This is a genomic window from Lentzea sp. NPDC051213, assembly GCF_044455585.1.
Taxonomy (GTDB): domain Bacteria; phylum Actinomycetota; class Actinomycetes; order Mycobacteriales; family Pseudonocardiaceae; genus Lentzea.
This window is the reverse complement of the sequence record NZ_JBITEX010000002.1, coordinates 373,888-431,558: the sequence shown is the minus strand read 5'-3', so window position 1 is coordinate 431,558 and position 57,671 is coordinate 373,888. Positions and strand designations below refer to the sequence as shown.

Below are 57,671 nucleotides of genomic sequence, written 5' to 3'. Positions count from 1 at the left end.
CGGCGCAGTTCAGCTCGAACTCGACCCGCTTGAGGCCGGTCTGCCCCATCGGCACCTCGGAGAACCGAATGGTCGTGCCGCCGCGCGAAGCCTCCACGCCGCCAGACACGTTCCTCAGCTTGAACCCGCCGACGCGCAGCAACGGCATGGTGCTCGCGAGGTCCCTGGCCGTCACGGCGAGGTTGATGAAGGTGACGTCGCGCATCAACCGGTCCTGGTACCGCTCTGGCAGGTACCGCAGGCGGCTGACGTCTCCGGGGAACTGGGCCGGTCCCGTCTTGCCGCGCGGGTCGGCGAAGTACTCGTCGCGGTACTCCATCACCCACGCGCCGAACCGGTCGTAGCTGTCGGCGAGGTACACCGCGTCGAACCACGGCACGGGCTTGTGGTCGCCGAAGTCGCGGGTCTGCAGGAACTCGTGAGGTGTCTGGCCGGCGGCAGTCAGCCGGGACTTCACCGTCTCGATGTCACCATCGCGCTCGGTCGAGAGCCCGAGGCCGGCCGCGCCGAGCTCGCCGTCCTGGCCGCCGACGTCACCGATGCCGAAGATCTCCAGGTACGTCTCGCGCCCGCGCAGGTACCGGCCGGTCCAGACCTCACCACCGGCGCCGGTCGTCGTGCGGACCTCGAAGTCCGCGAACTCCTTCAGGTACGCGGAATGTTCGATCGCGTCCGCAGTCTCGCGGTCGAGCGTTCCCCATGCGTGGTTGTAGTACAACAACTGCCGTTCCCCTGCCTGCGCCGGTCCTGCGGCCGCCACCGCGAGCAGGAGAGCCAAGATCGTGCACACCGTCCGTCGGATCCCCATGATTCGATCGTAGGACCAGGGCGCTCAAGCCGGACTCAAGTCAGCCGAGGGAGATCTAGTGTTCGATCGTCGGCCGGTTCTCACCACACTGCTCCAGGCCGCCACCGCCGGCCGCGACCTGCTGGACGACACGATCCGCAAGCTCACACCGGCCGCCGTGACCGAGATCGTGCTCGCCGAGATCGGCAAGGTCGAGCACGACGTCCGGCTGGACCTGCACTTCGACGGCGAGACCACCAGCCACCTGCAGACGGCCGCGGAGCTGGTGATCACGCTCAGCCTCGCCGACGCGGTCCGCGGCCTCTACGGCACCGACGAACGGCCGTGGCCGAGCCTCGCGGTCCGCACCCCGGCCGATGAGGACACGACCGACCCCAGAGCGTGGTTCGGCCGGAGGCACGGCATCGGACAAGCGGTCGACGCGGTGCTGTCAGCACTCAAGCCCGCCGAAGCCGACCTCGGCTCGCTCTCCGTGGCGCTCGGTTCGGACAAGTGGGGCGACCTGCACTGGTACACGCAACACTACGAGCGCCACTTCGCCCGGCTGCGCACCGAACCGGTGCGGCTGCTGGAGATCGGCATCGGCGGCTATGACGATCCGGACCGCGGCGGCGGCTCGTTGCGGATGTGGCAGCGGTACTTCCGGCGCGGCCTGGTGCACGGTCTCGACATCACGCCCAAGACCGTCACCGGCCCGCGGATCACGACGATCCAGGGCGACCAGTCCGATGCCGAGTTCCTCGACCGGCTGGGCAGGGAACTCGGCCCGTTCGACGTGATCATCGACGACGGCAGCCACCTCAACGACCACGTGCAGATCTCCTTCCACGCACTGTTCCCGCACGTCCGGCCCGGCGGGCTCTACGTGGTCGAGGACCTGCAGACCGCATACTGGCCGCGGTGGGGCGGGCATCCCTCGGCTGCGGACGGCACCTCGATGGGCATGTTGAAGTCCTTTGTAGACGGACTCAACCAGGCCGAGGTCCGCGATCCGCGCGGCGAAGGTTCCTACGTCGAGCGCAACATCAGCGGGATCTCGTTCCACCACAACATCGCATTCGTCGAGAAGGGGCTCAACGCCGAGGAGGGCGGGCCGGAATTCCTCCGCACCCTGTTCTAGATCTTGATCTCCACCTTGCTGGAGCTATTAGCGTCGGCCAGGTCGAGGTGATCGAGGCGAGGATGTGGTCGTGGTGCGTGCTGTTCGAGTACACGAGTTCGGTGGGCCTGAGGTGCTCGTCGCGGAGGAGATCGCGGAGCCGGTCGCCGGTCCGGGGCAGGTCGTGGTCGGGCTGAACGTCGCCGACGTGATCTTCCTCGACACGCTGCTGCGCAGCGGCTGGGGCAGCGAGTTCTTCCCTCACCAACTTCCTTACGTGCCAGGCGGAGGCGGCGCGGGACAGGTGCTGTCGGTGGGCGAGGGCGTGGACCCGGCCTGGCTCGGACGTCACGTCGCCGGCCGCGGGTCCGGGGGCTACGCGGAGCGGATGGTCCTGCCGGCCGCGGAGATCGTCGCGGTGCCGGACGGACTGGGCTCGGCCGAGGCGACGGCCGTGGTGCACGACGGGGTCACGGCCGTGAGCCTCGCCCGTCAGGCGAAGATCGGGCAGGGCGAGTGGGTGCTGATAGCGGCGGCCACCGGCGGGGCGGGTTCCCTGCTGGTGCAACTGGTGCGCGACGCCGGCGCACGGGTCGTCGCCGCGGCTCGAGGTGAGCGCAAACTCGCGCTGGCCCGCGACCTGGGCGCGGAGGTGGCCGTCGACTACTCGCTCGACGGCTGGCAGGACCAGGTCCGGAACGCCGTCGGCGGCGGCGTCGACCTGGCCTTCGACGGCGCGGGAGGACCGCTCGGCAAGGCCGTGTTCGAGACCGTGGCCAGCGGCGGCCGCTTCGTCACCTACGGCACCTCGGACGGGTTCACCGACATCGATCCTGCGGTGGCGAAGCAGCGGCAGGTCGACGTGCACAACGCGTTGGGGGCCGGACCTCTCGACCCGGCGACCGTGCACGAACTCCTCACGGAGGCGCTCGCCCTCACCGCTCAGGACCGGATCCGCCCGGTCATCGGCGCGACGTACCCGTTGGCCCAGGCCGAGAAGGCCCACCGGTCGCTCGAAGAACGCACCACGCTGGGCAAGTCGTTGCTGGTGATCTGAGATCCCGCCGCGGAGCAGGTGCGTGTCTTGTGAAGGCAGCCGGCTCATCTCGGGCGGCGTACCGGAATCAGGTGGTTTCAGAACGGTGGCAGGTCGCCGAGGACTGGTTCGGGGTCGCGTCGGTAGGTCCTTCCTGCTGGGCTGCGGAAGCAGAACGTGCCGGGTGTCGGCTGGGTGACTTCCCAGGCGGTGCGGTGCTTGACCCGGTGGTGTCGTTTGCAGAAGGGGCCCATGTTGGCTTCGGAGGTGTCGCCGAGTGGGAACGGCTCGGTGTGGTCCAGCTCGGACTTCTGGGCCGGGCGCATGCAGCCAGGGTGGCGGCAGGTGCGGTCGCGGGCCCAGATGAACCTGCGCAGCGCCTTCGGCGGCCGGTAGGTGCTGGTGCCGAACTCCAACGCCGCCCCAGTCACCGGCTCGGTCAACAGCCGTCGCCACGTCGAATCCCCCGCCAACTCACGCGCCAGGTCGGCGGTGATCGGGCCATATCCGGCGAGTTCACCGGGCTGTTCGGACAGGCCCATCACCGTCGCGGCGGAGATGGCGACGTACAGCTCGACCTTCACCGCGCTGGCCCCGTCCGGAGTCGCCAGCAGCAGGTCGGCGAACACGTCGGCGCGGATCTGGTCCAGCGTCCGAGGATCGGCCGGCGTCTTCACCTGACGAGCGATCGCGTCGACACGGGCGTAGCAGGCCGTGGCCAGGTGCGCGGGCAGGAACGCCCACACCCGTGCCACGTCATCCTCGAGCGCGTCGATTCCCATGCACCGCTGGGCTTTGCGCTGCTCGGCCCGCTCCCTCTGCCCCTCCGGATCGACCCGCATCACCACACGGTTGGTGAGCTGACGCATCTGCGCACCGGTCAGATCCGGCGCCTTCGCCAGCACCCGCTCCTCAACCTGCGCCGCCAAATCGGCGGTCAGCGGCATCGTTTTGTCGTAGAGCACGCGGGCCTTGTAGAAGTCGATCTCACCCTTCTCCAGGGCATCCAACGTCGAAGGCAGCTTGCTGGCGAGGTCCAGGGCCATCGCCACCTGATCCGCGGTCCAGCGTGACGTCCACCGCATCGCAGCAGCGATCTCGGCATCGAAAAACTCTTCACCCTCACACGCGATGGCGTAATCGGCGAGGGCACGCATGAGCTGCGCTTGGTGACAGGCGATCTGTTTGTCGTGATATGAGAGAGCGTCCAGGAACTCGATGACTTCCACATCACGAGCCTATTACGGTCGCGAAGATTGAATTACCAAACAGCACCACACGATCAGGTGAACCCGCAGGTCAAGCCCGCCATGTCATATGGCTCGTGCGTGTTCTTCTCTCTAGACACAACCACTAGCAACCACCTACGCAACCGGCACCCGAACTATGCAAATGGACCACGCCCCGCAACCGCCCACGCAACGCAACCACAGAAATTCGTTCCGGCACACGCCCGACGAAGGAGGGCATGTGCCGGCTCGCCGCAGGCGAAAACACTCAGACCAGGCGAGCCATCCGATCCCAAGCAGGCGACGAGGCCCCGGCAGCCTCCATAGCCAACCGGGCAACCTCCGGATCCCCCACCGGCAGATCAGCAGGCCGTCCAACAAACCAAGCCGCAGCCCGCGCCGCCAACCCAGGCAACCGAGGATCATCCGCCGCCCACTCGAACGCCGCATCGTACGAAAGATAAATCGCCCGAAACTCAGGATCAGCAAGCGCCGAAGTCTTGTCGTCCAACCAAACCTGCGCCGCCACAGGAGCAACCGTCTGCATGAGCATCCAGACGTCCCGCTCAATCCGGATGCCCCGCTCGCTGACACCGATGTCCCGCAACAGATCCAGCAACGCAGCAGCTTCCGACGACACGAACAACCCATTGCCCGCACGCAACCGCCCAACCCGTTCCCGAGCCAGCCGGATCTCCTCCGAGCGCCGCCGAAGCGCCTCGTCGATCTCAACGATCGACGAGGCGAACTCTTCTTCCCCCGCACCAAGCAGCTCCCGAACCCGAGCGAGCGGCACCCCGGCCTCAGCGAGCGTGCGGATCTTGACCAGGTCGATCGCGTCCTGCGCGGTGTAGCGCCGGTACCCGGAGGCGTCGCGCTGCGGCTCCACCAGCAGCCCGACCTTGTGGTAGTGCCGCACCGCCTTGATCGTCACGCCCGCGTACCGGGCGAGCTGGCCGATCGTGATCATCGCGCCATCATCGCACTCGGCCGAACATCCGACCGGCGAGATCGACCCCGACGATCGCTCCGTCAGCGTCCCGCGTGAAGAACCCGCGCTGTCCGGTGAATGCGCCACTGGTGATCACGTACTCGTCCGAATTCAACAGCCCCATCGGGAACGGCGCGTGGTCGGCCGGCAGTTCCATCTCCGCGGACTCCCTGATCTCCGGCCGGATCAGCACTTCCAGCACCAGGCCGTCACCGGCATCAAGAATGGTCATCACCATTGCATCGTTGTCGTAGGCGCCCGCGACCTCCGCAGCAGCAGAAGCGTTGTACGGCAACGGCTCGGGGTCACGGTCCAGCACTCCGAGGTAATCCTCCAACGCACGCCGCACCACCGCCTGGTTGAACGGAATGCCGTCCGGCCCCTGGTTCGCGACCGAGACCACCGCGAAGTTCCGCGATGGCACGATCAGCAGCTCGGCGAACTGCCCGTTGGACGAACCGCCGTGCCCGATCGTCCGCACGCCGTCGATCTCGCGCAGGAACCAGCCGACCCCGATGGCGTCACCGAGGTTGCTGCCGCGCAACAACGCCGTCGGCCTCCGCATCTCGGCGAGGTCCGCGCCATCCCCAAGGTGGAACCGGGCCCACGCCAACAGATCCGCGATGGAGGCAGCGATCCCACCGCCGGGGTTGTTGGCGCGCCAATGCCGCCACGGCCGGGAGATCGTCAGCTCCTGCCCCTTGTCGTGGCCCACCGCGAACCGGCGCGTCATCACCGCGTCCCGGTCGAAGTGCGTGTTGCCCAGGCCGAGCGGTTCGAGCAGCAACGTCATGATCGCCTGTTCGTAGGTCTGCCCGGTGACGTTCTCGATGATCCGGCCGGCCAGGTTGAAGCCGGACTGGCTGTAGGAGGGCCTCTCCCCGACCGCCCCGATCAGCTTCAGCGTCGCGAGCTCGTCGACGTGCCTGGCAAGCGCGTCGTCGCCCTCGCCGGTGTCGACCATCGTGCCCCAGTCGAGCCCGGACGTGTGGTTGAGCAGCTGGCGAACGGTGAACTCGCGGTCGTCCAGCAACCGGAGTTCCGGCACGTACTCGCGCACCGGTGCGTCCAGCGAGACACGGCCATCGGCGACCAGGCGCATGATCGCGGTCGCGGTGTAGGTCTTGGTGACCGAGCCGAGCAGGAAGAGCGTGTCCTCGTTGACCGGCAACGGGTTCTCGATGCTCGTCACGCCGTGGCAGAAGAAGTGCTCCTGCCCGTCGTGGAAGACGCCCACGGCGGCGCCGGGGATGTCGAAGTGGCGGGCGGTTTCAGAAACGAAGTTGTCCATGCCGAGGACTCTCCAACCTTGACCCTAGGGCAAGGTCAACCCAGGTGGTCGAGAACCCACATCACGCCCCGCGCGGCCGACCTGACCCGCGGATCGGGGTCGGCGAGCAGCGGACGAACGTGCTCGGCGCCCGCGGAGTCGCGCAGGCGGCCGAACGCCTCCACGGCACGGGTCCGCACCATCGGGTCGGTGTGCCTGGTCCCGTCGACCAGGAGGCCGCGGTGCCACTCCGGCTTGTGGCCGAGCACCCACATGTACGCCCGCTCGACGTGCGGGTCACTCGACCAAACCCCCCGCTGATCGCCTTCGATGCGCACCAGGCCCCGCCCCGCCGCGTGGCGAACCGCCCTGTCGTAGTGGTTCACGAACAGGTGCCACAGCGTCGGCAACGCGCGAGGATCGCCGATGCGGGCCAGTGCGCCCGCCGCCGCGGCCGCGTGCCGGGTGTCGCTGAGGCGGATCAGCATCGTCACCGCGCGACCGTCCGCATGCCGGGCGAGCACTGTTGCCGCCCTGTCACGCACCCGAACATCCGGATCGTCACAAGCCGCCATCGCCACTTCGATCACGTCCGCGCCCCCGGTCCTGCTGAGCGCCTGCAAGGCTTCGGCACGCACGTCCGCGCCGTCATGCCCGAGCAACCACACCAGCGTCGGCCCCGCTTCGGCGGAACCGATGCAGCCCAGAGCCTGGATCGTCGGAATCGGGACCTCCGCGACGCGCACGCTCTCGCACAGCGGCCCGACCGCTTCGGTGGCCCGCAACGAGGCCAGCGCGACGGGCGCCTCGTGCCACCAGTCGGGATCGGACAACGCCGCGATCAGCCGAGGAGTCACGCTCGCCGCGTTCCGGTGCAACCAGGCCCGGTCGTGGCGCCACGGCAGGTCGTACAGATCAAAGGCCAACTCCTGCAACAGGGCTTCCGCGTCAGGTCCCCCGATCGCCGCCAACCGTTGCTTCACGGCACCCCGAACAAACAGCCACTCGGGCTCCGGCCTGGCCACAACCGTGCGCAGCAGCTCGATCTCGCGCTGATCACCCTCACCACTCAGAACGCTGATCGCTGCGCCGGCGGCGTAGATTCCCCCGTCGGCCACCTTGCGCAGCAGGCGTTCCCTGTCCAGGAGACCTGCTCCGCGAGCCGCCAGCACCGCCATCTGGGCCTCCCAGTCGTCGTCGGAGTCCCACCACTGTTCGGCCAGCTCAGCCATCCCCGGGGTGTTCAGGTCGTTCGGCTCGCCGAGCAGCTTGCTGATCGCCCACTGGAGCCGGTAGTCGCGCGTCTCCTGATACTCGGCGACCAACTCCGGCAGCGTGCGCACATCCGGCGGCTCCTCGGGCGTGGGCGACACATCGCGCTGGTCCGTCCACAGCGCTTCACGCACCAGCTCCACGCAGACCTTGACTCTGGCAGGCGCCGAGCGTGACCTCGACCGGAACGCCTCCACCACCTGGAGAACCCGCGAGGAAACACCCTCACGCACCAGGTCCTCAACGGACACCGGAACGGCGTGCAACCACACCGCCTGCTGGGCCACCCAGTCGCCGCCCCGCTCCCCCACCGCGCGCGCGACCCGTTCCAGACGGTCCAGGAGCAGCTCACCGTTGTACAGCTGCCCCTGGTGCACCCGTCTAGCGATCCGGCGCGCTCTAGCGATCCCCATCCCTACATTGAACTCCGAAGATCTACGGAATCCAGTGATTTCCGGAGACCGTGATCATCACCTGGAGCTGGATGCTCGCCGAGAAGTAGCTGCTCCCATCGATCGGCGTCTGAATCATCTTGTTCCACAAGGAATCCAGCCACGCCTGACTACCGGGATCGGTCGCGGCCACCACCGCGAACGGCGCGAAGAACGCCGGCGCACTGCCTGCCGAGATCTGCGTCCCGTTGAGCTGATAACCCATACCGATGTTGCCCGGGTTGTTGCCCGCCTTGGCCTTCACCCACGTGTTGAGCTTGCGAGCCGCGTCAAGGGACCTGGAGTCACCGCTGGTCACCGCATCCGCACCGATCCGCCACGGCACCCGGCACGCGTTCCACCAGTACTTGCCGTCGTTCGGGTCCTCCAGCACCTGACCGGCCGGCGGCCGCGGCGAGGAGTTCGTGTTCTCCACGAAGTCCGGCAGCAACCCGGTGCCGGGAGCGAAGTTCTGCTGCAACGACGTGATCAGGTTCTGGTGAGCGGTGCGGATCGTGTCCCACGCCGCGTCGCCCGTCGCCTTCCGGAACGCCCGGAAGTGGTCGATCATCCAGTCCGACGACCGCGAGAGGTAGTAGTACTGGTCGCCGGAACTGGTCCAGTCGCCCAGCTTGAGCAGGTTCGTCGACGGGTTGATCTCGCTGGCCTTGATCGCGTTGATGTGCCGGACCGCGAGCTGCTTGTAGTTGTGCGTGCCGGTGCTGCCCCACTGCCGGTCGGCGAGCAGCAGCCCGTACGCCACGTCCATGTCGCCGTCCGTCGCGCCGTCACCGCCGTTGACGCTGCGGCAGTTCACGTCCTGCTCGGCCGCGAGCAGGTCCGGGTTGATCGACGACGGGTGGTCGATCTTCCACTTCACCAGGCCGTCGAAGATCTTCCTGGCGTCCGGGTCCGCGCCCGCCATCGTGGCGGCCACGACCATGCCGTACCCCTGCGCCTCGGCGACGTACGGGTGGTCGGCGTCCGGCGAGATCACCTGGTACCAGCCGTTGCCGCAGTTCTGCCGCACGAACGCGGACTTCCAGCGCTGGTAGTAGTCCACCACCGCGGCGTCCACAGTGGACGTGCTGCCGGACGGCCGCAGCATGCCCGCCGCGTACGACTGCTGCCTGCTGCCGAACGGATAACCGACGCCGGGCACCGGCGGGGTACCACTGCCGACGCCGTAGACCTCGAACTCCCACAACGAATAGCCCCACGCCGTACCGCGCGCCGTACCGAGGACCCGCACGTAACGACCCGAGCCGGACACGGTCAGGTCGTCGACACCGCCGTCACCGGCACCGGTCGAGTACACGTCGGACCACGCGGAGCCGTCCGGAGAGGTCTGCACCTGGTAGGCCCTGCCGTACGCGGTCTCCCAGTTCAGCCGCACCCGGCTGATCGTGTGGGTCGAGCCGAGGTCGACCTGGATCCACTCCGGATCGTGTCCTTCCGCCGACGCCCACCGCGAAGACGCGCTGCCGTCCACGGCCTTCGCCGCCTCGAACCCGGCACCCTCGACGGAGGACGCCGTGACCGCCTTGCCTTGGGACACCAGCGGATCCGCCGCCGAAGCGCTGGTCGTCCCCACCACTAACAGGCCCAGTACGAGCCCCAACGCGCCGACCGCCGATCTCCTGCCCACGAACGCCTCCAGGAATTAGTTAACAAACCTGTCTATAGCGCGAGTGGTTGGCGACACTAAGCGGCGAACCGCCGTGGGACAAGAGGTACGAACCAGTCATCGAGCGCGAAAACGGTTACAGGTCTAGCACCAGACCTCGCGCACGGCCTCCAAGACGGTCGCCGCCTGCGCGTACCCCGCCTCTGCCGCGGGCTTGCGCCGCGCCGGATCCAGCAGGTTCGACCCGATCGCGGCCAGCGCCGAACTGTCCGGGCTCACCACGATCGACGGCACCCCCAGCCGCGCGACCTGCGCGCCAGGAGTCGCCACCGGACTCACCGAACGCGTCAACGGCGCCACGACCACCACGCGCGAGTACCCGGCGGCGAGGTCCGCGTTGGCGACCGACCGCATGCCGCCGTCCATGAAGCGGCGGCCGTTGATCGTGACCGGCGGCCACACCAGCGGTACCGCGCAGCTCGCGGCCACCGCGTCCACCAGCGGCACACCGCTGTCCCGGTCGAACGCCACGAACTTCCCGTCCGCGGTGTCCACCGCGGTCACCTTCAGCGCAGACTCCGGCCAGTCCTGAATGGACAGACGACTGCGAAACACCTCGCGCCGCGAGGCCTCGGACGGCGTGCGGGCACGCACCGCGGCACGCCCCAAACGTGCCCGCTTCTGCGCGGGAGTCCCTGGCATCACGTAGCTCAGCGCGTACCTGGCGATCATCATCCCGGTCAGGCGGGCCGGGATCTCCCCGTCCGGCGGCACGAGCTGGCTCGCGTACATCTCGGCCGTCGCCACACCGCCCGCCAACTGCGTGGCCACCACGGACCCGGCGGACGTCCCCACGAACAGATCCGCCTGCGCCAGGTCGACGCCCGCGTCCGCGAGTCCGTGCAGGATCCCTGCCTCCCAAGCGATTCCGGTGACTCCGCCGCCGCCCAGCACCAACGCTCGTTGTCCTGTCACAGCGGCCATCCTAGAGAGTGGGACGGCTTCCTGCTCCATGGTCGACCTTGGTAACCTCGACGGCGAAGCCGAGAAGCGCTGCAACGGGCTCACAACGCTCGCCACGCTCGGCCTCGTACCACCGAAACAAGGGCGCTTCCGACTTTTCGGGAGCGCGCATGGGTGGCCTCAACTCACTGCTGAACCAGCGGATCGCCGTGCTCGACGGCGCCTGGGGCACCATGTTCCAGGAGGCCAAGCTCTCCCCCTCCGACTACCACGGCACCGAGTTCGGCGACCACCACATGGACGTCGTCGGCGACCCGGACCTGCTCAACCTGACGCGCCCGGACCTGGTGCTCGACGTGCACCGGCAGTACCTCGCGGCGGGCGCGGACATCACGACCACCAACACGTTCACCGCCACCTCCATCGGCCAGGCCGACTACGGCCTCCAGGACCGCGTGCGCGAGATGAACATCGCCGGCGCCCGGATCGCCCGGCAGGCCGCGGACGAGCACCCGAACAAGTTCGTCGCCGGTTCGGTCGGACCGCTCAACGTCACGCTCAGCCTGTCGCCGAAGGTCGAGGACCCGGCGTTCCGCGCCGTCACGTTCGAGCAGGTCAAGGCCTCCTACGCGGAGCAGATCGCGGCGCTGCACGAGGGTGGCGTCGACCTGCTGCTGATCGAGACGATCTTCGACACGCTCAACGCCAAGGCCGCCATCACGGCCGCCCGCGAGGTCGCCCCCGACCTGCCGTTGTGGATCTCGGTGACGATCGTCGACCTGTCCGGCCGCACGCTGTCGGGCCAGACCGTCGAGGCGTTCTGGGACTCGGTGGCGCACGCGAAGCCGCTGGTCGTCGGCGTGAACTGCTCGCTGGGCGCCGAGGAGATGCGCCCGCACGTCACCGACCTCGCGCGGCTCGCCGACACCTACGTCGCGTGCCACCCGAACGCCGGCCTGCCCAACGCGTTCGGCGGCTACGACGAGACCCCGGACGAGACCGCGGCCCTGCTGAAGGACTTCGCCGGCAAGGGCATCGTCAACGTCGTCGGCGGCTGCTGCGGCACCTCCCCCGCGCACATCAAGGCCATCGCGGAAGCCGTCAGGACCGAGACGCCGCGTGTGGTCCCCCAACCCCGCAACACCACCAGGTACAGCGGCCTCGAGTCGTTCGAGATCGGCGCGGACACCGGCTTCGTGATGATCGGCGAGCGCACCAACGTGACGGGCTCGGCGAAGTTCCGCAGGCTGATCGAGGCCGACGACCACCAGGCCGCGCTCGCGGTGGCGCTGGACCAGGTCCGTGGTGGCGCGAACCTGCTGGACGTCAACATGGACGCCGATCTGCTCGACGGCGAGCAGGCGATGACGACGTTCCTCAACCTGATCGCGACCGAGCCGGAGATCGCCCGCATCCCGGTGATGATCGACAGCTCCCGCTGGGGCGTGCTACAGGCCGGTCTGCGCTGTGTGCAGGGCAAGGGCGTGGTCAACTCGATCAGCCTCAAGGAGGGCGAGGGCCCGTTCCTCCAGCAGGCGCGCACGATCCGCGACTACGGCGCCGGTGTCGTCGTGATGGCGTTCGACGAGCAGGGCCAGGCCGACACGGCCGACCGCAAGGTGGAGATCTGCGGCCGCGCCTACGACCTGCTCACGCAGCAGGTCGGCTTCCCGGCCGAGGACATCATCTTCGACCCGAACGTGCTGGCCGTCGCGACCGGCATCGAGGAGCACAACGGCTACGCCAAGGCGTTCATCGACGCCCTGCCGCGGATCAAGCAGCGATGTCCTGGCGTGCGCACCAGCGGTGGCATCTCGAACCTGTCGTTCTCCTTCCGCGGCAACGACGTGGTCCGCGAGGCCATGCACTCGGCGTTCCTGCTGCACGCCGTGCGCGCGGGCCTGGACATGGGCATCGTCAACGCCGGCCAGCTCGTCGTCTACCAGGACATCCCCGCCGACCTGCTCGAACTGGTCGAGGACGTCATCTTCGACCGCCGCGAGGACGCGACGGACCGCCTCGTCGCGCACGCCGACACCGTCAAGGGCCCCGGCAAGAAGCGCGTCGTCGACCTGTCGTGGCGCGAGGCCCCGGTCGGCAAGCGGCTCGAGCACGCGATCCTGCACGGCGTCGTCGACTTCATCGAGGACGACACCGAGGAGGCCCGCCAGGCTCTGCCGCGTCCGCTGGACGTGATCGAAGGTCCGCTGATGGACGGCATGAAGATCGTCGGCGACCTGTTCGGCGCGGGCAAGATGTTCCTGCCGCAGGTGGTGAAGAGCGCCCGCGTGATGAAGCGCGCGGTCGCCTACCTGGAGCCGTTCATGGACGCGGAGCCGAAGTCGCAGGCCGGCGGCAACGGCAAGGTCGTGCTCGCCACGGTGAAGGGCGACGTGCACGACATCGGCAAGAACATCGTCGGCGTCGTCCTGGGCTGCAACAACTACGAGGTGATCGACCTCGGCGTGATGGTCCCGGCGGCGAAGATCCTCGACACGGCGATCCGCGAGCACGCGGACGTGATCGGCCTGTCCGGGCTGATCACGCCGTCGCTGGACGAGATGGTCGCGGTCGGCGAGGAGATGCAGCGGCGTGGCATGAAGCTGCCGCTGCTGATCGGTGGCGCCACCACGTCGAAGCAGCACACCGCCGTGAAGATCGCCCCGGTCTACGACGAGCCGGTCGTGCACGTGCTCGACGCGTCCCGGGTCGTCGGCGTGGTGTCCGACCTGCTCGACGACCGGCGCGGGCACGAGCTGAACGTGGCGAACCGGATCGAGCAGGCGCGGTTGCGCGAACAGCACGAGAACCGCAAGAAGGTGCCGCTGCTCAAGCTCGAGGCCGCGCAGGCGAATCGCGAGCAGGTCGATTTCTCCGAATTGCCGACGCCCGCGTTCACCGGTACCCGCACGATGACGCCATCTCTGAGCGAACTGCGCGAGTTCATCGACTGGACGTTCCTGTTCCTCGCCTGGGAGCTCAAAGGCAAGTTCCCGGCGATCCTCGACCAGCCGGTGGCGCGCGAACTCTACGACGACGCGACCACGTTGCTCGACGAAATCATCGCCGGCGAACTCTTCCAGCCGATCGGTGTGTACGGATACTGGCCCGCGCATTCCGATGGTGACGACATCCTGCTGGACAACGGGGTGCGGATCCCGATGCTGCGCCAGCAGACCCAGAAGCCGCTGTCGCGCCCGAACCGGTGCCTGTCGGACTACGTGGCACCGGAAGGCGACCACATCGGCGGCTTCGCGGTGACGATCCTGGGTGCCGAGAAGCTGGCCGCGAAGTACGAGGCCAAGCACGACGACTACCGCGCCATCATGGTGAAGGCGCTGGCCGACCGGCTCGCCGAGGCGTTCGCCGAGTGGATCCACCTGCGGGCCCGCCGCGACTGGTTCGAGCCGGACGCCGAGCCGGTGCTGCAGGACCTGCACGCGGAACGGTTCCGCGGCATCCGGCCCGCGCTGGGCTACCCCGCCTGCCCTGACCACACCGTGAAGCGCGAGCTGTTCGACCTGCTCGGCGCCGAGGAACTCGGCATCGGCCTCACCGAGTCGTTCGCCATGAACCCGGCCGCGAGCGTGAGCGGCCTGATCTTCCAGCACCCGGAATCGAAGTACTTCACCGTCGGCAGGCTCGGCCGTGACCAGGTGGAGGACTACGCGGTCCGGCGCGGAATGCCGGTGGCCACCGTGGAGCAGTGGTTGCGTCCCAACCTCGGTTACGAACCTGCCTGATCCGCCCAGAACATGAAAGCGCTTCCCGGTTATGGGGAGCGTCATCCCGATTTGGCACCAAGCGATGTAGCATCGGCCGCTCTGGAGATCAATCACCCGTAGGTCGAGCGAGCCCGAGGTCATCTATGCGAGCTGCGGCGCTGGTGCTGGGTCTGTTGCTGTTATCGAGCTGCGGCGGCGCTGCCAAGTCGGATGCGCTGCCGCACGTCGGTTTCGTCGTCAAGCGCACCGGCGGTTCGTTCGCACAGGAGATGACCAGCGGGTTCCACGAGGGCGTCGGCCGCATCGGCGGCGTCAGCGCCACGGTCACCGGGCCGCCGGGGCAGGACGGGCACAAGGAAGTCGAGTTGTTCCGGGATTTGACGCTCGCCGCGAAAGGCGGAATCGCCGTCGCCACGAGCGAGCCGGCGCTGATGGCGCCGTCCATCGGCGAAGCGCTGAGTCAGCACGTGGCCGTCGTCGGCGTCGACATGCGGCTCACCGCGAGTTCCGGCGTGAAACTGTACATCGGTAACGACAACTACGAACTCGGCGAAAAGCTGGCTGACGAGTTGATGCGCCGAATGCCCCCGAACGCGACCGGAACAGTGGTTATCGGAAACACCTCGCCGGGACTCCCCGGGTTCGACGACCGGGCCGACGGGATTCGAGGGCGATTCGCCGAAAAGCTACCGGGAGTGGCGGTGCTGGGGCCGTTCGACACACAGCGCGACGACGAGGCGAACCTCGACGCGTGGCGTCGGCTCGTGGCAGCGAACCCGAACGCACTGGCGTTCGTTGGAACGGGCGACTGCGACGGGGTCAACCTCGCAGCGATCAGGACCGAGAAGTCGGCGAGGTGGCTGGTGGGCGGTTTCGGGGTCGACCCGAGAACGTTGCAGGCGGTGCGGGACGGCGCGATGGTGGCGACGATCTCGCCGGAGCACTACCTCAAGGGCGCCGTCGCGGGCTGGCTGCTCGCACGCCACGCGACCGGAGTTGCACCGTTGCCCAAGGGCTGGGTCGAGACACCGGGCCTGACGGTCACCACGGAGAACCTCGACTCGATCCTGCACCGGCAGGAGTCCGAGAAGGCGCGCAAGGAGTTCTTCCAGCCGCAGATCGACAGCTTCGTCGCGGATCCGCCGAGCTGGGTGCGACCGTTGGAGCAGGCACGGTGAAGCTTTGGGAAAGCCGCGCCACCGCACGGTTGGCGACGGCAGGGCTGACGGTCGGGCTGCTGGCCCTGGCGGGACTGGCGCTGTGGAGCAGCGTCAGCGCGCAGACCACGACCGCACAGGTCCGCGAGCTGAACGAGACCAGCGAGCGGTGGAGCCGCGTGCTGGAGCACATCAACGTCGCCGACAACGCGTTGCGCGACATCCAGCGGGCGCGGACCGAGCGGACCATCGAGCCGATGCAGAACTCGGTGGGCTCGGCACGCGGTGAGCTGGAGTGGTTGCGCACCAGCGGCACGGCGTCGGACAAGGTGGCAGCGGCCAAGTACCTGCCGCTGTACGACCAGTCCACGGACATGCTGCGCAAGGTGATCGCCGCCGAGGACCCGCTGCAGGCCGACCAGGCCGGGTTCGCGCACTCGTCGTTGCGCCGCCAGATCACCTCGACGATCGGCGCCAAGCGACTCGACGCCACCGAGTACCTGCGCGCGGCCGACGAGAAGAACGCGAGCCTGCGGGCCGCGCAGATCGTGGCGTTCACGGTGGACGCGTTCCTGGTGGGACTGTTCGGCATGGTGCTGCTCGGCCACCGCCGCAAGATCCTGCGCCAGGCCGCGAAGAACGAGCACGAGGCGCACCACGACGCGTTGACGGGTCTGGCGAACCGGACGCTGCTCGCGCGCCGGATGGAAGTGGCCGTCACCAAGGCGCGCAAGAAGGACGAGCCGCTGGCGTTGCTGATCGTGGACCTCGACCGGTTCAAGGAGGTCAACGACTCCCTCGGGCACCACTCCGGCGACCTGCTGCTGCGCCAGGTGGCGAATCGCCTGTCCTGGGCGGTGCGGGACACGGATCTGGTGGCACGACTGGGCGGCGACGAGTTCGCGGTGCTGCTGCCCGGTGTCGGCTCGGCGGAGAACGCCAGCATGGTCGCGGACAAGATCCTCGAGGCGCTGGCGATGCCGGTCACGCTGGAGGGTCTGGAACTGGAGATCGCGGGCAGCATCGGCGTCGCGCTGTGCCCGTCCGACTCCGGTGACGGCCACGAGCTGTTGCGGCACGCGGACATCGCGATGTACGCGGCCAAGCGGGAGAAGTCCGGTGTGGCCGTCTACGACGCACGCCTGCACGAACGCGGCGCCGCGCACCTGACCGCGGTAACGGAGCTGCGGCACGCGATCGACCGCGGCGAGCTCTTCCTGCACTACCAGCCCAAAGCGCTGGCCGACACGGGCGCGGTGTGCGGTGTCGAGGCGCTGGCCCGCTGGCAGCACCCGACGCGCGGGCTCGTGCGGCCCGACGAGTTCATCCCGATCGCCGAGGAGAACGGGCTCATCGAGCCGTTGACCCGCTACGTGATCGACGCGGCGTTGCGGCAGTGCCGCACGTGGCAGGACGCCGGCTGGGAGGTCCCGGTCTCGGTGAACGTGGGCGCGGCCTGCCTGCACCACACCGAGTTCCCCGGCGACGTGGCCGACCTGATCAAGCGCCACGGCCTGCCGGCACGCCTGCTGACGCTGGAGATCACCGAGTCGGCGATCATCTCGGACCCGGACCGCGCGGTGGACGTGTTGCGTGGCTTGACCGAGCTCGGCGTGCGACTGTCCATCGACGACTTCGGCACCGGCTACTCGTCGATCTCCTACCTGCGCAGCATGCGGGTGCACGAGATGAAGCTGGACCGGTCGTTCGTCACGCACATGTGCACTGACGCCGGTGACAGCGCGATCGTGCACGCGCTGGTGGCCCTGGCCCGCAACTTCGGCCTGCAGGCCGTCGCGGAGGGCGTGGAGGACCAGGACACCTGGACCGCGCTGGCCGAGGCCGGCTGCGACGTGGTGCAGGGGTACTTCCTCAGCGAGCCGTTGCCCGCCGAGGAAGTCGTTGCCTGGCTAGGAGATCGCGCCGTCGCTCACGCCTGATAGGGCTCGTTGGCCCGCCACTGGTCGATGAACGGCTTCATGAACTCGACCATGGCGGGCAACTGGTCCGCGCACGCGAGGTAAGCGATCACCCTGATCGCACCGACGGCGTTGACGAACCGGAGCACGTCCGGGTCGAGTTCCCGCAGGCCGTTCTTCGCCGCGCCGCGGTTGTAGGCGGCTTCGAGATCGGGGCCGAGCGCGGCCAGGTCCCACTCGACCGGGCCGAACGTGATCATCTCGAAGTCGGAGAACAGCGGGCCCTCGGTACCGGCGAAGATGTTCGCGGGCGGCGAGTCGCCGTGGATGGGCTGCAGTTCCACGCCGGGGAAGGCCTTCTCGAAGGCGTCGCGGTCGCGGACGAGCGGCTCCAGCACCTGCCACTCTTCCCTGGCCCTGGCGAGGTCTTCGGGGGCGACGATGTCCGGGTGCTGTTCGAGCCTGGTGAGGGCCTGGCGCACGAACTCGGGTTCCGCTGACGACAGGAAGTCCAGCTCGCCGGGGTACGGCTTGAGCGCGGCGTGGAGGTCGGCCGTGAGCTCGGAGTTCTTGACGTAGTCCGGTTCCGCGCTCTTGTCCTCTTCGGTGAACGGCCAGAACGTGATCGAGAAGCCGTCCTTCTGGTGTGGCCTGCGCGGCACGAGATCGCTCGGTGCGATCACCGGGGTGCCCTGGTCGGCGAGCCACTGGGCCACGTCGAGTTCCTGTTGCTGGCGGCGGGCCAGGTCTTGCAGGGTCGTCGTGTGCGGCAGGACGGTGGGGATGCGGGCGACGACCGGTGAAGGCGCCAGATGCACCACCACCGAGAACAGCTCGTAGAGCACCTTGCCTTCGGTGATCTCGAGTCCGAGGTCGCGACCTGCTGCCACCGCAGCGTCTCTGGCGGCGGCGGTGCGGCCGGCGATGGCTTCGGGGGTCGCGAAGTCTGTCATGGCACGATCGTGTCACAACCCCTGCCGGCGACGCAGATCATTTACCGCCGTCCGCCTGCCGCTCGCGGAAGGCGATCATGTTCATCCGGTTGCCGCACCGCACGCTGCAGAACCGCTTGAGGGCGTTGCGCGACAGGTCCAGCAGCAGGCCCTCGCAGTCGTCGGCCGCGCAGATCCGCAGGCGGTCCATCTCGTTCATCCGGATCACGTCGATGAGGGCGAGCGCGGCCTCCACCCGGAGCCGTTCGGCGAGCGGGGAGCCGGGCTCGGTCGCGTGCATGTGCCAGTCGAGCGAGTCGTGCCGGACGAGGTACGGCAGCGCCTTGGCGTCGCGGAGCATCTTGTTGACGACCTCGACCGCGTCGTCACGGCCGAGGGTCCACACGTGCCTGAGCAGCGCACGCGTGCGCTGGACATCGCGCAGTTCCGCCTCGTTGTGGTCGACGCGCCCCGTGAAGGCATAGCGACCCAGCAGAGCCCCGAGCTGGTCGACCGTGGCCAGTTCGTCGGTGCCGCTGCGCGACGCCGAGGGGTCGGTGTTGCACAGGACCACGACGAAGACGAGCGACTCCTCTGTGTCAGGGGCAAAACGCAAGTTGACTCCTTACCGAGACCGGCCTAGCGTCAGGGGCATAAGCCACGTTAGACCATGACAGCAGCAGGAACGGGGAGGCAAGCCATGAAGGTCGCGCCGACGTCCACCGGCCTGATCGCGGCGGCGGTCTCGTTCATCTCGTTCGGCACGTCCGGAGCGTTCGTCAAGCCGCTGCTGGAGGCCGGCTGGTCCCCCGCCGCCGCCGTCACGGCCCGCGCGCTCACCGCCGGGCTCGTGCTGCTGCCGTTCGTCCTGGTCTCACTGCGCGGCCGGTGGGACTCGCTGTTGCAGGCGCGGTGGCCGGTGGTCGGCATGGGCGTCGTCGGCGTGGCGATCACCCAGGTCCTCTACTTCGCCGCCATCCAGCGCATCCCGGTGGCGACCGCGCTGCTCATCGAGTTCCTCGCGCCGCTGCTCCTGGTCGGGTTCACCTGGGCGGTCAGCAGACGCACGCCCGCGCCCGTCGTCCTGGTCGGATCGGTGCTCGCGGTCGGTGGCCTGGTGCTCGTGATCGGCCCCGGCGCGATCCAGGCCGTGGACCCGATCGGCCTGGCGGCCGCGTTCGGCGCGGCCATCGGGTGCGCCGTGTACTTCGTGATCGCCGCACGCCCCAACAACGGCCTGCCCCCGGTCGCGCTCGCCGGGACAGGACTCCTGCTGGCCGCGCCCGTCCTCGGAATCGTCGGGGCGACGGGCCTGCTGCCGTTCACGGCCACGTTCGGCGACGTGCCCCTGCTGGGCACCACGACCGCCTGGTGGGTGCCGCTGCTCGTCGTGGCGGTCGTCGGCACGGCGCTGGCCTACGCGTCCGGGATCACGGCCTCTGGGATCCTCGGGTCGCGGCTCGCGTCGTTCGTCGCGCTCCTGGAGGTCGTCTCCGCCTCCCTGTTCGCCTGGCTCCTGCTGGGCGAGGAGCTCACGCCGCTGCAGTTGGCCGGCGGGGTGCTGATCCTCGGCGGCATCGCCTCGGTCCGGGCAGAACGGCCGGTAGTGGAACCGGCCGTCGTGCCCGGGATCATCGCGTCACGCCATTAGTGGTCGCAGCAGACGCGCTCGGCCCACTCCGGTTCGTGCCACCAGTGCTTGTTCTCCGCGGACCGCAGCGCCGGCAACTCCGCGGCGAACGTGGCGACGGTCTGCTGGTTGCGGTACGGCTCAAGAAGATCCGGGATCTCGTGGGTCTGCCCGCCGACCATGACCAGCTTGACGTTCGCGGCGGCCTTGATGTCCGCGAGTGGGTTGCCCTCGACGAACGCGATGTCGGCCGGCGCTCCCGGCTTGATCGCGCCGAGCGGCAGGCCCAGCCACCTGGCCGGGTTGCGGGTCGCGGTGATCAGGGCTTCCCGCGGGGTGAAGCCGTACTCGACCAGGGCGCGCAGGTTCATGTGCGTGGCCGTGGCCGGGCTGTCCAGCGGGGCGTCGGTGCCGCAGATGACGAACCCGCCGCCGCGGTGGACCTTCAGGGCGAACTCGACCCAGCCGCGCAGGAGATCCGGTGACGACGTGCCGGCCGGGGTGCCTTGGTTGTTGGCGTCGGTCACGTAGCGGTCGTACTCCCACGGCGGGTAGAGCACGCGGGTGCGTTCGTCGGTGACGAGCGACTTGTCCTTGGCGTACAGGGCGCGGGACTGGAAGAGCGTGGGCGTCATCGACATGCCGGAACTGGTGAAGAGCGCCACCACGTCCTGGTAGGCGCGGCCCTGCCGGGTGATGGTGTGGGAGTAGCCGAGGCGGTTGGTGGCGCCGACGTGTTCCATGCCGTCCATGCCGATGTTGGCGGCCGGGTACAGGTAGTGCGAGGACAGCGGCACGCGGGACCGTTGTACCGCAACGCGTTGCAGCTCGACGGGGAGGCGCACGTAGGTCTTGATCATGTCGTAGCCGAGCTCGTGCGCGCGGCGGAGTTCCAGGTCCAGCTGGGCCCGCGACAGCGTGGGGCGCATGAAGTTGTAGTAGACGCGGGAGCCGTCGACGGCCTCGCCGGTGGCGTAGAAGCGTGGTCCCGTCAGGGCTCCTGCCGCCAGCGCCTCACGGGTCTCGATCATCTGGTAGACCGGGTCGCCGGGCGAACGGACCGTCGTGATCCCGTACGCCAGCCACGCCAGGCCCTGCCGCGCACCCCACTGGCGGCCGCGCAGGTGCCAGTGGTTGTGGGCGTCGATCAGGCCGGGGATGGCGGTCAGCGTGCTCGCGTCGACGTCCGCGCGACCCCGGTGGGGCCGGATCTCCTTGATGCTGCCGTTCTCCACCACGATGTCGACGTCCGGACGCAGCTGCTCGGACTCGCCGTCCCAGTAGGCGCCGACGTGGATCACCTTGCGGTCGGGGGCCTTCGGCTTGCGCCAGGAGAGGTTGTGGCGGATGGTCGTGACTTTGCCGTCCAGTGTGGACTTCCGCAGCCGGCCGTTGTTGAGGTGGACCAGCGCGTTGTTGCCGTGCCACGCCAGCGAGTCGGTGACCTCGCGGGTGACCTGGCGCGGTTCGCCCTGGAAGGTTCCCTTGGCGTCGACGGCCACGACCCACGCGACGCTCTCCACGACGAACGCGATGTGCTTGCCGTCCGGGGACCACACCGGGCCGTCGTCGCCGCGCGTCGCGATGGAGCGGAACGGCATCGGCTCGGTGTAGGTCAGCGTGCCGCCCACGAGGTCGATGAACAGGAGCTGGCTTGTCCCTTCGCGGAACCGGCGCGAGAACGGCTTCACGGCGGCGAGCGCGACCGTGTTCCCGTCCGCGGACCACGTCGGACGGCCCGGCTGGAACAGCGTCGGGGTGACCTGGCGGCGGCCCTGCTGGTCCGCGATCCACACCTGGCCGTCGTGGTCGAGGTAGGCGACCTTGGTCCCGTCGGGCGAGAAGCGTGGCGTGATCTGGGCGTGCGGCGCGGGCGCGAACACCTGCTCATCGCCTGTGCGCAGGTCGCGGACCCGTAACTGCGCGACGCCGGTGCGGTCGCTGGCGTAGATCAGCTTCGTGCCGTCGGGCGAGAAGTCCGGGTCGGAGTCGAAGTACTTGCCGTCGGTCAGCTTCGTCGATTTACCGTTGCTCAGCAGGTAAAGCGCGTTGAGCGCGCGGAACGCGATCTGCGTGCCGTCCGGTGACACGACCGGGCTGGCGATGCCCTTGACCGGGCCGCCGGTGAGGTTCTTCGTGCGGTGCGGGCGCCTCGTGGTGCGCACCGGGACGGTCACCTCGAACGGAATGTCCTTTGTGGATCCGCCGGTGCGCGATCGGATCCTGCCGTCCGCGGTGTAGAGAACACTGTCACCGTCCCAGATCGGCGCGAACCCGAACACGTCCTCCTTGGCCGTGATCGCCGTCGTGCCGAGCATCAGGTCGGCCTGCCCCGGCTTCATCTGCGTGTAGCTGGGCTGGTCGCCGGGCCCGAACGCGGCGCCGAACAGCTGCATCCCCGCGGGCGCCGTGATCAGCCGCTCGCGCTTGCCGTCCAGGGAGACCACGTCGACCGCGTTGTTGCCGACGACGAAGATGATCCGCTTGCCGTCCTTGGACCACTGCGGCGCCGCCGCCTCGTCCGGCACCCCGGTGAGCTGCGTGACCGCACCCGTCCGCACGTCCAGCAGGTGCACGCCGTAGCTGCCGGCCCGGTCGCTGACGAACGCGATCTTCGTGCCGTCCGGCGAGAACGCGGGCTCGCGGTGGTCGTACTTCCCGCTGGTGAGCTGCTTCAGACCGCCGCCGTCGAGGCCCATGACGTACAGGTGGTAGTTGCCGTCGCGATAGGACTGGAACGCGATCTCGTTGCCCGGCCCGAACGACGGCAGCGTGGCGTCCTGCAGCTCATCGGTCAGCTTCCGCGCGGTGCCACCGGCCGACGGCAACACCCAGATCGCCGTCACGAGGTCGATCGCGAGCCATTTCCCGTCAGCGGAACGAGATAACGAGATGTTCGTGCCCTGCGTCAACCGGACTCCGGCATCGGCAGCGGCCTGCGCCGTACCGATCGTGAGCGTGGACGCGGCGGTGGCGACAGCGGCTGCCTGGCCCGTGCGGGTCAGCAGTTCACGGCGCGACAGATCCATGGTGTGGCACTCCCCCAGTGGTGATCCCCTTGGATCCCACCCTGCCACCTGGAAAGCCTTGCGCTATCGGCCATTCGGCCCAGCGTCCACTCAGTGGACCGCCGGTCCTGCTAGAGGACGAGAGCACCCTCGATGCGGGCGACCATCGCGTCCTCGGCGTCCACCACCACGCCGTCGGCCTCCGCGACCTCGCGGCAGATCGCCAGCACCGCGCGCGGGAACGACGCGGCATCCTCGGGCGAGCGGGCGGACAGGACCTTGATCGAGCGGCGCAGGGCCTCGAGGATGACGGGCTCGATCTCCTCGTCCGTGCCGGCGGGCACGGAGGGGCGGGCGCCGCCCAGCACGGTGCGCAGGTCCGGCGACAGGTGCGTGAGGGCACGCAGACCAGCAAAGCGCTCCTCCAGCACGGGGCCGGGGTCGGCGTGGGAAACCAGCAGCATCGCGCCGTACACGGCGGTGCGCAGCGTCCGGCTCTCCTCGTCGGTGTAGAAGATCATGTAGTCCACTCTATGTCGTCGGGCCAGGCGGTTCTGGCGGTGGCGGTCTTGATATCAGGACTCGCGATCAAGCCGCTGGTTGCCTCGGTAAAGCGCATGTGACGGACGTCTACGGCCAGTTCGGCGAACAAACTGACACGTCCGTGCGTTGAACCAAGGACATAGCAACTTCTGGAGGATGCACGATGACGACGACCGCGGCCCGCCCCCGCATCACGGTACGGCGGGTGGTCTTCACGCTCGTCCTCCTGACGGTCACCACGCTGCTGTTCTGGGTGCCGTTCGAGGGCCTGTTCGCCGCGAGCGCCCAGTGGCCGGACCCGGTCCGCCCGATCGCCGCGATCGTGTTCGCCGGCGCCGCCATCACGATGATCGCGCTGTTCACCCAGCGCACGAGCGACCGCGCCGCGCGGATCTCCCAGTTCCTGCTCGGGTTCGTGTGGATCGCGTTCGTCTGGACGCTGATCACCGATCTCGTGCGGCTGGGCCTCGCGCTGGGCGGCGTGGAGAACCCGTTCCGCTCGCGGCTGATCGCGGTGATGCTGGCCGTTCTCATCGTCACGATCACGGTCTACGGCGTGTACGAGGCCATGCGGGTGCCGCGGATCAAGCGCCAGGACGTCGCCATCCCACGCCTCGACCCGGCGTTCGACGGCCTGACCGTCGCGGTCATCACCGACACCCACTACGGCGCGATCAACCGGGCCAAGTGGTCGAAGAACATGGTCGACGCGGTCAACGGACTCAACGCCGACGTCGCCGTGCACGTCGGTGACATCGCGGACGGCACCGCCGACCAGCGCCTCGAGCAGGCCACCCCGCTCGGCGACGTGAACACGGGCCACCGGTTCTACATCACCGGCAACCACGAGTACTACTCGAACGCGCAGGGCTGGATCGACCTGATGACCCGGCTGGGCTGGAAGGCGCTGCACAACGAGCACGTGACGCTGGAACGCGGCGGCGCCCGCCTGGTGTTCGCGGGCATCGACGACATCACCGCCGACCACTCCGGCGAGCCCGGCCACGCCGCCGACCTCGCCCTGGCGTTGCGCGGTGCCGACGAGAACGCGCCGGTCGTGCTGCTCGCGCACCAGCCGTCGGAGATCAAGAAGGCCGTCCAGGCCGGCGTGGACCTGCAGCTGTCCGGGCACACGCACGGCGGCCAGATCTGGCCGTTCCACTACCTCGTGCGGTTGCAGCAGCCGGTGGTCGCCGGTCTGAGCAGGCACAGCGACCGCACGCAGCTCTACACCAGCCGGGGTGCCGGGTTCTGGGGTCCGCCGATGCGGGTGTTCGCGCCCAGCGAGATCACGCTCTTGACGCTCAAATCCGGCTGAGATGCCGAGCTGAGGCTCAAATCCCGCTGAGATGCCCGCCGTCGTTGAACCGCACCAACGCCGGCGGCCTACCCGTCGCGTACCGGATAACAGTCAGCGCGGCATTGTCGTGGTTCAGCGACAGCCATCGCTCAGGCGGGGCGTCCAGCGCGTCCCGCACCAGCCAGCTGATCAGGAACGCGTGCGTCACCACCAGCACCGGACCGTCGCCGGGCCGGGCGAACCGGGTCTCGGCCTCGTGCGCCAGAGCCGGGCCGCGGGTGCGTTCCGACTCGGGGAACTGGTCGAAGAACTCGTCGTGGTCGGGGACGAAGTGCGGCACGAAGTCGTCAGCGGCGGCCTCGGCGCGGCAGGGCACTTTCAGCACGTCCGCGAGGATCGACGCCGTCTCGGCCGCACGCGCCAGCGGACCGTGGTGCACGGCGGCGAAACCTGTGCCGCGCAACCGTTCCGCGAGCGCCTCGGCCTGCTTTCGACCGCGTGCGGTCAGCCGGGTCTCGTCCTTCGTCGCCTCGCCGTGCCGGACCAGATGGAGATCTCTCGTCACGCCGTGCAGTCTGCCTTGATGGCACTCGCGGCGTGATGGGCGTACGTCGGTCCGTTGCCGTCCCAGTCCTGACCTCGGCTGGCGACCTGCACGGTGAGGTTTCCGCTGGACTTGAACTTGCCCACGCTGACCCACTGACCGCGCTTGTCGACCTGCTTGATCGCGAACGAGGCCATCGGGGTGCCGCCGACACCGTCGCGGTCGAAGACGAAGTACACGGTCGGGTTACCCCCGACCTCCTTCAGGCCGCCGTTCGGGACGTGCACCGACACGTCGCACGTGCCGGCAGCGGCGAACTTGTACATGCCGTAGGCGGAGGTGTCGTCGCGGCGCGAGTCACCGGACATCGGGATCGAGACGAACGTCGAGCCGCACTTGCCGTCGCCGTGATCGACCCAGCCCTTGTCGCCGTCGCGGTACGAGCCGACGCTGGTGTAGCTGCCGCAACCGGGACCCGACGTGAGTGACTTGCCGCCGCCGGGAGCCCCGGTGTTGGCCGGTGGCTGTGCCACGGGCTGGGTCGTCGGCGGGATGAGGCCCAGCGCGGACGACGCCAAAGTCGGGTTCATGCTCTTCGTCGCGCCCGACTCCTCCGGCAGCGCCTCCGGCGGAGTGATCACGCCGGGCACATAGCTGTGCGAGGGCTGCGCGATGTCCTCCGTCTTGCTGTCGCTCGAACCGCCGAACATCACGACCGCGGCTCCTGCGAGGACAAGAAGCGCGGCCAGGGCGGCGATCGCGGCGATGCGGGGCTTGATCCGACGGCCGGGCGGCTGCTCCTGCGGCTCGGGCAGAACTCCCGCCGTCACCCAGCGTTCGCGGCCCCTGGCTCGGGCGGCCTCCATCAACGCGGGGTCCGGAGCAGAGGTCGGCGCGAGGTGGCGCTCGGTCGAGTCGTCGGGGAACTGGGTCGGCACGGAGCGCAGTGTGCCAGGAACAGGGGGTAACCCGGACGTGTAGCACTTTCACGAACGTGTCGTTTGAACTCAATTCACCGCACGCTGTGTCGACCATTGCGCCGTTTCGTCTACGTTCCGTCACAACCAGCAGGCCAGGCACCTGCCCATTCCTGACTCGTGAGTCAGGCTAAGTACCGACCCGCACCTGCGCACACCGACCGCTCCAGGCCGGAAAACCCGGATCTTGTCCCGGTTTCTGGTCACGGTCAGGAAACACCTGCAGAACGCCTTGATCTCACGGCGTTTGGCGGCGCCGGAACCGGTTGCGGGACGGGGCGTCGATCAACTCCGCGCCGGCGGTAGCCAACTTCCCTTGGGGCGCTTAGGGTGCCCGCCATGCCTTCCGCCAGACAGGCCGTCGTGCTGCTTGCCGCCCTCGTGGCGGGCTGCGGCACGGCGATCCCCGGTTCTCCCGTCGCAGGCCCCGCGTTACCCCAGACGTCGTCGTCCCAGACCGTGACCGTCGTGACGCCGACACCGTCGAGCAGCAGTGCAGCGCCCCCGACCTCGGCCGCTCCCCCGCCGCCGCCACCGCCGGTCGCGAAGTTCGGCAACCCGAACGGCACCGCCGCCGTGCCACCAGAGGCCGCCGCCGAGGACACCACCAAGCCCACCCGTGTGATCGGCACCGGCGCACCCGCGAGCTGCACGTCGCAGGCCGTGGTCGACGCGGTCGCCGCCGGCGGAATCATCACGTTCAACTGCGGCCCGAACGCGCACACCATCCCGATGGCCGCGACCGCGAAGGTCCGTGCGAAGACCGTTCTCGACGGCGGCGGCCGGATCACGTTGAGCGGTCAGGGACAGCGCCGGGTGCTCGACCAGAACGGGCCGAGGCTGGTGGTCCAGAACATCACCCTCGCCGACGGCAGCTCGATCGGCGACGCGTCCGACGGCGGGGGCGGCGGCGCGATCATGGTGCGCGGCGGTCAGCTCAAGGTCGTGAACTCCCGCTTCGCGAACAACAAGTGCGACGCCACCGGCCCCGACCTCGGTGGCGCGGCGATCCGCGTGACCGACTGGGCCGACAACGTGCCGGTCTACGTCACCAGCAGCACGTTCGAGGGCGGTGTGTGCTCCAACGGCGGTGCGTTGAGCAGCATCGGCACGTCGTGGGTGGTGCTCAACAGCCTGATGAAGGGCAACAAGGCCATCGGCCGGGGCGCGAACCCGGCGCGCGCGGGCACGCCGGGTGGCGGCAGCGGTGGCGCGATCTACAACGACGGCAACACGTTCACGCTGCGGATCGCGGGTTCGCTGATCGAGGACAACCAGGCCAACGAGGGCGGCGGCGCGGTGTTCTTCGTCAGCAACGACAACTCGGGCAGCATGTCGGTGGAGGGCTCCACGCTGCGCCGCAACCCCAGCCTCGGCTTCGAGACCATCAAGGGGATCTTCTACCTCGGCGCGGGCGGCAAACCGAAGGTCACCGCCTCGACGATCCAGTGAACCTGCCCGCGACGAGCAGCAAGGCAAGCCCCAGCACGCACATCGTGAGGCTGAACCCGTAGACCCAGCGGAAGCCGACCCCCTGGGAGACGCCGAGCAGCGCGCCGGCGATCATGCCGCCGACGATCTGGGTGTTGCTGAACATCGTGGTGGCGTGGCCGGGGCGGTCGGGGTCGAGGCTCTGGAAGTAGGTGATGCCGACGCCCATGATCAGCGAGATGACCGTGGCGTGCAGCAGCTGCGCGGCCATCACCTGCCAGATGGAGTCGGTCAGCAGCATCACGCCGTGGTAGCTCAACGAGAGCGCGGCACCGATCAGCACGAGCTTGTGCTGCGACATCCGGTTCGCCAGCGACCCGAACCACAGCATCATCGGGATCTCCAGGGCCGCACACAGGCCCATCGCGAGCCCAGCGTCCCCCGCCGTGCCCTTGAGCTCGGTCACGACGAACAACGGCAGACCGCTCACCGCGAGCGCGACGGCACCCTGCAGGAACGTGAACGCGACCGAGACGACATACATCCCACCGCGCGATGACGCGGCCTCTTCTTCGACGACCTCTTCTTCAGGTGGCGCGGTGGGGACGGGCAGCGTGAGTGCGAGCACCGCGACACCGAGCTGGAGCACGGCGGTGGAGGCGAACAGACCCACCCAACCGGTCTTCGCGACGAGCAGCGCGGCCACCGGCGGGCCGGCCACCCACGCCACGGAGAGCAGCGTGCGCAGCACGCTGACGACCATCGACGGGCCCTGGGTGACCTGGCGGCCGTACGCGAAGAGCTGCGGGAGCAGCGACGACGTGATCGCCACGAAGATCACGGACGTGCCGAGGAGGAACCAGTAGTCCCGCAGCACGGCGAACAGGCCGTAGCCGATCGCACCGGCGACACCGCCCGCGACGAGCAGGTACCGGCGCTGCACCCGGCCGTCCGACAGCTTGCCCATGATCGTGCTGGCGACCACCGACGCGGCCGGGCTCGCGATCAGGAACACGCCGAGCTGCAACGGCGTGACCTTGACCTCGGAGGTCAGGAACAGCGAACCGAACGGCATCGCGAACGCCATCGACACGCCGGAGACGACGCTGATGACGGAGAGTTGGAGGAAAGTCCGGGAAAGGAGCGGCGAGGAGGATCTCTCGCGTAGTGCCGTCACCACCACATCGTGCGTGTTGACTGGTCAATCAGGAAACCTGATTTCCCATTATGCGGGCAACGTCTCACACGATGATGACGGCGCCGTCCCTTCGGTGATCTCCACCACCCCTGAGCAGGCCGGATCCGGTCATTTCGACCACCTGACAACCGCCGAAGAACATGTTCGGCGCACGAAATAAGGTCACCGGGAGTTCGCTTTCCGGCCTAATTCCCGGTTCCACGTTGAGATGATCTCCGCTGAGGTGCATTCGGGGCGCGTCGACGGCGTCCTGCGCGGGCATGCCGCGGTCGATGACGTTCACGAGCACCTGCAGGATCGCCCCGCAGATCCGGCTGGAACCCGCGCTGCCGAGCACGAGCTCGGCACCCCTGCGGTTGGTGACCACGGTCGGCGCCATCATCGACGGCAGCCGGTCGCCGGGCGCGTGGCTGAAGAACCCGTCGGGCGACAGGTCCTCCTCCCCCATCATGTTGTTGAGGTGCACGCCCGCGATCGAGATGCCGGAGCCCGCACCGTTCGTCGTCGTCACCGAGCAGGCCGTGCCGTTCGCGTCGAGCACGGAGATGTGCGTGGTGGAGCCGAGCCGGTTCAGGTGCGCCTTCGGGGTGGCCAGCGCGCGGATGAGGTCCTGCTGCGACGGGTTGTCCGGCAACGCCTCCAGCATCTGCGTGAGCAGCGCGCCGCCCGCGGCGGGTGGCGGGTTCGTGTGGATGTCGCGGCCGCGGTGCCGCACGTGCAGCGGTTCCCTGGCGATCACCTCGTACGCCGCGAGATCCGCGCGGGTGAGATCGCCGCCGCCGGAGCTGATCGTGTCCGCGATCGCAGCCGCGATGTCACCGGTGTAGAACGGCGCCGCGCCGTCCCGGCCGAGGCTGTCGAGCGCCTCGGCGAGCTCGGGCTGGACGAGGAGTTCGCCTTCCTCGAAGGCGTTGAGGCCCGCGCTGTGCGCGACCGGCAGCAGCAGTGACGTGACGTAGGCCTGGTACCGGTTGACGCGGTGGCCTTCACGGGCGTGTTTCGCCGCGATCGCCACGAGTTCGTGCAGCGGCGCCGTGCCGTAGGTGGCGGCCTTCGCGGCACCGGCGGGCATGCCGAACGCGGCGACGGACGACGGTCCGACGTGGAATTCCTGCTCCGCGTCACCGAAGTGGACGATGATCGGGTCGAGCGGCGCCCGCACCCCGCCACTGTCGCGGCCGGGCGCCTCGGCCGAGAAGTCCAGCAGCACTGGGGTTTCACCGGCCGGTGCGATGAGCATGTACCCGGCGGCGCCGAGACCGGTGAGCAGCGGCTCGGTGACGCACGACGTCAACATGGCCGCAACGGCCGCGTCCACGGCGTTCCCACCGGCGCGCAGGATCGCCGCGCCCGCCTGTGCGGTGAGCGGGTGGCCCGCCGCGATCGCGCCTCGCACCGTCGACCTCCGTGTTTCCCCTAAGGAAGAAGGCCATCAACGGTAGACCTGTTCGCGATCAGCGAGCCACCCGACCCGTTACTTCACTTCTTGGTGGCCGTGTAGTTCCGGAAGTTGATGTAGGTGTCCAGGATGTCGGACGAGGCGCTCTCGACCGACCGGTAGATGCCCCACTTCGGGCGCACGTAGTCGCCCTCGTCCGGGATCCGCACACCGGAACGCTTGCCCTGCACCGCGATCGGCGCGCTCGCGCCGGTGCCGTTGCGCAGCACGAAGCCGACCGTGCCGCTGGAACCCGGCGTGATCGTCCACTCGACGGTGACCCACTTGTCGCGCAGCGGGGCCAGGTTCGTGGCGGCGATGTCCGGCGCCCCGGACGTGCTGAACGCGCGCGCCCGGATCGTTTCGGTACTACCGCTGCGGCTCAGCGACAAAGTCGTCCACGGACCGCCGTTGGTCTTGGGCGTCTTGGTCTGGAATATGTGCGTGAACTTGCTCGTGCCGTGCAGCGACGACGGCATGTACATCTCGTACGAGATGACCCAGGTCTCGCCGTTCTTCATCTTGATGCTGCTGCCGTTGGTGACCATGCCCTTGGACTCGGTCCGCTGGCGGTCACCACCGCCGGTGGTGTCGCGGTCGTCCTTCCAGATGTTGAACCGGTAGTGGTCGCCCTCGACCACGATGTACTTGCCCTTGCGGCTGGGGAACTTGTTGCCGCGGTCGACCTCGATGCCCTCGAACGCCTTGAGACCGTCCGTAGTCGGGTTTGGGCTCCACGCTGGGGCGACAGCGGCTGCGGGGCTCACGGTGACGATCATCAACGCGACGGCCGTCAGTGCGATTCTCATCGTCCTTCCTTCCTGGCGGCACGACCGAAGGTAGGAGGTCTCGACCTGCGATGTCAACGAAAGTGACTAGAATTGCCTCTGGTTGACAAGATTCATCGGATCACCCGCGCAGCGAGAGGGCCAGCCGCACGGCGTCGGCGCGCGAGTGCAGGTCCGCCTTCGCGAACAGGTTGTTGATGTGGGTCTTCACGGTGGCCTCGCTGATGAACAGCCGCCGGGCGATCTCGCCGTTGCGCAGGCCCTGGCCGATGAGGTCGAGCACCTCGCGTTCGCGGGCGGTGAGGTCGACGCCGGGCTGCTCGACGGGCCTGCGGCCGGCGAGGTCCAGCAGCCGTGACTGCACCTGCGGGTCGAGGATCGCGTTGCCGGCGTGGGCACCGCGCACGGCCTGGATGATCGTGGCCCGGTCGGCGTCCTTGGTCAGGTAGCCGCGGGCACCCGCGCGCAACGCCGCGAGGATCGACTCGTCGTCGTCGAACGTGGTCAGCACGACGACCGGCAGGTCCGGGTGCGTGGCGCGCAGCACGCCGGTGGCCTCGGCTCCGCCCATGACCGGCATGTTGAGGTCCATCAGCACGACCTCGGGAGTCAGTTCCGCCGCGGCGGCAACGGCTTCCTGGCCATTGGCGGCGGTGCCGACGACGGTGATGTCCGGGTCGAGGTCGAGCATCACGGCGAGACCGTCGCGGACGGCGGCCTGGTCGTCCACGATCAACAACCTGATCACAGCGGCAACTCCATCCTGACCGTCCACCCTGGACCGTCCGGGCCCGCGTACAGCGTGCCACCGAGCAACGCGGCCCGTTCCCGCATCCCGACCAGGCCCATGCCACCAGGTTCGGCGTGCTCCTTCGAGGGGCCGCTGTCGGTCACGGTCAGCCTCACCGCCGAGGACTCGTACTCCAGCAGCAGCGTCACGTCAGCACCAGGCGCGTACTTGTGCGCGTTGCTCAAGGCTTCCTGTGCCGCACGGATGACGGCCTGCGAGATCTCGACGCGCACCGGTCCGGCATCACCGGAGACGCGGAACGACGCGCCGTGGCCGGCAGCCAGGCGGGAGATCGACTCCGGCAACGGCACGGTGTCCTCCCGCAACGCGTGCACCGCGCGCCGCGTCTCCTTCAACCCCGACACCGCCAACGCGCGTGCACGACGCACGGCCTCGTTGGCCTCGCGCTCCTTGCCCGCGGCGTGCAGCGCGTCGGCCATGTCCAGTTGCACCGCGATACCCGACAACGAGTGGCCGACCACGTCGTGGATCTCGCGCGCGATCCGGCCGCGTTCTTCCAGTGCCGCCGTGTACTCGGCGGCGACCTGGGCCGCGGCGCGTTCCCGGCGGATCAGGCCGAAGAAGACCGGCAGCCCGGCGGTGAGGCACAGCCACCACGGCGGGATGTCCGGCACTCCGACCGCCTCCGCCACCCACGTCGAGACCGTCGTGAGCGCCGAAGCCACGACCGCGAGCCAGATCGCGATCTGCCTCGAGCCGAGCTGACGCCCTGCCGTGCTGGTCGCGAGGAAGATGAACGCCACGGCGGCGGTGGACGGTGTCAGCGCGAACAGCGGCGCGCCGGCCACCACGAACGCCGTGGCCACCACGACCTTCCCCCGTTCGGGCAGCCGGTCCAGCCCGAACGCGGACGCGACCGCCGCGGCGATGGCCACGGCGGTCAGCGTCCAGGTCAGCTCAGGCAGGCGTGGCGGGCGGTCGACCAGCTGGATCACCGTGATCGCGGTGATCACCAGTGTGACCAGCGGCCGGAACAACGCGTCGGCGAACCTCATCGAGATGAATCATGCCGGGTTCCGTGCAACTTCTGCTGCCAGGAATCCAGGAACGGCGACGTGCGGTGCGGCGCGCCCCGGCGGCCCTTCGACCACACGACCTGGCCACGCACCCGCACGGCCTTGCTCAGCACGACCAGTCCCTCGGCGAGCAGGCCCGCGCCCACCACGAGCATCAACCCGTTGCCCGCGTGCGCCGCACTCGGGTCGATCTGGTTCATCACGAACCCCGCGGCCAGCCGCGCGGCGATGCTGGCGACCCACAGCACGATCGTCATGGCCGTGTAGCGCAGCATCACGATGCCGTTCTGCTCGTAGGTGCGGATCGTCAGTCCGCGCAGCAGACCGAACACCACGCTGAGCGCGGCGCTGGCCACGAGGAACACGATCGCGCTCGCCGACGTCACCGACACCTGCGTCAGCCCGATCACGCCGAGCACCGCGGGGAGGATCAGCAGCCGCTTGCCCTCCGCGGGCTCCCCCATCAACCGGCGCGCCAGCACGTAGATGATCGCCGCGGCGATCAGCACCACCTCAACAGTTCCCGTCATGGCTGCAACGCTAGGAATCCAGCCGGGCCGGCGCGTCGGGTCAGGAACGTAACTCGGGTGGAGATCCGTCTCCACCCGAGGGTTGAACGCCCAGACAAAACGGGTAAATCGTCTCTGTGGACTGGATCACGCGGCTCATGGAGGCGCTGGGCTCCCCCGGCGCCGGCCTGGCGGTGGCGCTGGAGAACGTCTTCCCGCCGGTGCCGAGCGAGGTGATCCTGCCGCTGGCCGGGTTCACCGCGGGGCAGGGCAGGATCTCGCTGCTCGCGGCGATCCTGTGGACGACAGCGGGTTCCGTGGCCGGCGCGCTCGTCCTGTACGGCCTGGGCGCGTGGCTCGGGCTGGAGCGGATGCGGAAGATCGCCGACCGGCTGCCATTCGTCACGGCGTCCGATGTGGACAAAGCGGATGAGTGGTTCGACAGGCACGGCACCAAAGCCGTCTTCCTAGGACGAATGGTGCCGGTGGTGCGGAGCCTGATCTCGATCCCGGCCGGGGTGTCCGGGATGCCGATCCTGAGGTTCACGGCCTACACCGCGGCGGGCAGTCTGGTGTGGAACACCGCGCTGATCCTCGCCGGCTACGCGCTCGGCGAGAACTACCAGCTGGTCGACCGCTACCTGGGCTGGGTGTCGACGGTCGTGCTCGCCGCGCTGGCCATCGCCATCGGCTGGTTCGTGGTCAGCCGCGTCAAAGCACGCCGTTCGTAGACCACCGACGCCACCGCGATCGCCAGGCCCGCCAGGGACAACGCGACACCGACCCAGGCCGTCGACACGTAGCCCCAGCCCGCCGCGATCGCCAGGCCACCCAGCCACGCACCGGCACCGTTCGCGACGTTGAGCGACGAGTGGTTGGACGAGGACGCCAGCGCCGGGGCGTCCGGTGAGGCGTCCATGAGACGGATCTGCAGAGCGGCCGCCAGGATCTGCACGACGAAGCCCAGCAGGAACAGCATCACGAACATCAACGCCGGCACGGTCGCGGTCAGTCCGAACAGGACCAGGATCAGGCACACCGCGATCAGGCCGCCGAACACCGAGCCCATCGAGGAGCGGTCCACGAACCGGCCGCCGAACGTCGCGCCGAGCGTCATGCCGAGCCCGAACACCGCGAGCATCCACGGCACGACGGACGCGGGCAGGCCCGCGACCTCGGTCGTCAGCGGGGCGACGTAGGAGTAGACGGCGAACATGCCGCCGAAGCCGATCATGCCGGTGAAGATCGCGAACCACACCGTCGGGCGGCCGAACGCGCGGACCTCGCCCTTCATCGACGCACCCTCCGCGCGCGGCACCACCGGCACCCACGCCGCGATCGCCACGGCGGTGACCAGCGCGATCACCGCGACCGCGAGGTACGCGGTGCGCCAGCCGATCTGCTGGCCCGCGGCGGTGGCGAGCGGTACACCGACGAGGTTCGCGACGGTCAGTCCGACCATCACGCGCGCGACCGCTGTGCCTCGCCGTTCGGGAGCGACGAGCGTCGCCGCCACCACGGCCGCGATGCCGAAGAACGCGCCGTGCGGCAGCCCGGCGACGAACCGGGCCACCAGCAGCAACGTCTTGTCCTGAGCGGCGGCCGACAGCCCGTTGCCCAGGGCGACCGCGAGCATCAGGCCGATCAGCATCCCCTTGCGCGGGAGCTTCGCGCCGAGCACCGCGATCAGCGGCGCACCGACGACGACACCGGCGGCGTAGAGGCTGATGGCGTGACCGGCCTCGTAATCCGGGATCCGGAAGGTCTCCGCGATCTGCGGCAGCAGGCCCATCGTCGCGAACTCGGTCGTACCGATGCCGAACCCGCCGAGCGCGAGCGCGGTCATGGCGCGGGTGGTGTTCACATTCGCTCCTGATGAGGTGTCCGCAGTCGGCACTGACCCAGGACGAATTAGTTAGCGACCGGAACCATCTTACGGTCCTTCTGACGCGCTTCAGAAGACTCGTGCGCGGTGCGACTGCTCACACGGCGATCAAGCAGCACCGACACCACGGCCACCGCGAGACCACCGACGGCGAGCAGGGCGCCGATCCAGTTCGGCGCGGTGTAGCCGAGGCCCTTGGTGATGGCTACCCCACCGAGCCAGGCACCACCGGCGTTGCCGAGGTTGAACGCCGCGATGTTCGCCGCGGACGCCAGCGCCGGCGCGCCCTCCGCCGTCTGCATGACGCGCATTTGCAGCGGCGCCACCGTGGCGAACCCGGCCGCGCCGAACAGCACGATGGTGATCGCGGCGGCCCACTGCGAGTGCGCGGTGAACACGAAGGCCGCCAGCACGGCGGCGAGCGCGACCAGGATGACCATCACGCTCTTCATCACCGAGCGGTCCGCGGCCTTGCCGCCCACCAGGTTGCCCACGAACAGGCCCACCCCGAACAGCACCAGCAGCCACGTCACGGCACCCGACGAGAACCCGGCGACCTCGGTCATCATCGGCGCGATGTAGGTGAACGACGCGAACACACCCGCGAACCCGAGCGCCGTCATCAGCAGTGCCAGCCACACCTGCGGGTTGCGGAACACGGCAAGTTCGCTGCGCAGATTGCCGCCCTGTGCCTGCTGCTGCGGCACCAGGAACAGGATGCCGAGCAGGCCGATCACGCCGAGCGCGGTCACCGCCCAGAACGTCGAGCGCCAGCCCAGCGCCTGGCCGAGCGCGGTACCCATCGGCACGCCGAGGACGTTCGCCACGGTCAGACCGGTGAACATCAACGCGATGGCGCTCGCCCTGCGTTGGGGCGCAACGAGATCCGCGGCGACGACCGAGCCGACACCGAAGAACGCGCCGTGCGCCAGCGCCGCGACGACGCGACCGCTCATCAGCACGCCATACGTCTCGGCGAAGGCGGAGACCAAGTTGCCCGCGATGAACAGCACCATCAGCGCCATGAGCATCTTCTTGCGCGGGAGGCGCCCGCCGAGCACGGTCAGCAACGGCGCGCCGACGACTACACCGAGTGCGTAGCCGGAGATCAGCAGGCCGGCCGAGGGAATGGAAACACCCAGGTCAGTGGCCACCTCGGGGAGCAGCCCCATGATCACGAACTCGGTCGTGCCGATGGCGAAGGCGCTGATCGCGAGGGCGAGCAGAGCGACAGGCATGTCACACAGTCCTTGAAGTCGTAGGTTGTCCGCGTGAGCAATAGTTGCACACGCGGGCTATTGCTCACGACTTCTGAACCGGTGAAGCTCGTCACGCGACGAAGGCCGGCCCCCGAACAGGAGACCGGCCTTCGTCAGCGAACAACCGTCAGATGCGCGTGACCCCGACGAAGGTCCGGCCGTTCAGCGGCTGCGTCGCCCGGGAGTTGCCCGAGGAGAACAGCCCCTTGAAGCGGGCGATCGTGGTGGCCGTCACGTGCTGCTCCTTCGTGAGGTACCACTCGACCCCCTCGGTGAACGGCGCCGTGGTGAGCGAGCCGGTGTAGTGCAGCGTCTGGTGGTCGAGCGGCAGCAACCGGTTGAGGTTGATGGGCTCGATCTCCACCGGCGCCCCGCATTCCGGCGCGAGCTTCGCCAGGACGTCGTCCACGACCGAGTGCGGGCCCACCCGCAGCGGCACACCGACGACCAGCAGCTTGCCGGCCGAGCTGCGGTGCACCAGGTGCATCTCCAGCGGGTAGTTGTGGCCGGAGAACTGGTGCTCGGACGGCGTGTGGAAGTGGAACTGCACCAGGTCGTACCTGGTGCCCGCAACGGTGACGTGCCCGGAACCGGGCTCGACCTCCGCCTCCTCGGTCTCCTCGTGGTCGCGAACCGTGCAGCCGTCCGGCTTGTCCGCGTCCTTGCGGATGTACTTCAACTCCAGCGCGGAGTCGCCGTAGGTGACGTCGAGCTTGGGCGCGTACGGGTCGATTCTGATCGCGCCGGGCGTGACGTTGACGGGACTCTGCTTCGGTGTCCCCGACTCAGCCGTGCCGACCGCGAGGAAGGAGGCGGCCAGCACTAGCGGAACAAGAGCCGGAAGGGACCGTTTCAGGTTCATCGCTCCACTTTTCACCCGATCGGGTGAAATGGGGAAGCGAAGTGTGGTCGCGCTCTCACCTTACGAAAGTATTCCCGCGTCTTAATTGGCTTGTTAACACAATAGAATTACGTGATGGACTGGAACCTCGCTGAACTGATCCAGCGGCACGACGTGCCGGGCGCGCAGGTCGCGGTGCTGGCCAACGGGGATTTCAAGGAGGTCGCGGCGGGCGTGCTCAGCCGGCGGACCGTTGTCGGGACAACCACCGACTCGGTGTTCCAGATCGGCTCGATAACGAAGATCTGGACGTCGACTTTGGCCTGGCAATTGGTGAACGAAGGCGTTCTTGATCTAGATTGTCCGATTCGTTCCTATTTGCCGACACTCGAATTGAGCACCCCGGAGGCCACCGAGTCGATCACCGCCCGTCACCTGCTGACGCACACGAGCGGAATCGACGGCAACCTGATGACCGACACCGGCCGCAACGACGACGCGATCGCCGCGTTCGTCGCCACGCTGACCACCGCCGACCAGCTCTTTTCGCCCGGCGAGCTGTTCTCTTACAGCAACAGCGGGTTCGTCGTGCTCGGCCGGCTGATCGAGGTGCTGCGCGGCAAGCCGTTCCACGAGGTGCTGCGCACACACCTGGTGACGCCACTGGGCCTGCAGACCGTGTCCACCACCGCCGAAGAGGCGATCCTGCACCGCGCCGCCGTCGGCCACGAGCCGGTCCACGGCGTGCTCACCCCGGTCACGAGATGGGCGCTCGCGCACTCCAACTCCCCCACCGGCGCCCAGCTCGCCATGAGCGCCCGCGACCTGCTGGAGTTCGCCCGCCTGCACCTCACCGACGAGTTCGCCGCGCTGCGCGAGCCCCAGGTCACCGACCTGCCGAACTTCGCCCCCGACGTCGAGGCGTGGGGACTCGGCTGGATGCTGCACCCCGACGGCGTCGTCGGCCACACCGGCACCACCATCGGCCAGAAGGCCTTCCTGCGCGTCGTGCCGTCCGCGGGCGTCGCGGTCGCGGTGCTGACGAACAGCACCAGCGGCCCGGCACTGGCCCACGAGGTCTTCACCCACACCCTCCGCGACCTGGCCGGCATCGAGCCGCCGGCCCGCGCCACGCCACCGGCGACCCCCGCGCCGATCGACGACTGGATGTGCGGCATCTACCGCGGCACCCACATCGACTACACCCTGAGCGCCGAAGGCGGCCGCGGGTTCCTCAGCTACGTTCCGCGCACTCCGCTCGGCGCGATATTCGTCGGCGACCACACCCACCGCGACGAGGTCGTCCGCCTCGACGACACCTCGGTCATCACCGCCGAACCGGACTTCGGCTCGCACCACGTCTACTCGTTCGTCGGCCGCGACGAGACCGGCCGCGCCAGATTCCTGCACAACTCCAACGCCCACTACAGGATCGACTGATGGTCACCACCGCCGACATCCGCGCCGTGGCCCTGTCGCTGCCGCGCACCACCGAACACCTCATCCGCGACCGCGTGAAGTTCCGCGTGGGCCAGATCGTCTACGCGGCGCTGTCGCGCGACGAAACGGTGCTGGGCTTCGGTTTCCCGCGCGAGGAACGGGAAGCCCTGGTCGCGAGCGACCCGGTGAAGTTCGCGTTCCCGAGCGAGTCCGACATGCGCTTCCAGTGGGTGCACGCCTCGATGGCCGAGCTCGACGTCGAGGAGATGACCGAGCTCGTCATCGGCGCTTGGACGATGTGCGTGCCCAAGAAGGTCATCCGCGAGCACCTCGGTGAGGATTATCTTTAGTCAACACTGAAACTATTGAGAACGCCATCATCAGCCAGTCACCGGCAAGGCGTTGTTCAGCGAGCGGAGCGCCTCCGGGGCGCACGATCGGCCGTCACGACCGGCTCAGGCGAACGAGCGTCGACCAGCGTGGCGAGCGACCGGAGGAACGGCTCGCGGTCCGCTTCCGGCAGCCGGCCGAGCACCTCGCCGTACAGCCCGTCCAGCACGTTCTCGGTGGAGGCGACCAACTTGCGGCCCGCGTCAGTCACCTCGACGACGCGCGCACGGCGGTCCTTCTGCGACGGTTTGCGCGCGGCAAGGCCGCCCCGTTCCAGGTCGTCGACGGTGTGCACCATCGTGGACTTGTCGAGGCAGGCCTGCTCCGCGATCTCGCCCTGGGTCTTCTCGCTCAGGTCGGCGCACATCAGCACGCTGACCGCGCGCAACGAGGTCCCCGTCCCCTCCAGCCGCTGAGCCGCCATCAGCTCGATGTCACGGCTCAGCTGCAGGAGTTGGAGGACCAGGTCGCTCGTGGTTCGTGCGCTGCTCACCCGACCAGCGTAACGAGCTGGTCGATTCCGAAACTTTCCCTGATTCAACGAATCGTGCTGTAGCCCCACCGGGTGCGGCTGACCGCGTCCTCGATGCCGGTGAAGCCCTCGTTCGGCACGAAGTGGTCCTCGCCGAAGTCCATGTCGGTGTCGTCGGCGTTGCCGCCGATGGCGTCCGCGCCGACCGCGAACATCGCCGCCGCGTTGCCACCCTGGTCCATCAACGTGTCGTGCGCGTTGAACTGGTGCTGGTGCCACGAACCGGAGAGGTGGCCGAGCTCGTGCGCCGCGATGTTGCCGAGCGCCCGGCCGACGAACTTGACCTTGTCGCTCTCCGGCCTGATGTAGGTGTTGAGCGAGACACCGGGGCCCGCCGGTGCGCTGAGCAGGTCGAGCTGCACCATCGCGGTTTCCTCGTGACCGAAGTTGCCGGGGTCGATGGTCTGCGCGATGGCCACCGTCGGCACGCCGGACTCGGCGATCGTGCCGCCGATGACGAGCCTGCTGACGTTCTTCTGGCCCCACGGATCGGCGTGGTCACGGCTGTTCAGCAACCTCACGCCGAACCTGCCGTGCAGCGCCAGGTTCTCCCGCACGGTGTCGAACGCGACCGACACGACCGCGTTCTCGTCCGCGGCGGTCAGGCCCCAGTTCTCCAGGAACTTCGACAACGGCGAGAGCTGCTTCTCCCCCGGCACACCCCACACGCTCGTGTCGACGAGCGCGCCGTTGAAGTCGACGAACACCGTCTGCAGACCGGCCTTCTCGCTGCCCGGCCGGAACGCCTGCACCGTCAGTTCGTAGCGGCCCGCGCCGTCCTCGACGCCGACGTAGTAGCGACCGTCGTACGGTGCCACGTAGTCCGTGACCGCGTTGCCACCGCCGGGAAGCGGGCTCTCCTTCGGGTAGACGCCGGAGAAGTCCTGCCGGGAGCCCATCACCTCGCGGGCCCTGATGTCGTGCACGACGACGCGACGTGCGGCGCCCGTGACGGACGCGCCGATGACGTCGCCGGCCTTCAGGTCGACGGCGAAGAAGTCCTTGTCCCCCTTGCCTTCACCGGCGGCGAGCGTCAGTTCGTAGGCACCGGCGGTGTTGCCCGCGCCGGTGACGCGGACGAAGAAGTCCGCCCCGGCCGCGAGCTCGATCTCCAGGCTGGCGTCGGTGCTCAGGCCGACCGAGTCGTTGGCCGCGATCTCCTTGCCGGCCGCGTCGAACACCGTGAGCACGGTGTCGAGGTCACTGCCCGCCGTGAGGGTGGCGATGGTCGTGAGGCCAGCACCGCGCAGCTTGTAGAAGTCCTGGTCCGCGCCCGCGATCTGGCCGGTCGTGCGGATCGCGCGGCGGGCGGTGCCGACGCCGCTGTCGCTCGCGGTCGGCTGGGTGTCGTTGGGTTCGGTGAACTCGCCGACCACCGGCATGGTCGGGTCCGCGAGCAGCGACCCCGTGAACACCGCGCTGCGGTGCCTGCGGAAGTCCGTGGACTCGGCGGCCCACGGGTTGTCGTTGCGTCCGCGCACGGACGCCGGCTCACGTTCCGCGTAGGTGTAGCCGGGCTTCGCCGCGCTCAGGACCCGGGCCCTGGTCTTGGCCTCCCGCGCCCGCGCCGCCTTCACCACGTCGGCCGTGCCCGGATCCTCCAGGAACGCCAGCAGCGGATCCGGCTGCACCGCGGCCGGTGCCGCGACGGCGGTCTGGCCGCTCAGCACCAGCGCGGTGACGGCGATTGCTCCCAATAGACGCATGCATCCCCCAAAACAGCTTGCGGTAGATCAACAGACCTACACCGAAGGGAGGACGCATGGCCAGGGTTCTGGCCGAATCAAGACAGTGTCCGATTCAGGACAGGCCGGGCGCGTGGACCGACACGGCGTAGTCGCCGTTCCGGAATTCTTCCCGGTTCCAGGTGGCGAACCGCTCGACGAGCTTCAGCCCGGCCTGCGCGCAGTGCTCGTCGTACTCCTCGACGCCGTACCCGCGATCAAGGCTGAACCCGGCGATCAGCAGGCCGGAACCGACGTGCCTGGCCACTCCCGCGACGAGCCGGTCCTGGGTGCCGGGCTCGGTGAACAGCGGCACGTTGCCCGCCATGACGACCACGTCGAAGGTGCGCTCCAGGTCGAGTTCGGCCAGGTCGGACCGCACCCAAGTGACGCCCGGCGCACGTTCCCGCGCGTAGGCGAGCATCGACTGGTCGCGGTCAGCCCCGACGACCTCGATGCCGTGCCTGGCCAGCTCGATCGCGACCCGCCCGGTGCCGCATCCGGCGTCCAGCACGGTCTTCGGCGCGTAGGCCCGCACGAACGTCGCCTCGCCGTGCACGTCCATCCCCGACTCGGCCAGGGAGTCGAACCTGCGCTGGTATTCAGCCCCGTTCCACACGAGGTGAGAATAGACCCGAAGATCGGCGGATACCGTCCGTGCGAGAGCGCTGCCAAGGTCAAGTGCATGACACGCTTTCTGCTGGCAGTGGCGTTGTTGGTGGCGGTCGCCTCGCCCGCGCAGGCCGCACCCGCGAGGTGGATCGGCACGTGGGCGACAGCACCGTCCTCGGCCGTGCCGGGCACCGAGAACGGCTATTCGAACTTCTCCATGCGCAACATCGTGCACGTCAGCGCGGGCGGCAAGGAGATCCGCGTCCGCCTGTCCAACGCCTACGGCCGCACGCCGACCGTGTTCGGCCAGGTCACCGTGGCCCGCGCGGCCGGTCCGGACACGCCTCTCGCGGTGCCGGGCACGATGCGCACCCTCACGTTCGGCGGCGCCCAGTCGATCACCGCACCACCCGGTGCCGACGTGCTCAGCGACGGCGTGGCCCTGAACGTCCCGGCCGACTCGGACCTCCTGGTGACCGTCTACACGCCGGGACCGGGCGGCCCGGTCACGCACCACCAGCTGACCATGCAGAACTCGTACTTCACCCGCGACGGCAACCACAGCGCCGACGAGTCCGCGGCCGCGTTCCGCGAACGCACCACCGCCTGGCACTACGTCTCGGGCGTCGACGTGCGCTCGTCCTCGTTGCAGGGCAGCGTGGTGGCGCTCGGCGACTCGATCACCGACGGCGCGAACTCGACGTGGGGCGCGAACCTGCGCTGGCCCGACCAGCTCGCCGACCGCATCAACACCCGCATGGGCGTGCTGAACGCGGGCATCAGCGGCAACCGCCTGCTGCTCGACGGCGACTGGGCCGGCCCGAACGCGCTGGCGCGGCTGAACCGCGACGTCCTGACCCAGTCCGGTGTCCGCTCGGTCATCGTCTTCGAGGGCATCAACGACATCCAGCAGACGCCGCACCAGACCGACCCGCAGAAGATCATCGCGGCCCTGAAGCAGATCGCCCAGCGCTCGCACGACCGCGGGCTGCGGGTGGTCGGCGCGACGATCACGCCGTTCAAGGGCTGGTTCAGCTACACCGCCGAACTCGAGGCGGTGCGGCAGGACGTGAACGCGTTCATCCGCACCAGCCGCGACTTCGACGCGGTCGTCGACTTCGACGCGGTGATCCGCGACCCGGCGGATCCGCAGCGGATCAAGGCCGAGTACGACCAGGGCGACCACCTGCACCCCGGCGACAAGGGGTTCGAGGCGATGGCCAAGGCGGTCAGGATCGCTACGCTCTAGCGGTGGCGAAGTACGAGGTGTCTGTACCGGTGTACTTCCGCCGCATCAACCTGGGCAACCACCCGATGCCGCTGGAGGACACTCCGTTCGACCAGCACGACTACGAGTCACTCGCGGTGTCGGCCGGTGACGCGATCGGGCTCAACAGCGTCACCAGCAACCACACCGCGCACGTGACGCTCGAGGTGTTCGTCTCGTCGGCCGAGGTGCCGGCCGACATCCGGGAGCAAGAGCCGCACCACTGGTTCATCAGTTCCGCCAGGAAGATCGCCCTGACCGACCTCGAGGGAATGCCGGCACTGGTGCTGCCTGCTCCCCCGCCCGGCCGTGTGCTCTGCGCGGTGACGTGCTCCGGGCGCGACGAGGCCTTTGCCGCCCGGCACTTCGAGCACCGGGACGACGTGCGAGGCATCGAGCGCTGGCACGTCACGCTGTGGCCGGAGGCCTGATCGCCACTCCGGGCGATCAGGCCTGCGGCCAAGATCAGCCCTTCATCCAGTGGTACTGGAGGTGTACCTCCCACGGCTTCACGACGCGGTCCAGGAACATCAGGCTGTCCATCCGGCAGTTGCAGGCGTTGCCCTCGCGGTTGTTCTGCGGGTAACTACCGCCGATCTTGAAGCCGCGCGGATCAGTGGCCGACGCCAGGTCTGGTTCAGGCTCGCCTTCGAGCTTCCACGGATCACCGGCGACCACGTACTTACCCGCCAAGGGCTTCCCGTTGCGGTACAACGCCATCGCACCGGTGTCGAAGTCGAACGTCGCCGACAGGAACACCCATTCGTTCTGCGGCAACAACTTCTGCCAGTCCTCCGCAGCCGCGAACGTCTGCGAATCGCCGCCGTCGATGCGCCGCGCCAGCGCGACGAGCTTGAGCTGGCCGTCGACCTGGATCAGCTCCAGCAACGCGCGCACCGCGTGACCGTTGGAGTCGCCGGACAGCACGCCGGCCAGACCGATCGCGCCGTAGAGGTCGTTCGGGTTGGCGGAGTTCGAGTTCGGGGCCGGGTTCTGGCCCGTCATCTTCACCCAGCCCATGATCGACGCCTGGCGGGTGCCGTTGAACGCCTTCAACGACGGCACCCCCGTTTCGCTGTACAGACCGGCCTTCCAGTCGTCGTTGCCGGCGACGGTCGGGTTGATCTGCTTGAGCTGCAACGAGTTCCGGCTGCCCCGGAACGCGCCGTCCCGCACCCGCATGTCCGCGCCGCCGTTGATCAGCGACAGCGGTGTCCTCGAGCGACCACGATCCTGTTCCAGCGCCTTGTCGGCACGCACCGGGTGCTCGAAGTCGTAGTACGACACCAGGTTGCGGGACAGCGTCGGCAGCACTGTGCCGAACGTGGCCTGCGCTGGTGCGGCCAGGCCGACGCAGAACGCCGCGACCAGGCCTGCCACGAGCAGTCGCCTCACGACCTCACCCCTTTGCCCAGCACGCGCAGGTCGCGCAGTCTGCCGATGTTGTCGAACGAGCCGAACCCGACGCGGCCGGAGGAGAAGGTCTTGTCCACGGCGGTCATCAGCGGATGCGGAGACCCGTCCATGTACACCGCGATCTCCCCCGTATCAGCACAATGCTTGACCCGCACGCGATGCCAGGCCGTGTCCGAGACGGCCGGTGCCGCGCCGACGGACCGTGCCGCATCCCATTGGTGGTCCAGGCGCAGGCGATCGGCGTTGTTCACCACGAAGATCCCGTTGTGCGGGTAGATCTTGTTGTCCGAGGACAGATGCGCGTAGTAGAACTCGGTGTCCGAGCGGTAGCCGAACACGATGATCACGTCCCGGTTGGACTCGGACACGGGCGTGTCCAGCCGCACCGAAGCGTCGACCTGGACCGAACGGAACTCCGGCCCCTTCGACAGAACCGCGTACTCGAACGGGCGGCGCGGGCCAGGACGTGGCGCACCGGCCTGCGCCAGCACGACCTCGCGGCCGGGGAACTGCCACAACGCGGGCGTCACCGGCTGCCAGGAACGCGCGGAGGTCGCGCCGGCGACGAGATCGTGGCCGGTGCGGCACGAGGCGAAGGTGCGCGCACCCGTCACCTTCCACACCTTGCCGTTGGCCTTCGCCAGCACGTAGAGCTCGCCCTCGGCGTCCTGGCCGAAGCGCAGGTCGACGCGGTTGGGGTCGTTGACGAGCGCCTTCATCGTGGTCAGCTGGCCGTTGGCGTACACCATCAGTTCGCGCGTGGTCGCCATCGGCCTGCCGAGGCGCATCTCGCGTTCCTCGGTGTAGTAGATGAGTCCCTTGACGCCTTCGCCGTAGATGTACTTGCCACGCAACGACGGGATCTTCCTGCCGCGGTAGACGAAGCCGCCCATCAACGCGTTGCCGCTGTCGGCGCACGGCCGCGAGGAGGCGAGCCGGTTGTGGTCGAACGCCGCGACCGGGTAGGTGTAGCCGAACTTCGCGTCGTCGGCCGGCAGCGGGAACACACCGCAGGACGGGTCGCCCCGGCGGTACTCCCAGAGACCCTCACGTTCGCTCCAGCCGAGGTTAGCGCCCTTGCGCACCTCGTAGACGGAATCGACGGCCTTCTCGCCGATGTGGCCGAGGAACATCCGGTGGCCGTCCCAGCTGAAGCGGTACGGGTCGCGCATGCCGTACGCGTAGATCTCGCCCAGCGCGCCGGCCTTCTGCACGAACGGGTTCGACCGCGGAATGCCGTACCGGTTGTTCGCACCGTTGGTGCCCGCCGGGTCGATGCGCAGGATCTTGCCCTGCGGCAGCGCCAGGTCCTGCGGCACAGTCGTGTTGGTGCCGATGCCACCGTCGCCAGAGGCGAGGTAGAGCAGTCCGTAGTCCTCGTCCCACCAGTGCGCGGTCGGGTTGAAGCCGATCTCCTGGAAGCCGTGGATGAACGACGCGTAGCCGACGCGCATGACCTCGCGGCGGGCACCGGAGAAGAGGTTGGCGCGAGGATCCGCCGCGGTCCACTCGGTGATCACACCGTGGACCTCCATGCCGGCGGGAGACGGCAGGTCGGGCTTCTTCTCCGTCAGCGCGGAACCGGTTTCGGTGTGCACGGTGTAGAACTTGCCGTTGCGCTTGAAGTTCGGGTGGAACGCCGCGAACCCGAAGCCGCTGCCCAGGCCGCGGTGGTTGTGGAAGTCGGGACCGACCGCCGCCCCCAGGTCCAGGAACACGTGCTGCGTGCCGTGGTCGAGCAGGTAGAGCTTGCCGTTCATGTCCGGCACGAACTGCCGGCCCGAGCCGTCCGGCAGCTCCCCCAGGTAGTTGATGCGGTTGTAGCGCCGCAGTCGCGAGTCGGTCGGTGGTGGCACCGGCTTCGACTCCGGCAGCTGCGCGATCTCGGTGAGCTCCAGGCCGATGCCCGCGGCACCCGGCGTCGGCAACGGGTCGGCGATCGGCGCCTCGGACTGCGCCGAAGCGATGGGCACGAACAAGGCTGAAAGTACGAATGTTGTTACAGCCAAACGAGATAACCGTCTGAACATCCCCACCACCCTGTGGGCCAGGCCGTAGCAGCACGGCAGCGGAAAGCGCTTTCCATTGCAGCGGCCACCGGAATCTACCTAGCCGACAGGGTGGTTACAAGACTCAGCTCGGGCCTTTGGTCACCCACTCGTACTGTCCGCGCACCTCATCGGCGGTCACCGCCCGGTCCAGGAACATCAGCCCGTCCATGCGGCAGTTGCAGGCGTTGACCTCGCGGTTGTTCTGCGGATGACTGCCGCCGATCTTGATACCGCGCGGGTTCGTGGCCGACGAGAGGTCGGGCTCGGGAGGCCCGACGATCTTCCACGGGTCGCCCTTGACCGCGTAGGAGCCCTCGACCGGCTTCCCGTCGACGTACAGACCGATCGCGCCGGTGTCGAAGTCGAACGTGCCCGTGAGGAACACCCACTTATTAGGCGGTATCAGCGTCTTCCAGTCAGCATTCGACACCCAGTACTGCTTGTCGCTGCCGTCCACCCGGCGGGCGAGCGCGATCAGCCGCATGGCGCCGTTGTGGTTCTCCGTCTCCAACAGGGCCCGCGCGGCGTGGCCGTCCGAGTTGCCGCTCAACAGTCCGGCGAACCCGATGGCGCCGTAGAAGTCGCCCGTGCCCGACGAGTTCGAATTACGTGCGGGCGCCTCACCGGTGACCTTGACCCACGTCATGATCGACACGCCGCGGACCTTGTTGAACGCCTTCATCGACGCGACGCCGCCGGAGTTGTAGACCCCGGCCTTCCAGTCGTCGTTGCCCGCTCTGGCCGGCTGCACCTGCTTGAGCTGCATCGACGTCTTCGAAGCCGGGAACGCGCCGTCGGCCACCCGCATGGCCGCACCGCCGTTGATCAGCGTGATCGGGGTGCGGGAGTCGGCCCGGCCGATGTCGTCCTCCTTCTTCGCGTCACCGGCCACGGGGTGCTCGAAGTCGTAGTGGTGCACGACCGAGGACGCGATGCCCGGCGAGACGTCCGTCGCCGCCAGCGCCTGCACCTGCGCCTTTCCGGTGATCCGCAGGTCGCTGATCCGGCCGATGTTGTCGAACGAGCCGAAGCCGATCCGGCCGCCCTTCAGCACGCTGTTGGTCGCGGTCATCAACGGCTGCGACTGCCCGTCGACGAACACCGCGATGGAGCCGGTGTCCGCGCAGTGCGTGACCCGGATCCGGTGCCAGTTCATGTCTTTGATGGCGGGCGGCGCACCGGTCGAGCCGTTCCACTGGTCGTCGATGCGCAGCCGGTCGGCGTTGTCGACGAGGAAGATCCCGTTGTGCGGGTAGATCTTGTTGTCCGACGACAGGTGCACGTAGTAGAACTTCGTGTCCGACTGGTGCCCGAACACGATCACGACGTCGCGGTCCTTCTGCGACACCGGGGTGTCGAGCCGCACCTGTGCGTCGATCGTGACGTTGCCGAACGACGGACCCTTGGTGACGACCGCGTACTCGTTGGGGCGCCGCGGACCTGGCCGGACCGCACCCGCCCTGGAGAGCACGACCTCGTTGCCGGGGAACCGCCAGCGCGAGGGGGTGATCGGCCGCCAGTCGCCCTTTCCGTTGACACCGCTGACGACGTCGCTGCCCGAGTCGCAGGCTTCCTGGGTCTGGACGGTGCCGGTGACCTTCCAGATCTTGCCGTTCGCCTTGGCCAGCACGTAAAGCTCGCCCGCCGCGTCCGTGCCGAACCTGAGGTCGACTCGGTTCTTCCCCGCGAGAGTCCGCATCGTCGTGCGCCGGCCCGCCGAGTCGTACACCGCGAGCTCCAGGGTCTTCGCGATCGGCGCTCCTGCCCGCATGTCCTTCTCGTCGGCGTAGAACAGCAGGCCCTTCACGCCCTCGCCGTAGACGTACTTGCCCTGCAACGCCGGGATGGCCGTGCCGCGGTAGACGAAGCCGCCGATCAGCGCGTTGCCGCTGTCGCCGCAGCCACCGTTGGGGCGGTTGTGGTCGAAGCCCGCGACCGGGTAGGTGTAGCCGAACTTCGCGTCATCGGCGGGCAACGGGTAGAGCTGGCACTTCGCGTCGTTGCGCCGATATGTGAGGTGTCCTTCCCTTTGCCCCCAACCCAGGTTGGCACCGGGCTTCACCTCGTAGACGGACTCGACGACCTTCTCGCCGATGTGGCCGAGGAACATCTTGTGCGTGCCGCCGGAGTCCCAGCTGAACCGGTAAGGATCGCGCGTGCCCGACGCGTAGATCTCGGCGAGCGTGTTCGGCCTGCCGACGAACGGGTTCGACGGCGGGATGCCGTACTTCCTGTTGCCGCTGTTGGTCCCGGCTGGATCGATGCGCAGGATCTTGCCCTGCGGCACCTTCAGGTCCTGCGGCACGTCCGAGCGGTAGCCGACACCGCCGTCGCCGACCGCCAGGTACAGCAACCCGTCCGGACCGAAGCCGATCTCCTGGAACCCGTGCAGGTACATCACGAACCCGATGCGCAGCAGCTCACGGCGCGTGCCCGCGAACGTCGCCGCCTTCGGGTTCGACGCGGTCCACTCGGTGATCACGCCGTGCACCACCGCGTTCGACGGTGACGGCAGGTCCGTCGGCTTCTTCAGCGCGTCCTTGGCCTCGGTGTGCGCGGTGTAGAACTTGCCGTTCGTGGCGAACTGCGGGTGGAACGCGACGAACCCGAACCCGCTGCCGAGTCCCTGGTGGTTGTGGAAGTTCCCGCCGATCGTGGTCCGCACGTCGAGGTACGTGCGCTGCCCGCTGCCGTCACGGCTGAGCGTGTAGAGCTTGCCGTTCATGTCCGGCACGAAGAACCGGCCGGAGCCGTCCGGAATTTCGCCGAGGTAGTTGACCCGGTTGTACTGCTTGAGCCTGCTGTCACCGGCGGCCGGCGTCGTCGAGGACTGCGGCAGCCGCGCGATCTCCTGCAGCCGCACGCCGATGCCCGACGGCGCGGGCGTCGGAAGTGGATCGGCGACGGGACCTGGTTGTGCGGCAGCCTGTGGCACCAACGAGGCCGCGAAGAGGGCCAGCGCGGCGAGCAGGACCGAGAGCGATCTTCCGGACATCGCACCACCTCGTGGATCGGCTTTGGAAAGCGCTTACCACGCGGCGGCGAGCCAGACTCTACCTACGGGTGACCCCGGTCACAAGGTCAAGCGGCGACCGCCCAGAAATAGCCGGTCGCCAGCACCAGCGACGTCAGTGGCAGCGAGAACCCGGACACCGGCGGCAGCACCGGGGCGGCGACCTTCGCGCCCTCGTCCGGCGGCAGCCACAGTGCCAGCAGCGGTTTCTTCCGGAAGAAAAGGCCCATCAGCATGACGAGGCCGAGGGCGGCGCGGTTGATCGGCGCGATGATGGGCAGGTTCGGCGCCAGGAACAACCACGGGGCGAACAGCAGGAGCACCAGCACCGTTCGGCCGAACCACCAGACCTGGTCGATCGAGCGGGCCGCCGTCCCGCGCATCAGGTAGATCACCGCCGCGCAGAGGGCCGAGGTCACGAGCATCAGCGTGACGTCGAACCGGCCGCCGATGAGCGTGCCCAGAGCGGGTGCCGCGATGAACCCGAGCATCATCCGGCCGAACGTCAGGTAGCCGGTGACGTAGCTCGGCGCACGGAACGTGTCGACGCCCATGGGCGCGGTGACCACCCCGCGCTCGGCCGGCTGACGGGTCACCACCACGCGCAGGAACTCGTACAACCCCTCCGGGTCCTGCTCGCGGAAGTCGAGCCACTGGCGGCGGCGCAGTTCGTCGTCCGCCAGTCGCAGGCTCGTCGCCAGCACGAACACCACGCGGTCGCCGAAGACCTCGTGAGCGTTGCGGATCACCCGCTCCGGCGTCCTGGCGGTGACGACGACGAACACCCAGCCCGGATCGACCTCGTCCTCGACGAACCCGGCGGCGGCGCAGGCGTGGGTGATCAGGTGCGCGAGCGGCTTGTCCTCCGGCTGGCACCACAACCGGTAGCTACCGGTGGCACCGACGCCGGGCATGGCCTGCTTGAGCGCCTCGAACCTCGGCTGGTACGCCGTCCAGAGCGGGCCGAAGCCGCGCAGCCTGCGCCGGACCCGCTGACCCTTGCGGAGGTGGTCGATCCCCTTGCCGGTGGGCATCTGCAGGTGCACCGTGCGCGACCGCCAGAGGAGCAGCAGGCCGAGCACCGCCAACGCCGCCGCGAGGAGGTAGGGCCAGGCCGGGTCGCCCCGTCCCTTCACCGTCAGGGTGCCGATCAGCGAGAACACCATGCACAGCAGGACCGCGAAGAGCCCTTCCTGCAACGACGTGGGCGACACCGTTCGCCGGAACAGGCGCACCATCAGGTAGCTCAGGATCGCCACGCCCACCGCGTTGGTCAGCGCGAAGGCCAGGCCCAGCCGCGACATCCCGGCGTGGTCGTAAACCTGGTGGATGTCCCAGCCGAGGGTGGCGCCCACGCCCGCGATCACCGCGCCGTACCCGAGCGCCAGCCACAGCAGTGCCATCTGCACGGACACCGGGAACGCGCGCCGCTGCGCCGCGGCGCGCCCGTGGAGCACCTCGGCCAGCCCGCGCGCCCGCCGGAAGAAGCTGCCGCGCAGGTCGTGCATCTCCGACAACTCCGGCGGCAGCTCGGTCCTGCGCACCAGCGCCACGTGGACCCGCTTGCCGTGGCGCAGCGCCCGTTGCCACTCCTCGGTCACCCACCGGGACGCCATCGCGGCAGGAGACGCCACGACCACCACGGCGTCCGCCTGGTCGATCGCGCCGTTGATCGCGATCTCCCAGTCGGTGCCCGGCCGCAACCGCTCGACGTCGAGCCAGGCGTCCACGCCGTGCCCGGCGAGGACCGAGGTCAGCGCCTCGGCCGCGTGGAAGTCCTGGCGCGAGTAGCTGACGAAGATCTTCGGCACACGATCAATCGTGCCCTGTCACGGCCCCCAGCAGGTCCCGAATGTGCGCGGTCGCCGCCGCGAACTCCTGCCGCGCCATCGTCTCGGAGTAGTCCCTGGTGCCCGGCAGATCGACCTCGATGACCTCCTTGACCACCGCCGGCCGTTGCGTCAGCACGATCACCCGGTTCGCCAGGTACACCGACTCCGCGATCGAGTGCGTCACGAGCAGCACCGTCGTGCCGGTCTCCCGCCACACCCGGTGCAGCTCGACGTTCATCTGCTCGCGGGTCAACGCGTCCAGCGCGCCGAACGGCTCGTCCATCAGCAGCACCCGCGGCTGATGCAGCAGCGCGCGGCACAACGCCACGCGCTGCTGCATGCCACCGGACAGCTCATGCGGCAGGGCGTTCTCGAACCCTGAGAGTCCGGTCATTTCAATGAGCTCATCTGCGCGTTTGCCCGCCTCGGCCGGGTTCATGCCGCGCATCTCGGCCTGCAGCAGGATGTTCTTCCTGGCCGACCGCCACTCCAGCAACGCCGCCCGCTGGAACACGAACCCGATGTCGTGCCGCGGCCCGCGCACCTGCTCGCCGAGCAGCGTCACCGAGCCCGCGCTGGGGTGCAGCAGCCCGGACACCAGCTTCAGCAGCGTCGACTTGCCACACCCGGACGGCCCGACGATCGACACGAACTCGCCCGGTGCGACGTCGATCGAGACCTGCTGGATCGCGGTCACCTCCGTGCGCTTCGACTGGAAGCGCACGGAGACATCGTTGATCGCGACGGCGGACGTCGTTGCCAAAGTTCCGGTCATCCCTTCGGAGCCACGCTTTCTTCCCAGTACGCCGAAGGCTCGGACGCCTTGCTGATGATGCCGGTCTTCTGGAAGGTCTCGATGGTCTTCTTCCAGTCGTCGAGCGTGTTCACGCCCGGCGCCTTGCCCTTCGTCGCCTCCGTGTGCAGCAACGTCAGCGTCGTCTTGAACTGCTCCAGCACCACACCCGGCGACGGAAGCTGCTCCGCGGCACCCTTCATCGACTCGGCCGCCGCCTCCGGCGCCTTCTCGGCCGAGCTCCACGCCTCCTGCGTGGCCGCGACCATCTTCTTCACCAGCTCGGGATCCTTCTGCAGCATCGTCTTCGACGTCAGCAGCCCGTTGCTGAAGTAGTTCAGCCCGAACTCGGAGAACCGCAGGTACGACACGTCCTTGCCGGACTTCTCCTTGATCGTCGGCCCCTGGTCGGACGCGAACCCGAGCAGCACGTCGGTCCGCCCCGAGATCACCGCGGCCATCTTGCCCGCCGGGTCGATGTTCTGGATGGAGACGTCGGAGTCCTGCATCCCGTTCTGCTTGAGGAACGCGGGGAACGTCTTCGTCAGCGCGTCACCGGCGGTGGTCGCGACCGACTTGCCCTTGAGGTCCGCCGGCTTCTTGATGTTCTTCTCGGTGAAGAACTGCACGGACGCGGGCGTGGTCTGCAGGAACACCCCGACGCTCTTCGCCGGCACGCCCTGCTCGACGGCCGTGGCCAGCGCGGACGTGTCGGCCCAGCCGAAGTCGGTCTGCCCGGCGCCGGTCGCCTGCACGGTCTTGCCGGAGCCCTGGCCGGCCTGGATCTTCAGCTTGATGCCGTGCTTCTCGTAGATGCCCTGCTTGAGCCCGTAGTAGAACGGCGCGTGCTCGCCGTACGGGTACCAGTTCAGCGTCAGCGTGACTTCCTTGGCTTCACCGCCTGGCGCTGCCGTGCCACCGTCGCCACCACCGCAGGCGGCGAGCAGCAGCATCGCGGGAAGTAAGCCTGCGAGCACTTTCTTCATGATCCGCCTTTCGCGAGAAGGGTTGTGACGGCGGCGCCTCGCCGGCTGGCGTGCCACGGCAGCATCAGCTGTTCGGCGAGGTCGAGCAGGAGGAAGAGCAGAACGCCGACGAACGAGGTGACGATCAGGCCTGCGAACAGCATCGGGGTGTCCATGTTGCCGTTGGCCTGCAGGATCACGTACCCGAGGCCCTCGTTGGAGCCGACGAACTCGCCGACGACGGCACCGGTGACAGCGAGCGTGACCGCGACCTTCAGGCCGGCGAACAGATGCGGCAGCGCGGCGGGGAAACGGATCTTCACGAACGTCTTGACCGGGCCGCCGCCCATCGTGGCCGCGAGCTCGAGCATCTCGGTGTCGACCGACTTGAGGCCGGTGACGGTGGAGATCACCACCGGGAAGAACGCCATCAGCACCGCCACGATCACCTTGGGCTCGAAGCCGAAGCCGAGCCACACCACGAACAGCGGCGCGATGGCGATCTTCGGGATGACCTGCGCGAACAGCAGGAGCGGGTAGGCCGTGCTCTCGATGGTCCGCGAGTAGACCATCGCGACGGCGACCAGCACGCCGAAGACGCCCGCGATGACGAACCCCAGGATCGTCTCGTACGTGGTCACCCAGGTGTGACCCCAAAGGTAGGACCACTTGTCCACGAGCAGGCCGAAGGTCTTGCCCGGCGATGGCACGAGGTAGGCCTCGACCAGGCCGGTGACGGTGATGAGGTGCCAGATCGCGAGGCAGGCGGCGAGCAGCGCGGCCGGCCGCCACGTCTGCTCCACGACGCCGCGCCAGCGGTCCGCCGGAACCTTGTTCACGAAGCTCCCTGAGGTCGAACGCCGAGGTCGGAAAGCGCTTTCCCGTACGCTATGTCCGGTCCACTGACCGGTCAAGACGGAGGATCGATGAAGCTGGACCTCACCGTTGACCGCATCGATGTGTACGCGGTCGCGCTGCCCACCACCAGGTCGTTCGGCGTAGCGGGCGGCAGCGTCGCCGTCGCAGGTCATCCGAGCATTCGTATTCTGACGAAGGTCAGCGCCGGCGGCGTGCACGGCTGGGGCGAGGCGACCCCCATCCCGGCGTGGACGTACGAGACGACTGAATCGATCTTCTCCACCATCACCCGCTACCTGGCCCCCGCCATCGTCGGTCAACCCGTGTGGCAGCTGGACGGCATCAGCCGCATCTTCGACCGCACCATCAACCGCGGCTTCTCGATCGGCGCGCCACTGGCCAAGGCCGCCGTGGACGTGGCGCTGCACGACCTCGTGGGCCGCGCCCTGGGCATCCCGCTCGGCGTGCTGTGGGGCCGGCGCAGACATGAGCAGATCGAACTGGCGTGGATCGTGTCCGGCCAAACGCTCGCCGAAGTGGCCGACTGCGTGCAGGAAGGCATCGGCAACGGCTACCGGAGCTTCAAGGTGAAGATCGGCCTGCACGACGAGCACACCGACCTGGGCGTGGTGAGAGCAGTCCGCGAGGCCGCCCCCGGCGCGCCGCTGTGGGTGGACGCCAACCAGGCCTACACCTGCGACGAGGCCATCCGGATGGCACGCAGGCTGGAGGAGTTCGACGTGTTCGCGTTCGAACAACCGCTGCCCGCCAACGACGTGGCCGGCCAACGACGACTCCGCGGCGCCTCTCCCCTGCCCGTCGCGCTGGACGAGAGCCTCCGGCACCCCAGCGATCTCGCCACGTTCGTCAGGCTGGACGCCATCGATGTCGGCGTCGCGAAGGTGCAGCGCTCCGGCGGGCTCACCCTCAGCCGCAGGCTGTGCCAGCTCGCAGAGGACTGCGGTGTGCGGCTCCTCGGCTCCGGCCTCACCGACTCGGACGTCGGGCTGGCCGCGTCGCTGCACCTGTTCTCCGCTCACGGCATCAAGGGGCCGGCCGATCTCAACGGGCGCCAGTTCATCTCCTCGCCCTACGCCACGGGGATCATCGTGAAGGACGGCATGGCTCAGGTGCCGGTCGGGCCGGGCCTTGGCGTCGAGGTGGACGACACCGTGGTGCGTGAGCTCGCGGTCGACGGGCTCACGTCTACTGTGGACTGATGAGCATTGCTAAGTTGCTCCAGGGCGATACCCCGATCAACGCAGCGTAATCGCCCGTATCGACCACGGTGATTCACCAGGATGGCCGCGTCCTGTTCCCATAACGAACCGCGCGGGTCCGCACGACACACACCCTGTAAGGCCATGAGTGCCGGAGGGTGACTGTGTCCGGACGACGAACAGGACCGCTGTGCGATGCGGTGATCGAGTTGGCCGAGCGAGCGGCGCGCTCGCCCGACAACGCGCTCGCGCGCGTGAGCAAGCAAGTCGTCGAGCGACTGCGTCAGCCGCTGTGCGTCGCGCTCGTGGGCCGGGTGTCGTCCGGGAAGTCCACATTGCTCAACGCGCTGCTGGACACCGCGATCTCACCGACGAACGGTCGCGAGTGCACCGAGGTCGTCTACCTGTTCCGGCACGGACGCTGGGAGTCCGCGGTGGCCTGGCCGCGCGACGGCTCTGCCGCTCAGACAGTGGACTTCACGAACCTGGGCAGCGGGCTTCCGCTGCCCGCAACGGAAATCCGGCGGGTCGACGTGGTGTTGCCGGTGCCCCGGCTCGAGCAGTCGATCCTCATCGACACGCCGGGTCTCGCGTCGACACAGACGCACAAGTCGGCACTCACCGAGCGACTGCTCTCTGACACGTCGGATGCGGCGGTACGCGCGGACGCGGTGTTGTTCTGTCTCAACGGTCCGCTCAAGGACGACGAGAGCGCCGCCGTGAGCGCCTTCAAACACGGATCGGGCGGCAGCAGACTCTCGAGCGGCACCGCCCTGGGCGTGCTCACCAAGGCGGACATGATCGGACTCGACCGCCGGCACGCCTGGAAGAACGCCAAGGAGCTCGCGCAGACGATGGCGTCGCAGCACACGGACCTCTTCGCGACGGTGGTGCCGGTGATCGGGCTGCTCGCTCAAACGGCGAACACAGGTGCGTTGCGCGAACAGCACGCTCGTGATCTCGCCGAGCTGGCGCGGGCCTGGCATGCCGGCGACGTGACGGCTGCGCTGATGCACGGCGAGATGTTCCAGGCACATCCCGGTCCACTCAGTGCGGACGCGCGCAGGTCGCTCCTGGACCTCCTTGGGCTGCACGGCATTGGCGTCTTGATCGAGGAGCTGCAGGGCGGTCAACCCGCGCACGCGGCCGCCCTGACCGCGGTCGCCCGCAACGCTTCAGGCCTGATCAGACTCACCTCGGCTCTCGACAACGCACTCGACTCGCGGTCGGACGTGCTGAAGGCAGCGGCCGCGCTGGAGCAGCTGCAGCTGCACGCCGGCCGAGCGGGCGAGGTCGGGCTGTCCGGTCAGGCGCAGGAGTTGCTCGACCGGCCCGAGATGTTCCCGGTGAGGGTCATCGAGATGGCGCGACGGCTGGCGGCGGGGACGGTGCGTCCGCCGGACGAGCTGGCCGCGCAAGCCTGGATGGCGATCACGACTGGGCTGCCGGCCACGGCATCCGCCGACGCCATGCGGCACGCGACGGCGTGGCGGAACTGGGCCGCGTTGACCGACGTGCGGGGCAACGCTGTCGCAAGGGTGATGGTGCGGGCCTGGCAGCTGGCGGTCGACGGCAAGAGGTCACCGTGAAGCAGAAGGTGATGTTCGGCGTTGTCGCAGCGGGCTTGTTGCTGATGCTCATCACGTTGGAGTGGTGGGTGTCATGGGGCGTGAACGCGAACGCGATCGCACACCAGGCGCTGACCGCCGCCTCAGGTACCAACGGCGACGCGGGCGCCGTCGCGGCGGTGCTGCCCTTCGGAGCGCGAGCGGTGGTCGTGGCACCCGCGGGCAGCAACCTCACGCCGGCCGGCGGCGAGGTTGTGGTGACCGAAGATCCGCGAGCAGCGAGCGAAGCCTCACTCGTCACGTCCTCGGACGTGGTGGCGAGCGCGTCCGGCAACGGGTGGTGGGTGGCCGTG

General features: G+C 68.6%; 48 protein-coding genes and 1 riboswitch (2 of these 49 only partly in view). Of the genes, 16 read left to right on the top strand and 32 right to left on the bottom strand.

Annotation, left to right across the window (positions count from 1 at the left end; all coding sequences use genetic code 11):
• A protein-coding gene (locus ACIA8G_RS08795) for a DUF5829 family protein (RefSeq protein WP_396417757.1) crosses the window boundary here: on the bottom strand, positions 1-808 show its 5' portion. The gene continues 77 nt to the left of window position 1, outside the view; the window shows 808 of its 885 coding nt (coding positions 1-808); it begins with the start codon at positions 806-808; the stop codon falls past the left edge of the window.
• Positions 809-866: 58 nt separating this feature from the next.
• On the opposite strand from ACIA8G_RS08795, the gene ACIA8G_RS08790 reads away from it, so the two are divergent.
• Positions 867-1,928: a class I SAM-dependent methyltransferase gene (locus tag ACIA8G_RS08790; protein ID WP_396417756.1), complete on the top strand. Its 1,062-nt coding sequence runs from the start codon at positions 867-869 to the stop codon at positions 1,926-1,928.
• A 70-nt stretch (positions 1,929-1,998) separates the two neighbouring features.
• Positions 1,999-2,964, top strand: a complete 966-nt coding sequence (locus ACIA8G_RS08785; RefSeq protein ID WP_396417755.1) for a zinc-binding dehydrogenase — start codon at positions 1,999-2,001, stop codon at positions 2,962-2,964.
• 77 nt (positions 2,965-3,041) lie between these two features.
• Here the strand turns inward: ACIA8G_RS08785 and ACIA8G_RS08780 are convergent, their stop codons facing one another.
• The 6 genes from ACIA8G_RS08780 to ACIA8G_RS08755 all read right to left on the bottom strand — a co-directional run bounded on the left by ACIA8G_RS08780 (position 3,042) and on the right by ACIA8G_RS08755 (position 10,738).
• Entirely contained in the window at positions 3,042-4,172 is a 1,131-nt protein-coding gene (locus ACIA8G_RS08780; RefSeq protein WP_396417754.1) for a DUF222 domain-containing protein, read from the bottom strand.
• Between the two features lie 268 nt (positions 4,173-4,440).
• Positions 4,441-5,142 carry a MerR family transcriptional regulator gene (locus tag ACIA8G_RS08775; RefSeq protein WP_396417753.1) on the bottom strand — a complete coding sequence of 234 codons (702 nt, stop codon included), beginning with the start codon at positions 5,140-5,142 and terminating at the stop codon, positions 4,441-4,443.
• Between the two features lie 7 nt (positions 5,143-5,149).
• Positions 5,150-6,454, bottom strand: a complete 1,305-nt coding sequence (locus ACIA8G_RS08770) for a serine hydrolase domain-containing protein (protein ID WP_396417752.1) — start codon at positions 6,452-6,454, stop codon at positions 5,150-5,152.
• Between the two features lie 35 nt (positions 6,455-6,489).
• On the bottom strand, positions 6,490-8,118 hold the full coding sequence (locus ACIA8G_RS08765) for a HEAT repeat domain-containing protein (protein ID WP_396417751.1): 1,629 nt from the start codon (positions 8,116-8,118) through the stop codon (positions 6,490-6,492).
• 22 nt (positions 8,119-8,140) lie between these two features.
• Positions 8,141-9,784, bottom strand: coding sequence for a glycosyl hydrolase family 8 (locus tag ACIA8G_RS08760; protein WP_396417750.1), 1,644 nt, complete (start codon positions 9,782-9,784; stop codon positions 8,141-8,143).
• A 123-nt stretch (positions 9,785-9,907) separates the two neighbouring features.
• Positions 9,908-10,738, bottom strand: coding sequence for a patatin-like phospholipase family protein (locus ACIA8G_RS08755; RefSeq protein WP_396417749.1), 831 nt, complete (start codon positions 10,736-10,738; stop codon positions 9,908-9,910).
• Between the two features lie 64 nt (positions 10,739-10,802).
• Positions 10,803-10,883, top strand: a riboswitch (S-adenosyl-L-homocysteine riboswitch).
• Between the two features lie 13 nt (positions 10,884-10,896).
• Between ACIA8G_RS08755 and metH the strand changes: the two genes are divergently transcribed.
• The 3 genes from metH to ACIA8G_RS08740 all read left to right on the top strand — a co-directional run bounded on the left by metH (position 10,897) and on the right by ACIA8G_RS08740 (position 17,548).
• Complete coding sequence (gene metH / locus ACIA8G_RS08750) at positions 10,897-14,469, top strand: methionine synthase (RefSeq protein ID WP_396417748.1); 3,573 nt, start codon at positions 10,897-10,899, stop codon at positions 14,467-14,469.
• 125 nt (positions 14,470-14,594) lie between these two features.
• Positions 14,595-15,629 (top strand): sugar ABC transporter substrate-binding protein, encoded by a 1,035-nt coding sequence (locus ACIA8G_RS08745; RefSeq protein ID WP_396417747.1) that lies wholly within the window; start codon positions 14,595-14,597, stop codon positions 15,627-15,629.
• On the top strand, positions 15,626-17,548 hold the full coding sequence (locus ACIA8G_RS08740; protein WP_396417746.1) for a putative bifunctional diguanylate cyclase/phosphodiesterase: 1,923 nt from the start codon (positions 15,626-15,628) through the stop codon (positions 17,546-17,548). Before ACIA8G_RS08745 ends, ACIA8G_RS08740 begins: the two co-directional genes overlap by 4 nt.
• Here the strand turns inward: ACIA8G_RS08740 and ACIA8G_RS08735 are convergent.
• Entirely contained in the window at positions 17,539-18,480 is a 942-nt protein-coding gene (locus ACIA8G_RS08735; protein ID WP_396417745.1) for a phosphotransferase, read from the bottom strand. The two genes, ACIA8G_RS08740 and ACIA8G_RS08735, sit on opposite strands and share 10 nt — an antisense overlap.
• 37 nt (positions 18,481-18,517) lie before the next feature.
• Positions 18,518-19,075: a CGNR zinc finger domain-containing protein gene (locus tag ACIA8G_RS08730; RefSeq protein ID WP_396417744.1), complete on the bottom strand. Its 558-nt coding sequence runs from the start codon at positions 19,073-19,075 to the stop codon at positions 18,518-18,520.
• Positions 19,076-19,159: 84 nt separating this feature from the next.
• On the opposite strand from ACIA8G_RS08730, the gene ACIA8G_RS08725 reads away from it, so the two are divergent.
• Positions 19,160-20,110, top strand: a complete 951-nt coding sequence (locus ACIA8G_RS08725; RefSeq protein WP_396417743.1) for an EamA family transporter — start codon at positions 19,160-19,162, stop codon at positions 20,108-20,110.
• Here the strand turns inward: ACIA8G_RS08725 and ACIA8G_RS08720 are convergent.
• The gene (locus tag ACIA8G_RS08720) at positions 20,107-23,118 is read right to left on the bottom strand and encodes a DPP IV N-terminal domain-containing protein (RefSeq protein WP_396417742.1); all 3,012 of its coding nucleotides are present in this window, start codon (positions 23,116-23,118) and stop codon (positions 20,107-20,109) included. The genes ACIA8G_RS08725 and ACIA8G_RS08720 overlap by 4 nt on opposite strands.
• 110 nt (positions 23,119-23,228) lie before the next feature.
• Positions 23,229-23,618: a hypothetical protein gene (locus ACIA8G_RS08715; protein WP_396417741.1), complete on the bottom strand. Its 390-nt coding sequence runs from the start codon at positions 23,616-23,618 to the stop codon at positions 23,229-23,231.
• Between the two features lie 185 nt (positions 23,619-23,803).
• Here ACIA8G_RS08715 and ACIA8G_RS08710 point away from each other — a divergent pair, with 185 nt between their 5' ends.
• The gene (locus ACIA8G_RS08710) at positions 23,804-24,958 is read left to right on the top strand and encodes a metallophosphoesterase (RefSeq protein ID WP_396417740.1); all 1,155 of its coding nucleotides are present in this window, start codon (positions 23,804-23,806) and stop codon (positions 24,956-24,958) included.
• Between the two features lie 16 nt (positions 24,959-24,974).
• Here the strand turns inward: ACIA8G_RS08710 and ACIA8G_RS08705 are convergent, their stop codons facing one another.
• Both ACIA8G_RS08705 and ACIA8G_RS08700 read right to left on the bottom strand, forming a co-directional pair.
• The gene (locus ACIA8G_RS08705) at positions 24,975-25,505 is read right to left on the bottom strand and encodes a histidine phosphatase family protein (protein WP_396417739.1); all 531 of its coding nucleotides are present in this window, start codon (positions 25,503-25,505) and stop codon (positions 24,975-24,977) included.
• A complete protein-coding gene (locus tag ACIA8G_RS08700) occupies positions 25,502-26,422 on the bottom strand; it encodes a hypothetical protein (protein ID WP_396417738.1) in 921 nt (306 codons plus the stop codon). Before ACIA8G_RS08700 ends, ACIA8G_RS08705 begins: the two co-directional genes overlap by 4 nt.
• A gap of 378 nt (positions 26,423-26,800) precedes the next feature.
• Here ACIA8G_RS08700 and ACIA8G_RS08695 point away from each other — a divergent pair, with 378 nt between their 5' ends.
• Positions 26,801-27,913 (top strand): hypothetical protein, encoded by a 1,113-nt coding sequence (locus ACIA8G_RS08695; protein ID WP_396417737.1) that lies wholly within the window; start codon positions 26,801-26,803, stop codon positions 27,911-27,913.
• On the opposite strand, the gene ACIA8G_RS08690 is transcribed toward ACIA8G_RS08695, so the two are convergent.
• From ACIA8G_RS08690 to ACIA8G_RS08665, 6 genes are all read right to left on the bottom strand, one after another.
• Positions 27,891-29,069: an MFS transporter gene (locus ACIA8G_RS08690; RefSeq protein WP_396417736.1), complete on the bottom strand. Its 1,179-nt coding sequence runs from the start codon at positions 29,067-29,069 to the stop codon at positions 27,891-27,893. The genes ACIA8G_RS08695 and ACIA8G_RS08690 overlap by 23 nt on opposite strands.
• A gap of 64 nt (positions 29,070-29,133) precedes the next feature.
• Positions 29,134-30,486, bottom strand: coding sequence for a gamma-glutamyltransferase (locus tag ACIA8G_RS08685; protein ID WP_396417735.1), 1,353 nt, complete (start codon positions 30,484-30,486; stop codon positions 29,134-29,136).
• Between the two features lie 83 nt (positions 30,487-30,569).
• Entirely contained in the window at positions 30,570-31,337 is a 768-nt protein-coding gene (locus ACIA8G_RS08680) for a hypothetical protein (RefSeq protein ID WP_396417734.1), read from the bottom strand.
• Positions 31,338-31,437: 100 nt separating this feature from the next.
• Positions 31,438-32,064, bottom strand: a complete 627-nt coding sequence (locus ACIA8G_RS08675) for a response regulator (RefSeq protein WP_396417733.1) — start codon at positions 32,062-32,064, stop codon at positions 31,438-31,440.
• Positions 32,061-33,122, bottom strand: coding sequence for a sensor histidine kinase (locus ACIA8G_RS08670; RefSeq protein WP_396417732.1), 1,062 nt, complete (start codon positions 33,120-33,122; stop codon positions 32,061-32,063). Before ACIA8G_RS08670 ends, ACIA8G_RS08675 begins: the two co-directional genes overlap by 4 nt.
• Positions 33,119-33,673, bottom strand: coding sequence for a DUF1453 domain-containing protein (locus ACIA8G_RS08665; RefSeq protein ID WP_396417731.1), 555 nt, complete (start codon positions 33,671-33,673; stop codon positions 33,119-33,121). Before ACIA8G_RS08665 ends, ACIA8G_RS08670 begins: the two co-directional genes overlap by 4 nt.
• A 116-nt stretch (positions 33,674-33,789) precedes the next feature.
• Between ACIA8G_RS08665 and ACIA8G_RS08660 the strand changes: the two genes are divergently transcribed.
• Positions 33,790-34,383, top strand: a complete 594-nt coding sequence (locus ACIA8G_RS08660; protein ID WP_396417730.1) for a DedA family protein — start codon at positions 33,790-33,792, stop codon at positions 34,381-34,383.
• Here ACIA8G_RS08660 and ACIA8G_RS08655 read toward each other — a convergent pair.
• The 3 genes from ACIA8G_RS08655 to ACIA8G_RS08645 form a co-directional block, all read right to left on the bottom strand.
• Positions 34,290-35,516: an MFS transporter gene (locus ACIA8G_RS08655; RefSeq protein WP_396417729.1), complete on the bottom strand. Its 1,227-nt coding sequence runs from the start codon at positions 35,514-35,516 to the stop codon at positions 34,290-34,292. The genes ACIA8G_RS08660 and ACIA8G_RS08655 overlap by 94 nt on opposite strands.
• 47 nt (positions 35,517-35,563) lie before the next feature.
• A complete protein-coding gene (locus ACIA8G_RS08650; protein ID WP_396417728.1) occupies positions 35,564-36,775 on the bottom strand; it encodes an MFS transporter in 1,212 nt (403 codons plus the stop codon).
• A 148-nt stretch (positions 36,776-36,923) separates the two neighbouring features.
• Positions 36,924-37,658: a carbonic anhydrase family protein gene (locus ACIA8G_RS08645; RefSeq protein ID WP_396417727.1), complete on the bottom strand. Its 735-nt coding sequence runs from the start codon at positions 37,656-37,658 to the stop codon at positions 36,924-36,926.
• A gap of 114 nt (positions 37,659-37,772) precedes the next feature.
• Between ACIA8G_RS08645 and ACIA8G_RS08640 the strand changes: the two genes are divergently transcribed.
• On the top strand, positions 37,773-39,077 hold the full coding sequence (locus ACIA8G_RS08640) for a serine hydrolase domain-containing protein (protein WP_396417726.1): 1,305 nt from the start codon (positions 37,773-37,775) through the stop codon (positions 39,075-39,077).
• Complete coding sequence (locus ACIA8G_RS08635) at positions 39,077-39,427, top strand: MmcQ/YjbR family DNA-binding protein (RefSeq protein ID WP_396417725.1); 351 nt, start codon at positions 39,077-39,079, stop codon at positions 39,425-39,427. The genes ACIA8G_RS08640 and ACIA8G_RS08635 overlap by 1 nt, the downstream gene beginning before the upstream one ends.
• A 56-nt stretch (positions 39,428-39,483) precedes the next feature.
• Here ACIA8G_RS08635 and ACIA8G_RS08630 read toward each other — a convergent pair whose 3' ends face one another.
• The 3 genes from ACIA8G_RS08630 to ACIA8G_RS08620 form a co-directional block, all read right to left on the bottom strand.
• Positions 39,484-39,960: a MarR family winged helix-turn-helix transcriptional regulator gene (locus ACIA8G_RS08630; protein WP_396417724.1), complete on the bottom strand. Its 477-nt coding sequence runs from the start codon at positions 39,958-39,960 to the stop codon at positions 39,484-39,486.
• Positions 39,961-40,004: 44 nt separating this feature from the next.
• Positions 40,005-41,705, bottom strand: coding sequence for a hypothetical protein (locus ACIA8G_RS08625; protein ID WP_396417723.1), 1,701 nt, complete (start codon positions 41,703-41,705; stop codon positions 40,005-40,007).
• A gap of 94 nt (positions 41,706-41,799) precedes the next feature.
• Entirely contained in the window at positions 41,800-42,342 is a 543-nt protein-coding gene (locus ACIA8G_RS08620; protein WP_396417722.1) for a class I SAM-dependent methyltransferase, read from the bottom strand.
• Positions 42,343-42,408: 66 nt separating this feature from the next.
• Between ACIA8G_RS08620 and ACIA8G_RS08615 the strand changes: the two genes are divergently transcribed.
• A complete protein-coding gene (locus ACIA8G_RS08615) occupies positions 42,409-43,584 on the top strand; it encodes an SGNH/GDSL hydrolase family protein (protein WP_396417721.1) in 1,176 nt (391 codons plus the stop codon).
• 2 nt (positions 43,585-43,586) lie between these two features.
• Complete coding sequence (locus ACIA8G_RS08610) at positions 43,587-44,033, top strand: hypothetical protein (protein WP_396417720.1); 447 nt, start codon at positions 43,587-43,589, stop codon at positions 44,031-44,033.
• Positions 44,034-44,067: 34 nt separating this feature from the next.
• Here ACIA8G_RS08610 and ACIA8G_RS08605 read toward each other — a convergent pair whose 3' ends face one another.
• The 7 genes from ACIA8G_RS08605 to ACIA8G_RS08575 form a co-directional block, all read right to left on the bottom strand.
• The gene (locus ACIA8G_RS08605; protein ID WP_396417719.1) at positions 44,068-44,997 is read right to left on the bottom strand and encodes a hypothetical protein; all 930 of its coding nucleotides are present in this window, start codon (positions 44,995-44,997) and stop codon (positions 44,068-44,070) included.
• Positions 44,994-46,991, bottom strand: coding sequence for a PQQ-dependent sugar dehydrogenase (locus tag ACIA8G_RS08600; RefSeq protein ID WP_396417718.1), 1,998 nt, complete (start codon positions 46,989-46,991; stop codon positions 44,994-44,996). Before ACIA8G_RS08600 ends, ACIA8G_RS08605 begins: the two co-directional genes overlap by 4 nt.
• A 160-nt stretch (positions 46,992-47,151) precedes the next feature.
• Positions 47,152-50,064 (bottom strand): PQQ-dependent sugar dehydrogenase, encoded by a 2,913-nt coding sequence (locus tag ACIA8G_RS08595; protein ID WP_396417717.1) that lies wholly within the window; start codon positions 50,062-50,064, stop codon positions 47,152-47,154.
• 86 nt (positions 50,065-50,150) lie between these two features.
• Positions 50,151-51,893, bottom strand: coding sequence for a toll/interleukin-1 receptor domain-containing protein (locus tag ACIA8G_RS08590; protein WP_396417716.1), 1,743 nt, complete (start codon positions 51,891-51,893; stop codon positions 50,151-50,153).
• A gap of 4 nt (positions 51,894-51,897) precedes the next feature.
• Positions 51,898-52,689 (bottom strand): ABC transporter ATP-binding protein, encoded by a 792-nt coding sequence (locus ACIA8G_RS08585; protein ID WP_396417715.1) that lies wholly within the window; start codon positions 52,687-52,689, stop codon positions 51,898-51,900.
• Positions 52,686-53,693 (bottom strand): ABC transporter substrate-binding protein, encoded by a 1,008-nt coding sequence (locus ACIA8G_RS08580; protein ID WP_396417714.1) that lies wholly within the window; start codon positions 53,691-53,693, stop codon positions 52,686-52,688. Before ACIA8G_RS08580 ends, ACIA8G_RS08585 begins: the two co-directional genes overlap by 4 nt.
• A complete protein-coding gene (locus ACIA8G_RS08575; protein ID WP_396417713.1) occupies positions 53,690-54,511 on the bottom strand; it encodes an ABC transporter permease in 822 nt (273 codons plus the stop codon). The genes ACIA8G_RS08580 and ACIA8G_RS08575 overlap by 4 nt, the downstream gene beginning before the upstream one ends.
• Before the next feature lie 87 nt (positions 54,512-54,598).
• On the opposite strand from ACIA8G_RS08575, the gene ACIA8G_RS08570 reads away from it, so the two are divergent.
• The 3 genes from ACIA8G_RS08570 to ACIA8G_RS08560 all read left to right on the top strand — a co-directional run.
• Positions 54,599-55,750 (top strand): mandelate racemase/muconate lactonizing enzyme family protein, encoded by a 1,152-nt coding sequence (locus ACIA8G_RS08570; RefSeq protein ID WP_396417712.1) that lies wholly within the window; start codon positions 54,599-54,601, stop codon positions 55,748-55,750.
• Between the two features lie 254 nt (positions 55,751-56,004).
• Positions 56,005-57,339: a dynamin family protein gene (locus ACIA8G_RS08565; protein WP_396417711.1), complete on the top strand. Its 1,335-nt coding sequence runs from the start codon at positions 56,005-56,007 to the stop codon at positions 57,337-57,339.
• Positions 57,336-57,671, top strand: partial view of a hypothetical protein gene (locus tag ACIA8G_RS08560; RefSeq protein WP_396417710.1) — the beginning only. The gene runs 414 nt beyond the window's last position; only the first 336 of its 750 coding nucleotides appear in the window; it begins with the start codon at positions 57,336-57,338; the stop codon falls past the right edge of the window. Before ACIA8G_RS08565 ends, ACIA8G_RS08560 begins: the two co-directional genes overlap by 4 nt.

Bases quoted from the DNA above. Each gene is read 5' to 3' on its own strand.
- ACIA8G_RS08775 (WP_396417753.1), bottom strand. From the start codon at position 5,142: ATGATCACGATCGGCCAGCTCGCCCGGTACGCGGGCGTGACGATCAAG.
- ACIA8G_RS08770 (WP_396417752.1), bottom strand. From the start codon at position 6,454: ATGGACAACTTCGTTTCTGAAACCGCCCGCCACTTCGACATCCCCGGC.
- ACIA8G_RS08765 (WP_396417751.1), bottom strand. From the start codon at position 8,118: ATGGGGATCGCTAGAGCGCGCCGGATCGCTAGACGGGTGCACCAGGGG.
- metH (WP_396417748.1), top strand. From the start codon at position 10,897: ATGGGTGGCCTCAACTCACTGCTGAACCAGCGGATCGCCGTGCTCGAC.
- ACIA8G_RS08745 (WP_396417747.1), top strand. From the start codon at position 14,595: ATGCGAGCTGCGGCGCTGGTGCTGGGTCTGTTGCTGTTATCGAGCTGC.
- ACIA8G_RS08735 (WP_396417745.1), bottom strand. From the start codon at position 18,480: ATGACAGACTTCGCGACCCCCGAAGCCATCGCCGGCCGCACCGCCGCC.
- ACIA8G_RS08725 (WP_396417743.1), top strand. From the start codon at position 19,160: ATGAAGGTCGCGCCGACGTCCACCGGCCTGATCGCGGCGGCGGTCTCG.
- ACIA8G_RS08720 (WP_396417742.1), bottom strand. From the start codon at position 23,118: ATGGATCTGTCGCGCCGTGAACTGCTGACCCGCACGGGCCAGGCAGCC.
- ACIA8G_RS08715 (WP_396417741.1), bottom strand. From the start codon at position 23,618: ATGATCTTCTACACCGACGAGGAGAGCCGGACGCTGCGCACCGCCGTG.
- ACIA8G_RS08710 (WP_396417740.1), top strand. From the start codon at position 23,804: ATGACGACGACCGCGGCCCGCCCCCGCATCACGGTACGGCGGGTGGTC.
- ACIA8G_RS08695 (WP_396417737.1), top strand. From the start codon at position 26,801: ATGCCTTCCGCCAGACAGGCCGTCGTGCTGCTTGCCGCCCTCGTGGCG.
- ACIA8G_RS08680 (WP_396417734.1), bottom strand. From the start codon at position 31,337: ATGAGAATCGCACTGACGGCCGTCGCGTTGATGATCGTCACCGTGAGC.
- ACIA8G_RS08670 (WP_396417732.1), bottom strand. From the start codon at position 33,122: ATGAGGTTCGCCGACGCGTTGTTCCGGCCGCTGGTCACACTGGTGATC.
- ACIA8G_RS08665 (WP_396417731.1), bottom strand. From the start codon at position 33,673: ATGACGGGAACTGTTGAGGTGGTGCTGATCGCCGCGGCGATCATCTAC.
- ACIA8G_RS08650 (WP_396417728.1), bottom strand. From the start codon at position 36,775: ATGCCTGTCGCTCTGCTCGCCCTCGCGATCAGCGCCTTCGCCATCGGC.
- ACIA8G_RS08645 (WP_396417727.1), bottom strand. From the start codon at position 37,658: ATGAACCTGAAACGGTCCCTTCCGGCTCTTGTTCCGCTAGTGCTGGCC.
- ACIA8G_RS08640 (WP_396417726.1), top strand. From the start codon at position 37,773: ATGGACTGGAACCTCGCTGAACTGATCCAGCGGCACGACGTGCCGGGC.
- ACIA8G_RS08635 (WP_396417725.1), top strand. From the start codon at position 39,077: ATGGTCACCACCGCCGACATCCGCGCCGTGGCCCTGTCGCTGCCGCGC.
- ACIA8G_RS08625 (WP_396417723.1), bottom strand. From the start codon at position 41,705: ATGCGTCTATTGGGAGCAATCGCCGTCACCGCGCTGGTGCTGAGCGGC.
- ACIA8G_RS08615 (WP_396417721.1), top strand. From the start codon at position 42,409: ATGACACGCTTTCTGCTGGCAGTGGCGTTGTTGGTGGCGGTCGCCTCG.
- ACIA8G_RS08595 (WP_396417717.1), bottom strand. From the start codon at position 50,064: ATGTCCGGAAGATCGCTCTCGGTCCTGCTCGCCGCGCTGGCCCTCTTC.
- ACIA8G_RS08585 (WP_396417715.1), bottom strand. From the start codon at position 52,689: ATGACCGGAACTTTGGCAACGACGTCCGCCGTCGCGATCAACGATGTC.
- ACIA8G_RS08580 (WP_396417714.1), bottom strand. From the start codon at position 53,693: ATGAAGAAAGTGCTCGCAGGCTTACTTCCCGCGATGCTGCTGCTCGCC.
- ACIA8G_RS08570 (WP_396417712.1), top strand. From the start codon at position 54,599: ATGAAGCTGGACCTCACCGTTGACCGCATCGATGTGTACGCGGTCGCG.